At 57.8% G+C, this 57,671-nt stretch carries 57 protein-coding genes (2 of these 57 only partly in view); 50 read left to right on the plus strand and 7 right to left on the minus strand.

The window, feature by feature from the left end:
• Together asnB and H6A20_RS01890 are read right to left on the minus strand one after the other, a co-directional pair.
• Positions 1-1,345, minus strand: the 5' portion of a protein-coding gene (gene asnB / locus H6A20_RS01885) for an asparagine synthase B (protein WP_076777484.1). It extends 236 nt beyond the left edge of the window; the window shows 1,345 of its 1,581 coding nt (coding positions 1-1,345); its start codon is at positions 1,343-1,345; its stop codon lies beyond the left edge, outside the window.
• A 45-nt stretch (positions 1,346-1,390) separates the two neighbouring features.
• Complete coding sequence (locus tag H6A20_RS01890; RefSeq protein WP_204905468.1) at positions 1,391-3,484, minus strand: glutamine synthetase III family protein; 2,094 nt, start codon at positions 3,482-3,484, stop codon at positions 1,391-1,393.
• A gap of 390 nt (positions 3,485-3,874) precedes the next feature.
• Here H6A20_RS01890 and H6A20_RS01895 point away from each other — a divergent pair, with 390 nt between their 5' ends.
• From H6A20_RS01895 to rpsU, 10 genes are all read left to right on the plus strand, one after another.
• Entirely contained in the window at positions 3,875-5,104 is a 1,230-nt protein-coding gene (locus tag H6A20_RS01895; RefSeq protein ID WP_204905469.1) for a glutamine synthetase family protein, read from the plus strand.
• 33 nt (positions 5,105-5,137) lie between these two features.
• A complete protein-coding gene (locus H6A20_RS01900) occupies positions 5,138-5,719 on the plus strand; it encodes an ANTAR domain-containing response regulator (RefSeq protein ID WP_204905470.1) in 582 nt (193 codons plus the stop codon).
• Positions 5,720-5,808: 89 nt separating this feature from the next.
• Positions 5,809-6,876: a SpoIVB peptidase gene (gene spoIVB / locus H6A20_RS01905; protein WP_204905471.1), complete on the plus strand. Its 1,068-nt coding sequence runs from the start codon at positions 5,809-5,811 to the stop codon at positions 6,874-6,876.
• 114 nt (positions 6,877-6,990) lie between these two features.
• Positions 6,991-7,773 (plus strand): sporulation transcription factor Spo0A, encoded by a 783-nt coding sequence (gene spo0A / locus H6A20_RS01910; protein ID WP_204905472.1) that lies wholly within the window; start codon positions 6,991-6,993, stop codon positions 7,771-7,773.
• 77 nt (positions 7,774-7,850) lie between these two features.
• Positions 7,851-9,287 carry a glycogen synthase GlgA gene (glgA, locus tag H6A20_RS01915; protein ID WP_204905473.1) on the plus strand — a complete coding sequence of 479 codons (1,437 nt, stop codon included), beginning with the start codon at positions 7,851-7,853 and terminating at the stop codon, positions 9,285-9,287.
• A 75-nt stretch (positions 9,288-9,362) separates the two neighbouring features.
• The gene (locus H6A20_RS01920) at positions 9,363-10,016 is read left to right on the plus strand and encodes a vitamin B12 dependent-methionine synthase activation domain-containing protein (RefSeq protein WP_204905474.1); all 654 of its coding nucleotides are present in this window, start codon (positions 9,363-9,365) and stop codon (positions 10,014-10,016) included.
• Positions 10,013-12,406: a homocysteine S-methyltransferase family protein gene (locus H6A20_RS01925; protein WP_204905475.1), complete on the plus strand. Its 2,394-nt coding sequence runs from the start codon at positions 10,013-10,015 to the stop codon at positions 12,404-12,406. Before H6A20_RS01920 ends, H6A20_RS01925 begins: the two co-directional genes overlap by 4 nt.
• Before the next feature lie 103 nt (positions 12,407-12,509).
• Positions 12,510-14,024: a 4Fe-4S dicluster domain-containing protein gene (locus H6A20_RS01930; protein ID WP_204905476.1), complete on the plus strand. Its 1,515-nt coding sequence runs from the start codon at positions 12,510-12,512 to the stop codon at positions 14,022-14,024.
• 74 nt (positions 14,025-14,098) lie between these two features.
• On the plus strand, positions 14,099-16,735 hold the full coding sequence (gene alaS / locus H6A20_RS01935) for an alanine--tRNA ligase (protein ID WP_204905477.1): 2,637 nt from the start codon (positions 14,099-14,101) through the stop codon (positions 16,733-16,735).
• A gap of 122 nt (positions 16,736-16,857) precedes the next feature.
• Positions 16,858-17,034, plus strand: a complete 177-nt coding sequence (gene rpsU / locus H6A20_RS01940; protein WP_004222305.1) for a 30S ribosomal protein S21 — start codon at positions 16,858-16,860, stop codon at positions 17,032-17,034.
• A gap of 41 nt (positions 17,035-17,075) precedes the next feature.
• Here rpsU and H6A20_RS01945 read toward each other — a convergent pair whose 3' ends face one another.
• Entirely contained in the window at positions 17,076-17,660 is a 585-nt protein-coding gene (locus tag H6A20_RS01945) for a Maf family protein (protein WP_204905478.1), read from the minus strand.
• A 111-nt stretch (positions 17,661-17,771) separates the two neighbouring features.
• On the opposite strand from H6A20_RS01945, the gene H6A20_RS01950 reads away from it, so the two are divergent.
• Entirely contained in the window at positions 17,772-18,314 is a 543-nt protein-coding gene (locus H6A20_RS01950; RefSeq protein ID WP_204905479.1) for a prolyl-tRNA synthetase associated domain-containing protein, read from the plus strand.
• Between the two features lie 53 nt (positions 18,315-18,367).
• Here the strand turns inward: H6A20_RS01950 and H6A20_RS01955 are convergent, their stop codons facing one another.
• On the minus strand, positions 18,368-19,510 hold the full coding sequence (locus H6A20_RS01955) for a DUF4317 family protein (RefSeq protein ID WP_204905480.1): 1,143 nt from the start codon (positions 19,508-19,510) through the stop codon (positions 18,368-18,370).
• A 133-nt stretch (positions 19,511-19,643) separates the two neighbouring features.
• Between H6A20_RS01955 and H6A20_RS01960 the strand changes: the two genes are divergently transcribed.
• Both H6A20_RS01960 and H6A20_RS01965 read left to right on the plus strand, forming a co-directional pair.
• The gene (locus H6A20_RS01960) at positions 19,644-20,870 is read left to right on the plus strand and encodes a D-alanyl-D-alanine carboxypeptidase family protein (protein ID WP_204905481.1); all 1,227 of its coding nucleotides are present in this window, start codon (positions 19,644-19,646) and stop codon (positions 20,868-20,870) included.
• A gap of 46 nt (positions 20,871-20,916) precedes the next feature.
• Positions 20,917-21,783, plus strand: coding sequence for a metallophosphoesterase (locus tag H6A20_RS01965; RefSeq protein WP_204905482.1), 867 nt, complete (start codon positions 20,917-20,919; stop codon positions 21,781-21,783).
• Positions 21,784-21,787: 4 nt separating this feature from the next.
• Here the strand turns inward: H6A20_RS01965 and H6A20_RS01970 are convergent, their stop codons facing one another.
• Positions 21,788-22,666: a DegV family protein gene (locus H6A20_RS01970; RefSeq protein ID WP_204905483.1), complete on the minus strand. Its 879-nt coding sequence runs from the start codon at positions 22,664-22,666 to the stop codon at positions 21,788-21,790.
• A 144-nt stretch (positions 22,667-22,810) separates the two neighbouring features.
• Between H6A20_RS01970 and H6A20_RS01975 the strand changes: the two genes are divergently transcribed.
• The 5 genes from H6A20_RS01975 to H6A20_RS01995 all read left to right on the plus strand — a co-directional run bounded on the left by H6A20_RS01975 (position 22,811) and on the right by H6A20_RS01995 (position 28,269).
• Positions 22,811-23,395 (plus strand): TetR/AcrR family transcriptional regulator, encoded by a 585-nt coding sequence (locus H6A20_RS01975; protein ID WP_204905484.1) that lies wholly within the window; start codon positions 22,811-22,813, stop codon positions 23,393-23,395.
• A 99-nt stretch (positions 23,396-23,494) separates the two neighbouring features.
• Positions 23,495-24,283 (plus strand): segregation/condensation protein A, encoded by a 789-nt coding sequence (locus H6A20_RS01980; RefSeq protein ID WP_204905485.1) that lies wholly within the window; start codon positions 23,495-23,497, stop codon positions 24,281-24,283.
• Positions 24,284-24,288: 5 nt separating this feature from the next.
• Positions 24,289-24,858, plus strand: coding sequence for an SMC-Scp complex subunit ScpB (gene scpB, locus H6A20_RS01985; RefSeq protein ID WP_204905486.1), 570 nt, complete (start codon positions 24,289-24,291; stop codon positions 24,856-24,858).
• A 66-nt stretch (positions 24,859-24,924) separates the two neighbouring features.
• Complete coding sequence (locus H6A20_RS01990) at positions 24,925-26,148, plus strand: D-alanyl-D-alanine carboxypeptidase family protein (RefSeq protein ID WP_204905487.1); 1,224 nt, start codon at positions 24,925-24,927, stop codon at positions 26,146-26,148.
• 132 nt (positions 26,149-26,280) lie between these two features.
• Positions 26,281-28,269 carry a 2-isopropylmalate synthase gene (locus H6A20_RS01995; protein ID WP_204905488.1) on the plus strand — a complete coding sequence of 663 codons (1,989 nt, stop codon included), beginning with the start codon at positions 26,281-26,283 and terminating at the stop codon, positions 28,267-28,269.
• A 53-nt stretch (positions 28,270-28,322) separates the two neighbouring features.
• On the opposite strand, the gene pepI is transcribed toward H6A20_RS01995, so the two are convergent.
• Complete coding sequence (pepI, locus tag H6A20_RS02000) at positions 28,323-29,204, minus strand: proline iminopeptidase (RefSeq protein ID WP_204905489.1); 882 nt, start codon at positions 29,202-29,204, stop codon at positions 28,323-28,325.
• A gap of 168 nt (positions 29,205-29,372) precedes the next feature.
• On the opposite strand from pepI, the gene H6A20_RS02005 reads away from it, so the two are divergent.
• From H6A20_RS02005 to H6A20_RS02080, 16 genes are all read left to right on the plus strand, one after another.
• The gene (locus tag H6A20_RS02005; RefSeq protein ID WP_204905584.1) at positions 29,373-31,160 is read left to right on the plus strand and encodes an aminopeptidase P family N-terminal domain-containing protein; all 1,788 of its coding nucleotides are present in this window, start codon (positions 29,373-29,375) and stop codon (positions 31,158-31,160) included.
• A gap of 16 nt (positions 31,161-31,176) precedes the next feature.
• Positions 31,177-32,262: a M24 family metallopeptidase gene (locus tag H6A20_RS02010; RefSeq protein ID WP_204905490.1), complete on the plus strand. Its 1,086-nt coding sequence runs from the start codon at positions 31,177-31,179 to the stop codon at positions 32,260-32,262.
• Between the two features lie 23 nt (positions 32,263-32,285).
• A complete protein-coding gene (locus H6A20_RS02015) occupies positions 32,286-33,227 on the plus strand; it encodes a MurR/RpiR family transcriptional regulator (RefSeq protein ID WP_204905491.1) in 942 nt (313 codons plus the stop codon).
• Positions 33,220-34,449, plus strand: a complete 1,230-nt coding sequence (locus H6A20_RS02020; protein ID WP_204905492.1) for a BaiN/RdsA family NAD(P)/FAD-dependent oxidoreductase — start codon at positions 33,220-33,222, stop codon at positions 34,447-34,449. The genes H6A20_RS02015 and H6A20_RS02020 overlap by 8 nt, the downstream gene beginning before the upstream one ends.
• Positions 34,450-34,502: 53 nt before the next feature.
• A complete protein-coding gene (locus H6A20_RS02025) occupies positions 34,503-34,928 on the plus strand; it encodes a YcxB family protein (RefSeq protein WP_204905493.1) in 426 nt (141 codons plus the stop codon).
• Positions 34,929-34,969: 41 nt separating this feature from the next.
• The gene (gene cmk / locus H6A20_RS02030; protein ID WP_204905494.1) at positions 34,970-35,629 is read left to right on the plus strand and encodes a (d)CMP kinase; all 660 of its coding nucleotides are present in this window, start codon (positions 34,970-34,972) and stop codon (positions 35,627-35,629) included.
• Between the two features lie 141 nt (positions 35,630-35,770).
• On the plus strand, positions 35,771-35,875 hold the full coding sequence (locus H6A20_RS13855) for a hypothetical protein (RefSeq protein ID WP_338106554.1): 105 nt from the start codon (positions 35,771-35,773) through the stop codon (positions 35,873-35,875).
• Entirely contained in the window at positions 35,856-36,947 is a 1,092-nt protein-coding gene (rpsA, locus tag H6A20_RS02040) for a 30S ribosomal protein S1 (RefSeq protein ID WP_204905495.1), read from the plus strand. The genes H6A20_RS13855 and rpsA overlap by 20 nt, the downstream gene beginning before the upstream one ends.
• Positions 36,948-37,149: 202 nt before the next feature.
• Complete coding sequence (gene rsxC, locus H6A20_RS02045; protein WP_204905496.1) at positions 37,150-38,469, plus strand: electron transport complex subunit RsxC; 1,320 nt, start codon at positions 37,150-37,152, stop codon at positions 38,467-38,469.
• Positions 38,470-38,497: 28 nt separating this feature from the next.
• Complete coding sequence (locus H6A20_RS02050; protein ID WP_204905497.1) at positions 38,498-39,451, plus strand: RnfABCDGE type electron transport complex subunit D; 954 nt, start codon at positions 38,498-38,500, stop codon at positions 39,449-39,451.
• The gene (locus H6A20_RS02055) at positions 39,451-40,035 is read left to right on the plus strand and encodes an RnfABCDGE type electron transport complex subunit G (protein WP_204905498.1); all 585 of its coding nucleotides are present in this window, start codon (positions 39,451-39,453) and stop codon (positions 40,033-40,035) included. The genes H6A20_RS02050 and H6A20_RS02055 overlap by 1 nt, the downstream gene beginning before the upstream one ends.
• Before the next feature lie 13 nt (positions 40,036-40,048).
• A complete protein-coding gene (rsxE, locus tag H6A20_RS02060; protein ID WP_204905499.1) occupies positions 40,049-40,765 on the plus strand; it encodes an electron transport complex subunit RsxE in 717 nt (238 codons plus the stop codon).
• An 11-nt stretch (positions 40,766-40,776) separates the two neighbouring features.
• Positions 40,777-41,358, plus strand: a complete 582-nt coding sequence (locus H6A20_RS02065) for an electron transport complex protein RnfA (protein ID WP_420846569.1) — start codon at positions 40,777-40,779, stop codon at positions 41,356-41,358.
• A gap of 12 nt (positions 41,359-41,370) precedes the next feature.
• Positions 41,371-42,162 carry an RnfABCDGE type electron transport complex subunit B gene (locus tag H6A20_RS02070; RefSeq protein WP_204905501.1) on the plus strand — a complete coding sequence of 264 codons (792 nt, stop codon included), beginning with the start codon at positions 41,371-41,373 and terminating at the stop codon, positions 42,160-42,162.
• Between the two features lie 13 nt (positions 42,163-42,175).
• The gene (locus H6A20_RS02075) at positions 42,176-42,622 is read left to right on the plus strand and encodes a DUF2752 domain-containing protein (protein WP_204905502.1); all 447 of its coding nucleotides are present in this window, start codon (positions 42,176-42,178) and stop codon (positions 42,620-42,622) included.
• A gap of 53 nt (positions 42,623-42,675) precedes the next feature.
• Complete coding sequence (locus tag H6A20_RS02080) at positions 42,676-43,131, plus strand: hypothetical protein (protein ID WP_204905503.1); 456 nt, start codon at positions 42,676-42,678, stop codon at positions 43,129-43,131.
• A gap of 84 nt (positions 43,132-43,215) precedes the next feature.
• On the opposite strand, the gene H6A20_RS02085 is transcribed toward H6A20_RS02080, so the two are convergent.
• Positions 43,216-44,202: an FAD:protein FMN transferase gene (locus H6A20_RS02085; protein WP_204905504.1), complete on the minus strand. Its 987-nt coding sequence runs from the start codon at positions 44,200-44,202 to the stop codon at positions 43,216-43,218.
• Positions 44,203-44,384: 182 nt separating this feature from the next.
• Between H6A20_RS02085 and H6A20_RS02090 the strand changes: the two genes are divergently transcribed.
• The 16 genes from H6A20_RS02090 to recG all read left to right on the plus strand — a co-directional run.
• The gene (locus tag H6A20_RS02090; RefSeq protein ID WP_338106549.1) at positions 44,385-44,759 is read left to right on the plus strand and encodes a NusG domain II-containing protein; all 375 of its coding nucleotides are present in this window, start codon (positions 44,385-44,387) and stop codon (positions 44,757-44,759) included.
• Between the two features lie 12 nt (positions 44,760-44,771).
• On the plus strand, positions 44,772-45,263 hold the full coding sequence (locus tag H6A20_RS02095; RefSeq protein WP_204905505.1) for a Gx transporter family protein: 492 nt from the start codon (positions 44,772-44,774) through the stop codon (positions 45,261-45,263).
• Between the two features lie 40 nt (positions 45,264-45,303).
• On the plus strand, positions 45,304-45,918 hold the full coding sequence (gene ruvA, locus H6A20_RS02100; RefSeq protein ID WP_204905506.1) for a Holliday junction branch migration protein RuvA: 615 nt from the start codon (positions 45,304-45,306) through the stop codon (positions 45,916-45,918).
• A gap of 55 nt (positions 45,919-45,973) precedes the next feature.
• Complete coding sequence (gene ruvB / locus H6A20_RS02105) at positions 45,974-46,981, plus strand: Holliday junction branch migration DNA helicase RuvB (RefSeq protein WP_204905507.1); 1,008 nt, start codon at positions 45,974-45,976, stop codon at positions 46,979-46,981.
• A gap of 66 nt (positions 46,982-47,047) precedes the next feature.
• Positions 47,048-47,461, plus strand: coding sequence for a cell division protein ZapA (locus tag H6A20_RS02110; RefSeq protein ID WP_204905508.1), 414 nt, complete (start codon positions 47,048-47,050; stop codon positions 47,459-47,461).
• 49 nt (positions 47,462-47,510) lie between these two features.
• The gene (locus H6A20_RS02115; protein ID WP_204905509.1) at positions 47,511-49,673 is read left to right on the plus strand and encodes a peptidase U32 family protein; all 2,163 of its coding nucleotides are present in this window, start codon (positions 47,511-47,513) and stop codon (positions 49,671-49,673) included.
• A gap of 8 nt (positions 49,674-49,681) precedes the next feature.
• Positions 49,682-51,160 carry an FtsW/RodA/SpoVE family cell cycle protein gene (locus H6A20_RS02120; RefSeq protein ID WP_204905510.1) on the plus strand — a complete coding sequence of 493 codons (1,479 nt, stop codon included), beginning with the start codon at positions 49,682-49,684 and terminating at the stop codon, positions 51,158-51,160.
• A 115-nt stretch (positions 51,161-51,275) separates the two neighbouring features.
• On the plus strand, positions 51,276-52,541 hold the full coding sequence (locus H6A20_RS02125) for a peptidoglycan D,D-transpeptidase FtsI family protein (RefSeq protein WP_338106555.1): 1,266 nt from the start codon (positions 51,276-51,278) through the stop codon (positions 52,539-52,541).
• 29 nt (positions 52,542-52,570) lie between these two features.
• Positions 52,571-52,894, plus strand: a complete 324-nt coding sequence (locus H6A20_RS02130) for a hypothetical protein (protein WP_204905511.1) — start codon at positions 52,571-52,573, stop codon at positions 52,892-52,894.
• Between the two features lie 19 nt (positions 52,895-52,913).
• On the plus strand, positions 52,914-53,900 hold the full coding sequence (locus H6A20_RS02135; RefSeq protein ID WP_204905512.1) for a DUF2953 domain-containing protein: 987 nt from the start codon (positions 52,914-52,916) through the stop codon (positions 53,898-53,900).
• 20 nt (positions 53,901-53,920) lie between these two features.
• The gene (locus H6A20_RS02140; RefSeq protein ID WP_204905513.1) at positions 53,921-54,322 is read left to right on the plus strand and encodes a GerW family sporulation protein; all 402 of its coding nucleotides are present in this window, start codon (positions 53,921-53,923) and stop codon (positions 54,320-54,322) included.
• An 85-nt stretch (positions 54,323-54,407) separates the two neighbouring features.
• Positions 54,408-54,560: a hypothetical protein gene (locus H6A20_RS02145; protein ID WP_204905514.1), complete on the plus strand. Its 153-nt coding sequence runs from the start codon at positions 54,408-54,410 to the stop codon at positions 54,558-54,560.
• A gap of 115 nt (positions 54,561-54,675) precedes the next feature.
• Complete coding sequence (gene rpmB, locus H6A20_RS02150) at positions 54,676-54,861, plus strand: 50S ribosomal protein L28 (protein ID WP_204905515.1); 186 nt, start codon at positions 54,676-54,678, stop codon at positions 54,859-54,861.
• Positions 54,862-55,006: 145 nt separating this feature from the next.
• Positions 55,007-55,366: an Asp23/Gls24 family envelope stress response protein gene (locus H6A20_RS02155; RefSeq protein ID WP_204905516.1), complete on the plus strand. Its 360-nt coding sequence runs from the start codon at positions 55,007-55,009 to the stop codon at positions 55,364-55,366.
• 17 nt (positions 55,367-55,383) lie between these two features.
• Entirely contained in the window at positions 55,384-57,069 is a 1,686-nt protein-coding gene (locus H6A20_RS02160; protein WP_204905517.1) for a DAK2 domain-containing protein, read from the plus strand.
• A 79-nt stretch (positions 57,070-57,148) separates the two neighbouring features.
• A protein-coding gene (gene recG / locus H6A20_RS02165) for an ATP-dependent DNA helicase RecG (protein ID WP_204905518.1) crosses the window boundary here: on the plus strand, positions 57,149-57,671 show its 5' portion. Its footprint extends 1,508 nt past the window's final position; 523 of the gene's 2,031 nt are visible here — the first part of the coding sequence; it begins with the start codon at positions 57,149-57,151; its stop codon lies off the right edge, out of view.

Here is a 57,671-nt window from a genome sequence, read left to right on the forward strand (position 1 = left end):
CCTTCAGATAATCCACCATGGAGTGGCCCACTGCGTCGGAGAAGGCGGCCTTCTCACGCATCAGGATGTCGTGGGGGAGATAGTCTCCCTCAAAGGCATGGCGGAGAAGATATTTTCCTTTGTTGTAGATGTTCATCTTCTTTGCCGGGTCCACGCTCATGACGTAGGATACAAAATCCAGGTCGCCGAAGGGTACCCGGGCCTCCATGGAGTTCACGCTGATGCACCGGTCAGCCCGGAGTACATCGTACATGTGGAGCTCGTGGACTCTCTTGACAGACTCTTTTTGGAAGGCCTCCGGTGAGGGGGCGAAGTCTGTATATTTGTAGCCGAAGAGCTCGTCTGAGATCTCGCCTGTCATGAGGACCCGCACATCTGTCTTCTCGTGGATGGCCCTGCAGAGAAGGTACATGCCCATGGAAGCGCGGATGGTAGTGATGTCAAATGTGCCGAGAGCTTTGATGACATCCGGCAGGGCATGAAGCACATCCTCCTTTGTGATGATGACCTCTGTGTGGTCGCTGCCGATATAGTCCGCCACTTCCTTTGCGTACTTTAAGTCAATGGCGTCCTCACTCATGCCGATGGCAAAAGTGCGGATGGGGCGGCCAAGGATGCGGGCTGACACAGCGCACACGAGAGAGGAGTCCAGGCCTCCGCTTAAGAGGAAGCCAAGGGGAGCGTCCGCGTCCAGTCTCTTGCGGATGCCTTCCACCAGCTTGTCGTGGATGTTCCTGCAGACCTCCTCCGTGTCATCCGTACAGACAGAGGAAACCGCAGTGATATCGCGGTAGCAGATGAATTCGCCGTCCTTATAGTAATGTCCGGGCGGGAAGGGCATGATCTTATCGGTCAGTCCCACCAGGTTCTTGGCCTCGCTTGCGAAAATAGCGGCGCCGTCTTTGTCATAGCCATAGTAGAGAGGGCGGATCCCGATGGGGTCCCTTGCCGCTATGTATGATCTCGTGTCGCCGTCAAAGAGGATGAGAGCGTACTCTGCATCCAGCATGCCAAACATGTCTGTCCCGTATTCCTTGTAGAGGGGGAGAAGGATTTCGCAGTCGCTGTCACTCTTAAAGGTATAGCCTTTCTCCTCCAGCTTTTTTTTCATTTTTCTGAAGCCATATATTTCTCCGTTGCATACAAGGGTATGACCGCAAAGGGAGAAGGGCTGCATCCCTTCTCCTGTAAGTCCCATGATCGCAAGTCTGTGAAAACCGAGAAGGCCGAAGCCGGTATCGATGATCCGGCTGTCGTCCGGTCCTCTCGAGATGGTGCGGTCAAATCCCTCCTTGAATAGATCGTGATCGGCACTGGGTGAACAGTACCCCATGATTGAACACATAGATGTTACCTCCGGGATTTGATTTTTATAAATCAGGCGCTCTGCCTAGATGATGCCAAAGAGCAGCTTTCCGTAAGTCGGGAATGGCCATATAGATGTGTCTGTCATGGTCTCCAGCAGATCCACATCGCCGCGGAGGGCGTCCATGGCCGGGATGACCATATCTCTGTAGTAGAAGGCCTCCTTCTCGAAATCGGAAATGGTTCCTGCCTCGCTGACAACCCTCTTCAGTGTCTCCAGCTTCTCGTAGGCGGAAGCAGTGAGAGAGGAGATCTTCTTGACTGTGCTGTATTCATAGGATGTGTCGATCTCCGCTCCGAGAGAGCGCTTTGCGAGTACAGTGTCTGTGAGTGAGTGTGCGTATCCACTGACTGCCGGGAGGATATCCCGCTCAGCCATCTCGGCCATGGTCAGGGCCTCGATGTGCAGCACCTTCACGTAATTTTCCATCATGATCTCATAGCGGGACTGCATTTCTTCCTCGCTGAACACCTTGTGGGAGGTGAACAGCTTCACGTTCTTCTCGTGGAGGAAGCAGGGCAGTGCATCCGGCGTGGTGCGCAGGTTCAGAAGACCTCTCTTTTCGGCCTCCTCAAGCCATGCGTCATCGTAGCCGTTTCCGTTGAAGATGATCCGCTTATGGTCCCGGATCGTATCCCGTATCAGGTCGTGGAGGGCGGTCTCGAAATCGTCCGCGCTCTCCAGGATGTCGGCGAACTGCTTCAGCTCTTCTGCCACCGCCGTGTTCAGGATCACGTTGGGGCCTGAGATGGAAGCGGAGGAGCCCAGCATACGGAACTCAAATTTATTTCCGGTAAAGGCAAAGGGTGATGTCCTGTTCCGGTCTGTGGAGTCCTTGGGGAACTTGGGAAGAACGTGTACGCCGACACGCATCAGCTCTTTTTCCTTGCCGTCATATGCCTCGTCATTTTCGATGGCTTTCAGGACCTCGGTTAGCTCATCGCCAAGGAACATGGAGATGACGGCCGGCGGCGCCTCGTTTGCCCCCAGTCTGTGGTCGTTTCCGGCTGAAGCGGCGGACAGGCGCAGGAGATCCTGGTACTCATCCACAGCCTTGATGACCGCGCAGAGGAAGAGGAGGAACTGAGCATTCTCGGAGGGCGTGTCGCCGGGCTCAAGGAGATTGATGCCGGTGTCCGTGGAGATAGACCAGTTGTTGTGCTTGCCGCTTCCGTTGATGCCCTCAAAGGGCTTCTCGTGGAGAAGGCAGACAAGGTCGTGCTTCTTGGCGATCCGCTGCATCAGCTCCATCATCAGCTGGTTGTGGTCTGTGGCAATGTTGGTAGTGGTGAAGATGGGCGCCAGCTCGTGCTGTGCGGGAGCCACCTCGTTGTGCTCTGTCTTGGCCAGGATTCCCAGCTTCCAGAGTTCTTCATTGAGTTCCTTCATATATGCCTGGACGCGGGATTTGATGGTGCCGAAGTAGTGGTCCTCCAGTTCCTGCCCCTTGGGCGCCGGTGCGCCGAACAGCGTTCTACCGGTGTAGATCAGGTCTTTTCTTTCCTCATAATACTTTTTATCTACCAGGAAATATTCCTGCTCCGGGCCTACCGTTGTCTTTACGGATTTCACATCCTCATTTCCGAAGAGGTGCACAACCCGGAGGGCCTGGCGGTTGATGGCCTGCATGCTCCGCAAAAGAGGCGTTTTCTTGTCGAGCGCGTGGCCGCTGTAGGAGCAGAAGGCCGTGGGGATGCACAGGACACCGTTCTTGATGAAGGCGTAGGCTGTGGGGTCCCAGGCTGTGTATCCTCTGGCCTCAAAGGTGGCCCGAAGTCCTCCCGACGGGAAGGAGGAGGCGTCCGGCTCGCCCTGCACCAGCTCTTTGCCGGAAAATTCCATGATGACTTTTCCGTCCACATCCGGGCTGATGAAGCTGTCGTGCTTTTCGGCTGTTATGCCTGTCATGGGCTGGAACCAGTGGGTGTAGTGTGTGACTCCCTTTTCAATCGCCCAGTCTTTCATGGCGTTGGCGACTACGTTGGCAATATTTATGTCCAGGCTCCTTCCGTCTTTCATTGTACGCTGAAGCTGCTTGAAGGTCTCCTTTGGAAGGCGTTCCTTCATGACAGACTCATCAAAAACCATTGAACCAAATTTTTCTGCTGCTGTACTCATGACTCTCAAACTCCTTTTTATTTTTTAGAACAAAAGAGCGGCAGTGGAACTTCTCCACCCCGATATGGCCATTCTCAGGGTGGAAAAGCGACTCCATTGCCGCATGCACAAAGTAAAAGAAAAAACGGCGCACAGAAAGATCCTTTCCGCGACGCCGTTGCCGTTCTTTGCCTACGACTATACAGCGCCGGCATGACTTTGTCAAATTATTTTTTGTATTTATTTCCGTACAATCCACGGGGGAGCCGGGACAAAGTTGACACCTGCGTGGAAATCCGCTATATTTTTCCATATATTATGAAATGGACAATGGCGTTCATCAAAAGGGGTTCCGGGGAGGGGCTTTCTTTTGGCGGCGCCTTTTTCATTTTTAAAAAGGAGGAAGCGTCTATGGAACAGTATGATTACGAAAAAGTGATGCGCTTTGTGGAGGAGGAGGACGTCCGGTTCATCCGCCTGGCGTATTTTGATGTGTTCGGCGTACAGAAAAACATCTCGATCATGGAGGGGCAGCTGGAGCGGGCTTTCCGGGAAGGGATATCCTTTGACGCCTCGGCGGTGGCCGGTTTCGGCGACGAAGTGGAGAGCGACCTCTTCCTCCACCCCGATCCGTCCACCTTCTCCATTGTCCCGTGGCGTCCCTCCACCGGCCGCGTGGCCAGGATGTACTGCGACATCCGCTATCCCGACGGGCGGATCTACGAGAAGGACAGCAGATACATTCTGAAAGAGGCGGTAGAACAGGCGCGCACAGAGGGGATCCGGGTGGACTTCGGAACAGAGGTGGAGTTCTACCTCTTTGAGACAGATGAGAGGGGAAGCGCCACAAAGATCCCCTTTGACCGGGCCGGCTACATGGATCTGGCCCCGGAGGACAAGGGGGAGAACATCCGCCGGGAGATCTGCTTTACCCTTATCGATATGGGGATCGAACCGGAAGCGTCCCACCACGAGGAGGGGCCTGGGCAGAACGAGATCGACTTTCAGTACAGCGACGCGCTGACTGCCGCGGACAACACGGCTACGTTCAAGTGGGTGGTGAGCACGGCGGCTATGGGAAACGGGCTGTATGCGGATTTCTCGCCCAAACCGGTCAAGGAATATGCGGGCAACGGCATGCATATCAATATGTCAGTGAAAAGCAGCGACGGGGAGGACAAGACGGGGCTGTTCATGAGCGGCATCCTGGACCATATCCGGGAGATCACGCTGTTCCTCAATCCATCTGTGGATTCCTACGCCAGGCTGGGAGAGAAGAAGGCGCCCAGGTATGTGACATGGTCTCCCCAGAACCGGTCCCAGCTCATCCGCATCCCGGCTGTGAAGAACGGGAAGAAGCGCATTGAGCTGCGCTCCCCGGATCCGACGGCCAACCCGTACCTGGCCTTCGCGCTCCTCATCCACGCAGGTCTTGACGGGATCCGGAGGGAACTGCCCCTGAGGGATCCGGTAAGCGTGAACCTGTACACGGCGGGGCCGGAGGTGACGGGAGGTCTTGAGAGACTGCCCGGCAGCCGGGAGGAGGCGTGGGAGTGCGCCGTGGGGAGCGCCCTTGTGAGGGACGTGCTCCCGGCCGCTTACCTGGAGGCGTACAGGAACCTTCCAAAGACAGACAGATAGGACTGCACAGAAGATAAAGGAGTGTGAGAGCACATGGCAGCAGAGAGGGATCCATACCGCATTCTCGTTGTATCTGCGTCTGAAAAAATGGCCGGCGTGGTCCGGGACGTGCTGCCCGGACCGCAGTACAGGCATCCCGTGTGCGTGTCCTCCATGGGGGATGCCAAGCGGATGCTCGTAAGCCAGCCTTTTGACATCCTGATCGTCAACACTCCGCTTACGGACGACTTCGGCGTGCAGGCATCCATTGATATCGCACATCAGTACACGGCGGGCATCCTCCTTCTTGTGAAGGCGGAGCTGTATGAACAGGTGTCCCTGCAGACAGAGAACTACGGCATCGTCACGCTGGCCAGGCCGACGACCCGGCAGGGACTTTGCAGTGCAGTCCGGATGCTCTGCGCCGTGCAGGTGAAGATCCGCAAGCTGGAGGAGGAACTGCGCCGCGCAAAAGAGCGTCTGAAGGAGCAGCAGACGATAGACAGGGCAAAGTGGATCCTCGTGGATCAGAGAAACATGCGTGAACCGGACGCCCACCGCTACATCGAAAAATCCGCCATGGACCGCTGCGTGCGCAAGATACGCATCGCCGAGGAGATCATCCGGGAGTCGTGACACACCAGTATTTACCAGCGTAAAACGAACGCCGTTTCATATACTAATGACAAAACGCCGGAGAGAAGCGGCAGTGTGGAGACGATGGTATGAGACGATATTGGTACAGACGCATTTTGATCATGATCCTCCTGTTTACAGTGTCCGTCGGTGGAAGCTGGTATCTCATAGAAAGAAACAGGGCTGTGCTCACCTGCGAGGCAGGGGCGGAGGCGGACAGCACGCTCCTGATCCCGGGCGGCATGCCTGTGGGGATCTACCTGGAGACGGAAGGCGCGATGGTCCTTGGCACGGAGAAGATCGAGGGGGAGGACGGGCAGGAACATGAGCCGGCCGCCAGCCTCGTGAAGGAGGGAGACTATATCATCGGCCTTGACGATACCAGGATCCGCAGCAAGTCCGAGCTGGTGGAGGCAGTGGCAGCCCTGGAGCAGGAGGAAGTGGTGCTGCGGGTGCGCAGGGACGGGCAGGAGATGGAGATACGCATGAAGGCGGTCCGCTGTGAGCGGGACGAATACAAGCTGGGGATCTGGGTGCGGGACAATGCCCAGGGCCTTGGGACCGTCACATTCCTGAGCGCGGACAGCCAGTTCGGCGCGCTCGGGCACGGGATCCGGGATACAGACACGGGGGAGCTTCTGGACGCGTCGGAAGGGCTCCTCTATACGACCAGCATCCGGGATATCACCAGGGGGAAGGACGGGACGCCCGGCGGGATGGAGGGCGTGATCATCTACAACAATTACAACATCCTCGGCCGCATTACCAAGAACACCCAGGACGGGATCTACGGCCGTCTGGACCGCGCCGATACGCTGTTCCCGGATACAACGCCCCTTGCCCCGGCCAGGAAGGAGGAAGAGGTCCGGGAGGGGGATGCGGTCATACGGTGCGCGGTCAGCGGGCAGGTGGAGGAGTACGGGATCCGTATTACAAACATCGACAAAAACGCCCGGGAAGCGAACAAAAAGATCATGCTGGAGGTGACGGACGAAAGGCTCCTTGACCTGACGGGAGGCATCGTGCAGGGCATGAGCGGAAGCCCCATTATCCAGGACGGGATGCTTGTCGGGGCGGTGACCCACGTGTTTGTAAACGACCCGGCATCCGGGTACGGCATCTTTATTCAGGATATGTTGAAACATATCGAGGCGTAAAGAAAGGAGAAAAAAAGAGTCGAGATCTTACGACCGCAAAACCTTGATTTCGCATTTTTGTAATTCTATAATTTTCCTTGACAGTTTTGAAAGAACAGATAGGAGGATTACGGAATGGGAGAGATCAGTGTGGCAATCGCCGACGACAACGAGAGAATTCTGGAACTGCTTGGCGATATCATCAGTACAGACAAGGATCTGCGCCTTGTCGGAAAGGCAAATAACGGGGAGGACATGTGCCGGGTCATCCGGGAGAAGGAGCCGGATGTTGTCCTCCTGGATCTGATCATGCCAAAAATGGACGGGCTTGGCGTGATGGACGCAGTCAATCATGATAAAACGCTGAAAAAGCGCCCGTATTTTATCATAGTCACAGCGGTGGGGCAGGAGCGGATCACAGAGGATGCGTTTGACAAAGGCGCCATGTACTATGTGATGAAACCGTTCAGGAACGAGGTGATCCTGGAGCGGATCAAGCAGGCGACAAGGAAGGGGAAGCCGCCCTGCTCCCACGGCGGGGAGCAGGCGCAGGCAGGGCCTGAGAGGAACCTGGAGACAAGGGTGACGGACATGATCCATGAGATCGGGATCCCGGCTCACATCAAGGGATACCACTACCTGCGCGACGCGATCATGATGGCGGTGGAGGACATGGATGTGCTCAACGCGGTGACAAAGGTGCTGTACCCGACAGTGGCCAAGCGCCACCAGACAACAGCCAGCCGCGTGGAGCGGGCGATCCGTCACGCCATCGAGGTGGCGTGGAGCAGGGGGAAGCTGGACACCCTGGACGAGCTGTTCGGATACACGGTCAGCAACGGGAAGGGGAAGCCGACAAATTCGGAATTTATCGCCCTGATCGCAGACACGCTCCGGCTGGAGTATAAAAACAGATAACCCTTTTCTTCCACAGAAAAATACGGTATAATAAGGCCATATACTGATATATCGTAAGGATGGGAGGAGAAAACATCATGAAACAGATACTTTTTGCGACATCGGAGGCCGTTCCCTTTATCAAGACAGGCGGACTGGCTGACGTGGCCGGGTCCCTGCCGAAGTATTTTGATAAAGAGAAGTATGATGTCCGCGTCATGCTGCCGAAATACCTCTGCATTAAGGAAGAGTGGAGGAACCGGCTGCAGTACAAGACGCATTTTTACATGGATCTGAACTGGAGGACGGAGTACGTGGGCATCCTGGAGATGGAGTACGAGGGGATCACCTTCTACTTCATCGACAATGAGTACTATTTCAGCGGATGGGCCCCGTACGGCGATATGTATGCGGACATTGAGAAGTTTGCTTTCTTCTCCAAGGCGGTGCTGAGCGCGCTCCCCGTGATCGGGTTCCGCCCGGACATCATCCACTGCCACGACTGGCAGACCGGCCTCATCCCCGTCTTCCTCGACAACTTCCGCTACGGCAATGAGTACTACAGGGGGATCAAGACGATCATGACGATCCACAACCTGAAGTTCCAGGGTACATGGGACACGAAGCGGGTGCAGGACATCACAGGGCTTCCTCCCTACTATTTTGTGCCGGACAAGCTGGAGGCGTACAAGGACGCCAACTACCTCAAGGGCGGCATTGTCTACGCGGACCGCATCACGACGGTGAGCAATACATACGCGGAGGAGATCAAGACCCCCTTCTACGGCGAGAAGCTGGACGGCCTTATGAACGCCAGGGCGAACTGCCTGTCCGGCATCGTGAACGGCATCGACTACGATGATTACAATCCGGAGACGGACAGACATATCGCGCGCAACTACTCCCTTGCGAACTTCCGCAAGGAGAAGGTGAAGAACAAGCTGGCGCTCCAGGAGGAACTGGGCCTTGAGAAGGACAGCCGCGTGATGATGATCGGCATCGTGTCCAGGCTGACGGACCAGAAGGGATTCGATCTGATCGACTGCGTGCTGGACGAGCTCTGCCAGGACGCCATCCAGATCGTGGCTCTCGGCACAGGCGAGGCGCGCTACGAGAACATGTTCCGCCACTATGCCTGGAAGTACCCGGGCAAGGTGTCCGCGAATATCTACTATTCCGAGCCCATGTCCCACAAGATCTATGCATCGTCGGACGCATTCCTCATGCCGTCCCTCTTTGAGCCCTGCGGCTTAAGCCAGCTCATGAGCCTCCGGTACGGCACGATCCCGATCGTGCGGGAGACAGGCGGCCTGAAGGATACGGTGGAGCCGTACAACGAGTACGAGAAGACAGGAACGGGCTTCAGCTTTGCCAACTACAACGCGCATGAGATGATGGCTACCGTCCGCTACGCAGAGCAGATCTACTACGACCACAAGAGAGACTGGAACAAGATCGTGGACCGGGCGATGGAGCAGGACTTCTCCTGGAACCATTCCGCCAGGGAGTACGAGAAGCTCTACGACGAATTATAAAAAAGAAGACAGATCACGGGCCGCCGCGTTCACATATCGGGCGCGGCGGCCCGTTGCATTCTACAGGAGAAAGGTATGACAGACGAGAGGACGAAGGAGGCGCTGCGCTATCTCGGATACGGCAGGCAGCAGGCGGACAGCCTTGTGGCGGAGAAGATCGGGCAGGCGTTCCGGGAGCTGGAACGCACGGCGGACAGGCGGTTTGTCAGCCGGGAGTTCGACCTCTCCCTCACGGGAGACGGGGAAGTCTGGATCGGCGGCATGCACATCCGCAGCAGGAGCCTCGGGAAGAATATGAAGGGATGCTGCCGGGCCATCCTGCTGGCCGCCACGCTGGGCGCGGGCGTAGACCGGCTCCTGCGGCGGCAGTCCCTGACGGACATGGCGGACGCGGTCGTGACCCAGGCCTGCGCCGCGGCCATGCTGGAGGCGTATCTGGATGAGGAGCAGGAGAGGATCGCCGGCCGCCTTGCCGGGGAGGGCAGATACCTGCGGCCCAGGTTCAGCCCCGGATACGGAGATTTTTCCATCCGGCACCAGGGGCAGATCCTGGCTATGCTGGAGGCGCCGAAGCGGATCGGACTGTCCATGACGGACAGCTGCATGCTGACGCCTGTGAAATCCGTCACGGCCGTGGCCGGCATCAGCAGGCACAGGGAGCCGTGCCACCGGAGGGGCTGCGAGGCCTGTGAAAAAAGAGACTGCATATATCGGAGGAACGAAGGATGATACTGGACAGACTGGGAAAAGAACTGCTTTTTTTTGACGGAGGCATGGGCACGCTCCTGCAGGAGAAGGGGCTTGCGGCGGGAGAACTGCCGGAGACGTGGAACCTGGAGCACACGGAGGAGATCGTGGATATCCACCGGCAGTATTTTGAGGCGGGCAGCGACATTGTCCTGGCAAATACATTCGGGGCCAACGCCCTGAAATTCCACGGCGGGGACTACGACCTGGAAGATATCATCACCGCGGCTGTGGTGAGCGCCAGGGAGGGCGCATACCTGGGCGTCACGGATGACCGGGAGGTGTATGTGGCCATGGATATGGGGCCCACCGGGAAGCTTCTGAAGCCGCTGGGCGATCTGGAGTTTGAGCGGGCCGTTGCCGCCTTCGGGGAGGCCGCCCGGTACGGGGAGGCTGCCGGGGCGGATCTGATCCACATTGAGACCATGAGCGATATGTACGAGATAAAGGCGGCCGTACTGGGCGCGAAGGAGAATACCTCCCTTCCGGTCTTTGTGACCATGATCTTTGACGAGCGGGGAAAACTTCTGACCGGCGGGGATGTGGCTGCCGCTGTCGCCATGCTGGAGGGACTTAGGGTGGACGCCCTCGGCATCAACTGCGGCCTGGGCCCTGCGCAGATGCTCCCTGTGCTGGAGGAGATCCTGCGCGTCACCTCCCTGCCGGTGATCGTAAAGCCAAACGCCGGCCTGCCGGCAGTCCGGGACGGACGGACCGTGTACGATGTGGATCCGGAGCAGTTTGCCGCCTCCATGAAGCGGATCGTTCAGATGGGCGCCTGCGCCGTCGGAGGCTGCTGCGGGACGACACCTGCGCACATCGCAAGCATGACGAAAGCCTGCCGGGGGCTTGCCGTGAAGCCGCCTGTAAAGAAGAAGGAGACCGTCGTCTCCTCCTACGGGCAGGCGGTGGTCCTTGGGGATGAGCCGGTGATCATCGGCGAGCGCATCAATCCCACCGGCAAGAAGCGGTTCCGCCAGGCGCTGAAAGAGCACGATATGGACTACATTCTCAGGGAGGCGGCAGCCCAGCAGGAAGCCGGGGCCCACATCCTGGATGTGAATGTGGGGCTCCCGGATCTCGATGAGGCGGCCATGATGCGGGATGTGATAGGGGAGATCCAGAGCATCACGAGCCTGCCGCTGCAGATCGACACGGTGGATCCGGCAGCGCTGGAAGCAGGCATGCGCATGTACAACGGCAAGCCGATGATCAACTCTGTGAACGGCAAGCAGGAATCCATGGAGCAGGTCTTCCCGCTTGTGAAAAAATACGGCGGCGTGGTGGTGGGCCTCACCCTGGATGAAACGGGGATCCCGGATACGGCTGAAGGCCGGGCGGACATCGCCGGCCGGATCCTTGCGGGGGCGGCGGCGTACGGCATCGAGCCAAAGGACATCGTGATCGATGTGCTGGCCATGACCATCAGCTCCGACCCGGCGGGCGCCGGGACGACACTGGAGGCGCTGCGCCTCGTGCGGGAGAGGTACGGGGTGCGCACAGTCCTGGGCGTCTCCAACATCTCTTTCGGGCTGCCCCGCCGTCCGGTGATCAACGCCGGCTTCTACACGATGGCGCTCATGAGCGGCCTGACGGCAGGGATCATCAACCCGGCTTCGGAGGACATGATGGGGGCCTACTTCTCGTACCGGGCCCTCATGGGATACGATGTGAACTGTGGGGCCTACATCCGCCGCTTCGGGCAGGAAAAAGAGCTGGCAGTCTCCGCCGGCGGCGCCTCCGCCGGGGCGCCCTCCCTTAAGGGCGCCATCCGGAAGGGGCTGAAGGAGGATGCGGCGGCGCTCACGGCAGAGCTCCTGAAGGAGGAAGAGCCCCTTGCCATCATCGACGGACACCTGATCCCGGCCCTCGACGAAGTGGGAAAAGGCTTTGAGAAAGGGACCGTCTTCCTCCCCCAGCTTCTCATGAGCGCAGACGCTGCCAAGGCCGCCTTCGCGGTCCTGAAAGCCCGGATGGAGGAGAGCGGGACCGGCAGGGAGAAAAAGGACAAGGTGATCCTCGCCACGGTGAAGGGAGATATTCACGATATCGGCAAAAATATCGTGAAAGTACTTCTGGAGAACTACAGCTTCCAGGTGATCGACATGGGCAAGGACGTGCCGCCGGAGGACATTGCCGGGAAGGCTGTGGAGGAGGACGTCCGGCTGGTGGGGCTGTCCGCCCTCATGACGACCACGGTCAGCAGTATGGAGGAGACGATCCGCCTTTTGCGGGAGCGCAAGAGCGACTGCCGCGTGATGGTGGGAGGCGCGGTCCTGAACCAGGAGTACGCGGACCAGATCGGCGCGGATTTCTATGGGAAGGACGCCATGCAGTCCGTCTATTATGCCCAGCGTGTATTTGACAGATAGGGACATTTTTCATGTATCTGATTTTGTACACAGGCCCTCCTTGACAGGAAATTAACAACTGGCTATAGTGTAGATGATTAAAATGACAGGAGGAGACAGCGTTATGGTAAGAGGGCTGGATACAACAGTGCGCAGGATCCGCCGCCAGGTGTTCGAGGAAGTGGCGAGACTTGGCTTCGAGTCCTGCGACGAGACACTGAACGACGATATGGAGGCCATTCCCTACAAGATGGTCAATGAGGATACAAAGGTGAAGTACAGGGAGAGCGTGTACCGCGCGCGGGCCATCGTGCGCGAGAGACTCCGCCTTGCCATGGGCCTGTCCCTGCGGCCGGAGAACAGGCCGGTGCACCTGACGGCAGGCGTGGAGGCGAGCAACATTTCCGACAAGTACTATGAACCGCCGCTTATGCAGGTGATCCCGTCCGCCTGCGAGGCGTGCGAGGAGAGAGGCTACGAGGTCAGCAACATGTGCAAGGGCTGCCTGGCCCACCCCTGTATGGAGGTTTGCCCGAAAGGAGCGATCTCCTTCGTGAACGGAAAATCCTACATCGACCAGTCCAAGTGCATCAAGTGTGGCAAGTGCAAGTCTGTATGCCCGTACGACGCCATCGCCAAGAAGGAGCGCCCCTGCCAGAAGGCGTGCGGCGTGGGCGCCATCACGTCCGACAAGATGGGGCGCGCCTACATCGACGCGGACAAGTGCGTATCCTGCGGCATGTGTATGGTGAACTGCCCCTTCGGCGCCATCTCGGATAAATCCCAGATCTTCCAGCTGGCGCACGCCCTGAAAGGCGGGGAGGAGATCATCGCGGAGATCGCGCCGGCATTCTACGGTCAGTTCGGCGACAACATCACGCCCAGGAACCTGAAGGCGGCGCTTCAGGAGCTTGGATTTAAGGAATTTTACGAGGTGGCCCTGGGCGCGGACATCGGCGCTGTCGCTGAGGCCCATCACTATGTGGAGAAGGTGGCGACAGGAGAGCTTCCCTTCCTCCTCACATCCTGCTGCCCGTCCTGGGCCATGCTGGCAAAGAAATACTTCCCGGATCTCATCGACGAGGTATCCCAGGAGCTGACGCCCATGGTGGCGACAGCCCGCACGATCAAGCAGAAGCACCCGGACGCCAAAGTCGTCTTCATCGGCCCCTGCGCGGCCAAAAAGCTGGAGGCCATGCGCAGGGATGTGCGCAGCGATGTGGACTTTGTCATCACATTTGAGGAACTGCAGGCCATGTTTGACGCAAAGGACATTGACCTCACCAAATACGAGGCCGAGTCCTCCTTCCACAACGCCACCGGCGCAGGGCGCGGATACGCCGTGGCGGGCGGCGTGGCGGACGCCATCCGCAGGTGCATCGGCGAGTACTATCCGGATGTGGATGTCAGCATCGAGCATGCGGAAGGGCTGGCTGAGTGCAAGAAAGTGCTCACCCTGGCGAAGGCGGGCCGCATGAACGGCTGCCTCATCGAGGGCATGGGCTGTCCCGGCGGCTGTGTGGCCGGAGCCGGCACGAACATCCCGGTGGCCAAGGCCCAGAAGAAGATACAGGACTTTGTGAAAGCATCCTCCCGGCAGCTTCCGCCGAAGGAGCTGGAGGAGATCGAGCTGGATTAATTAAAAGCCCCGGCGTTGACAAACTCCGGGGCTCTCCTTATAATTAGAAGATAGCCTGAATATAGGAGGAAGTTATGCAGAAATACGGAGTGAATGAATTAAGAAGGATGTTCCTGGAGTTCTTCGAGAGCAAGGGACACCTGGCTATGAAGAGTTTTTCCCTTGTGCCGCACAACGACAAGAGCCTGCTGCTCATCAATTCCGGCATGGCGCCCCTGAAGCCCTATTTCACGGGCCAGGAGATCCCGCCGAGAAAGCGGGTCACCACCTGTCAGAAGTGCATCCGCACGGGTGATATCGAGAATGTTGGAAAGACAGCCCGCCACGGCACCTTCTTTGAGATGCTGGGCAACTTTTCCTTTGGGGATTATTTTAAGAAGGAGTCCATCGCCTGGACGTGGGAGTTCCTCACCGAGGTGGTGGGCCTTGACCCGGACCGTCTCTACCCGTCTGTCTATGTGGATGACGACGAGGCGTGGGAGATCTGGAACAAGCAGATCGGCATCCCTGCGGAGCGGATCTTCCGCTTCGGCAAGGAGGACAACTTCTGGGAGCACGGAAGCGGCCCCTGCGGCCCCTGCTCCGAGGTGTACTATGACCGGGGACCCGAGTACGGCTGCGGAAAGCCGGACTGCACGGTTGGCTGCGACTGCGACCGCTACATGGAGATCTGGAACAACGTATTTACCCAGTTCGACAACGACGGCCACGGCAACTACACGGAACTGGAACAGAAGAATATCGACACCGGCATGGGACTGGAGCGCCTGGCCTGCATCGTGCAGGGCGTGGACTCCATGTTCGATGTGGATACGATCCTGGCGCTCCGGGAGCATGTGTGCCGCATTGCCGGAAAGGAGTACGGGAAAGAGTACGATACGGATGTGTCCATCCGCGTGATCACAGACCACGTGCGCTCGGTCACCTTTATGATCTCCGACGGCATCCTGCCCTCCAACAGCGGCAGGGGCTATGTGCTGCGCCGCCTGCTCCGCCGGGCATGCCGCCACGGCCGGCTCCTGGGCATCCAGGGGGAATTCCTCGTGGAGCTGGCCCGGACCGTCATCGACGGATCCAAGGACGGATATCCGGAACTGGAGGAGAAGAAGGACTTTATCTTTAAAGTGATCACAAAAGAGGAGGACCAGTTCAATAAGACCATCGATCAGGGACTGTCCATCCTGGAGGGCCTGGAGGCCGAGATGGAGAAGCAGGGCGTGAAAGTGCTGGACGGCGCGGAGGCGTTCCGTCTCTATGACACGTACGGGTTCCCTGCAGATCTGACCCGGGAGATCCTGGAGGAGAAAGGCTTCTCCATCGACGAGGAAGGGTTTGAGAAGGCGGCCATGGAGCAGAAGGAGAAGGCGAAAGGCACCTTCGGGGAGACCAACTACATGGGCGCGGACGTGACCGTGTACGAGTCCATTGATCCCTCCGTCACAAGCAAATTCGTCGGATACGACCATCTGACATACGATTCCGAGATCACCGTCCTCACCACGGAGGACGAGATCGTGGATGCCCTCTCTGACGGGGAGAAGGGAACGGTCTTTGTAAAGGAGACGCCCTTCTATGCCACAAGCGGCGGCCAGGAGGCGGACAACGGATACATCCGCACAGCGGACGGCGTGTTCCGGGTGGAGGATACCATCAAGCTCCTGGGCGGCAAGATCGGCCATGTGGGCCATGTGGAGAGCGGCATGCTGAAGGTGGGGGACAAAGCGTCCCTCAACGTGGATGAGGAGAAGCGGGCCCTCTCCGCCAGGAACCACAGCGCCACGCACCTGCTGCAGAAGGCGCTGCGCCAGGTGCTGGGCTCTCATGTAGAGCAGGCCGGCTCCTCTGTCAACGAGTACAGGCTCCGTTTTGACTTCACACATTTCTCCGCCATGACGAAGGAGGAACTGAAGCAGGTGGAGGAGATCGTCAATGAGCAGATCATGAACTGCCTGCCTGTCAGGGCTGAGAACATGCCTATCGAGGAGGCGCGCAAGACAGGGGCTGCTGCGCTCTTCGGCGAGAAGTACGGCGACATCGTCCGGGTGGTGAGCATGGGCGACTTCTCAAAAGAGTTCTGCGGCGGCACGCACGTGGACAACACAGGCGTCATCACCGCCTTTAAGATCGTCTCTGAGACAGGTGTTGCGGCCGGCGTCCGCAGGATCGAGGCCCTCACATCCAAGGGGCTTCTCCGGTACTACGATGAGCTGGAGGCGCGCCTGGAGCGCTGCGGAAAACTTCTGAAGACGACGCCTGACAAGGTGGAGGAGAGACTGACCCACATGCTTGCGGAGAACAAGGAGCTCCACAGCGAGGTGGAGAGCTTAAAGAGCAAACTGGCCAGGGAGTCCATGGGCGACGTGACGGATCAGGTGACCGAGGTGAAAGGCATGAAATTCCTGGCTGCCCAGGCGCCGGGAGCGGACATGAACGGCCTGCGGGATCTGGGAGACCAGCTCAAGGACAAGCTGGGCGACTGCGTGATCGTGCTGGCGTCAGATACAGACGGCAAGGTGAACCTCATGGCGACAGCCACGGAGGGCGCCATCAGGGCGGGAGCCCATGCCGGCAACCTGATCAAAGCCATCGCGTCCTGCGTGGGCGGAGGCGGAGGCGGCCGTCCGAACATGGCCCAGGCAGGCGGCAAGAACCCGGCAGGCATCGGCGAGGCCCTTGCCAAGGCGAAGGAAGTGCTGGAAAACCAGCTCTAAAACGCAAAAAAATCATTGACGTGCCGGAAAAATGTGCTATAATCTATGGTAGTGCAATAAAAATACCCGATCAGTCGTATGATGCACAATATAGGGCTGGAGGGGAGGTTAGGTGTGAGACTATGTCAAATGTAATCGTTAAAGAAAACGAGACGTTGGACAGCGCTTTACGCAGATTTAAAAGAAGCTGCGCAAAGGCTGGCATTCAGCAGGAGATTCGGAAGAGAGAGCATTACGAGAAACCGAGCGTAAGACGCAAAAAGAAATCCGAAGCTGCAAGAAAACGTAAATATAACTAATGTGCAAAATAAGAGTGACACGCATCTGCGTGTCACTCGTTTTATTTTAGACCCAGCTGCTTGAGTTCCTGCCAGAGCCTTGCGATGGGGAGCCCCACCACGTTGTTGTAATCCCCCTCGATCCCCTTCACGTGGATGGCGAAGGGGCCCTGGATGCCGTAGGCGCCGGCCTTGTCCAGGGGATCGCCGGTGGCGATATAGTCCCGCAGCTCCTGCCTGGAGATGGGGTAGAAGGTGACCTGGGTGCATGCGTGGAAGCTGTGCGCCGTCTCTTTGCCGTCCTTTCGCACGAGAAGGCAGACGCCGGTGTACACCTGGTGCGTGCGGTCGGCGAGGAGGGAGAGCATGTCCATGGCTTCCTCCCCGTCCGCCGGTTTGCCGAGGATCTCGCCCCTGTAAGAGACGACTGTGTCCGCGCCGATGACGGTGAGATCGCCGTCCGTCTCATCTTTTGCTTTCGCATAGATGTCCGCCGCTTTCTGCATGGCCAGCCCCCGGACGATCTGCGCCGGGTCGGAGCCCTCCATTTTCTCCTCGGCACCGGAGGGCATGACGTCGAAGGAGAGGCCGGCCTGGGTGAGAAGCTCCCTCCTTCTGGGTGATGCGGATGCTAAAATGTATCTCATACTGCCTTTTCCTTTCTTTTTTAGTCCGGGCGCAGACAAAGCTTGCCTTTGCCGCCTGCCCTGCTCTATAATGTGTATTATAAGACAAAACAGAAACGGAGGAAATACCCAATGTATATCAGCGAGATCACGACAACGCCTCCGGAGAACGCACAAGAGCGCGTTCCCCTGGAGCAGAAAGTATACAAGGTCTTACAGAAACTCGGCATCCCGTACGAGAGGGTGGACAATGACCCCGCCTCTTCCATGGAGGAATGCGCGGAGATCGGGGAGGTGCTCGGCGCGCCGGTCAGAAAGGACGTCTTTTTGTGCAACCAGAAGAAGACTTCCTTCTTCCTGCTCCTGATGCCGGACGACAAACCTTTTGACACGGCCTCTTTCAGCAGGAAGCTGGGCGTGTCCCACATGTCCTTCGCCCCGCCGGAGCTGATGGTGAAGCACATCGGCTGCACGCCGGGATCCGCAAGCGTGATGGGACTTTTAAATGATGAGGACGACTATGTGCAGCTCATCATTGACAAGGAAGTCGCGGAGGGGGAGTGGTTCGTGTGCAACACGGGCATCAACACGACCCACCTGAAGTTTAAGACGCAGGACCTGCTGAAGAAGTTCCTGCCCCATACACACCACCGCCCGCGGATCGTGGATCTGTAGGAGAAAAGCAAATGCCTGCGCGGAAGCTGTTCCGGCAGGCATTTTTCATATGTCTAATCCTGGTCAGAGGCGGGATCCATCCTCACTTCGATCCCGTTTACCTCCACCTGGTCGTCCACGGGGATGACCAGGCATTTGCGCCCGTCGATGAGGCGCACATCCACAAGATCCGTGCGGTCCGGATTGACGTTTATGACGATGTCCGGCGTGCGGATGTTGAATTTTTTTGTGCTGGCGATGTTGGAGGCGAGAAGGGACGCCTTTTCACCCACCGTCTCCTCAAAATCCCGGTCGAAGTGCTCCAGGTTCTCCTGGGGCACGCCGCTCAGGGAAAAGAGACGCTTCACCTCCAGCTTTCCGAGCTCCAGGGGCTCGTCCGCCTCCTGGTTCTCCTCGATCAGGGTGTTCAGGTTCTCGTGGATGTTGCGGATCACGCTGTATGCGCAGTCCTCACCCAGCGTGTCGGCGATCATGGTCTGGAACGACTCTTTCTGCGTGCCGGCGCTCAGGACGCAGCCGGCCCCCAGCACCTGGGAGAGGAAGGCATCCTTGAGATCCTCCGGCTTTTTCGAGTAGTAGAGGAGGCTGTGCAGATCGCCGCCCCTGTCGTGGAAAGCCGGGAAGAGGAAGCCGTTTGCGGGATCCCCCACGATCCAGTCCCGGATCCGGTCCTCGATGCTGTTGTGCTGCGCGTTGTAGCAAAGCCCCGGCTTGGAGAGCGCCACCGGACAGATGCTGCACAGGATGTAGTCGTAGACTGTGTCGGAGGCGTCGTACAGTTCCGTGCCGTCGGAGGCTTTGCCCGGCACATCGTAGGCTGCGTGGATCAGAAGGATGAGATAGTGCTCCCCGAAATCATAGTGTTCGATCACCCTGTCGTAGAACTCGGACACAAGCATGTCGTCGTCCAGCTTTGAGTCGCGCAGTTGGAGGAGGAACTGCTGGGGCCCTCCCGGGAGTTCCGCGTCCAGGGGGAAGGACATGTTCAGCAGATTTTTGCCCACGGTCCCGGACAGTGTGCGCTTGAACAGGTCGAAATATTTGAATTCCTCCTCCTCGGGCAGGGAGAGGAAGGCATCCTTAAACTCCAGCTTTTTTTCTTTTTCCCCGTCCACGTAGCAGCCGCAGATGCGGGTGATGGCGCAGTTCTGCGGTGAGAACTGCCTGCGTATTTCCAGTACTTCTTTCTTGTTCACAGTCGAAAAACCCCTTTTTTGTCATTCTTTCTCCCGCCTGAAACAGCGGGAGAGGCAGAGATAATCTTAGCATAGCCGGCGGTGTTTTACAATATATTGTTAACAGACGAAACATGCAAAGGAGAGGGCGAAGATGAAGAAAATGGCGGCTGTATTGCTGGCTCTTCTGCTCTGCGGGCAGGGCGCGGCGTCCCTGGCAGCGCCTGCGGACGCGGGGGAGGAGGCAGGCGGGGAGCAGGCGGAAGGCCCGCAGGTGAGCGCGCCCTGTGTCTTTTTGATGGAGGCATCCACCGGGACGGTTGTGTATGAAAGACAGGCGGATGAAAAGGGGCCGCCTGCGAGTGTGACGAAGATCATGACGCTTCTCCTTATCTTTGACGCGCTGGCACAGGGACGGATTTCCCTGGCCGACGAGGTGACTGTGTCCGAATATGCGGCGTCTATGGGCGGTTCGCAGGTATTCCTGGAAGCGGGGGAAGTGCAGACGGTGGAGACGCTGATCAAATGCATCGCCGTGGCAAGCGCCAACGATGCCTGCGTAGCCATGGCAGAGTACACGGAAGGCAGCGAGGAGGCGTTCGTGGCGCAGATGAACAGGCGTGCCGCCGCTCTGGGGATGGAGAATACATCTTTTGTGAACTGCAACGGCCTGGACGCGGAGGGGCATCTGACAACGGCCCGGGATATCGCCCTGATGTCCCGGGAACTGCTCCTTACCTATCCGCAGGTAAAGGACTACGCCCTGATCTGGATGGAGGACATCACCCACGTGACGGCGAAGGGGAGCAGCCCCTTTACGCTCGCCAACACAAACAGGCTCGTGCGCCAGTATGCCGGAGCCACCGGGCTCAAGACCGGGTCCACGGACGAGGCCGGATTCTGTATCTCGGCTTCCGCCAGGAAGAACAGTATGGATATGATCGCTGTGGTGCTGGGGGCGCCCACGTCAAAGGAGCGGTTTGCAGATGCGGCGGCTCTTCTGGACTACGGGTTCGGGACGTGCGTGCTCTACGCAGATGAGGGCAGGGAGGAGCCGGATCCGGTCCCGGTGCAGGGCGGCGTCGCGGATACGGTGCGGGTGCGCCAGATGGAACCGTTTACCTATGTGGACACCCAGGGCGCGGACCTGACGAAGATCCAAAAGGAATTCCGCCCGTCCGGCGCGCTGAAAGCGCCTGTGGAGACAGGAGATGCGGCGGGGGAGGTCGTCTACAGCCTGGAGGGGAAAGAGATCGGATCCGCGCCTCTCGGGGCGGCCGGGAAGGTGGAGCGGGCCACCTATGAGAGCTCCCTTCTGCGGGCGCTGGAAGACTTCTTTGTGGCAGGAAGAGAGAGGAACGTTGCAAAACAGGCGGGATGATACTATAATCAGTACCAGCGAAACTTGTGACAGGAGGAGAAGATACATGTGGAAGAAGCCATTGGCGGTGCTTGGCGCCTCCGCCCTCATATGCGGCGGGGAGATCGCAAGGGAGGTCAGCACCTTCCGGGTAAGAAGGTACAGGATCCGGGTGCCGGGCATGAAAAGAGGCGGGACTGTGCGCATGCTCTACCTCTCGGACCTGCACGGGAAGGAATACGGGAAGGAGAATGAAAACCTCCTTGCGAAGATCGAAAGAGAGGATCCGGACCTGATCCTTGTGGGGGGAGATATGCTGACCCGCACGCAGCCGGACACGGACCGGACGGCTGCCGCCCTCCTTGGAAAGATGGCGTCCCTGTGCCCGGTCTTTGCGGCAAACGGGAACCATGAGCAGAAGATGAAGGAGCAGACGGATGTGTACGGGGACAGGTACGCAAGATACCGGGAGAAGCTGCTGGCCCACGGCGTCCACCTGCTGGAAAACCGCACCATGCTTTATGAGAAGGAGGGTCTCTGCCTCCCGGTGACAGGGCTGGAGATCCCTCTTGCCTGCTACCGGCATCTCGGGAAGGGGAGCCTGTCGGCGGGTGAGGTGGAAGAGGCTGCAGGACCTGCCGGCACAGACGGCTTTCATATTCTGCTGGCCCACAATCCCATGTACATGGATGCATACTGGGGCTGGGGCGCGGATCTTGTCCTCTCCGGGCACCTCCACGGCGGCGTCCTGCGCCTGCCCGGCCTGGGGGGCGTGATCACGCCGCAGATGCAGCTCTTTCCGCAGTATTCCGGCGACATGTACAAAAAAGACGGACAAACCTGTATCGTCAGCAGGGGCCTCGGCACCCATACAGTCCATGTCCGTCTCTTCAATATGGCAGAACTTGTGTCTGTTGTCTTTGCCGGCGCGTAGGGAACTACGGCCGGTGCACCCGGACGAGTCCCACGCCGAGAGCGCCGGAGCCGGTGTGGCAGCCGATGCTCATGGTGAGGGGGGAGTGGAGGACCTCCATATCCGGGAAGCATTCCTGAAACCGGTCGCGCCACTGCCCGAATTCCTCCTTTGTCATATCTGTCTCCGCCATGCCGAGCTTGAGGAGGCCGGCCTCCTTTAGGGGGGCGAAGCGGGTGTCCAGATCTTCCCTCACGGCCCTGCACATGGCGCGGAAGGCGGATTTCATGCCCCGCACTTTGGTGAAGGCGTCCAGCCTGTCCCCCTGGATCGTGAGGACGGGCTTTAAATTAAGGACCGTGCCGACCGCGGCGGCGGCAGGCGTGATGCGGCCGCCTTTTTTCAGATACTTCAGCGTGTCTACGGCGATGTAGATGCTGGCGTCCAGGGCTTCCGCCTCCAGCTGCTCCCGGATCTGCCTGCCGGACAGGCCGTCGGCGGCGAGGTAGTGGGCGTCCAGGACAGACTGGGCCTGGGTCACGGAAATGCGGCGGTTGTCCACCACGTGGACCCGGCCCGCAAAGGGTTCCTCAGCCGCCAGGGCCGACGCGCTGGCGCAGGAGGTGGACAGGGCGCCGGACATGGGGATGTACACGACCTCGTCGTAGGTTTTCAGGAGGGAAGCCCACATGTCCATCACGTCGCCCGGCGAGGGCAGGGATGTGCTGATGGACGCGCCCGCGCGCTGCTTTGCGTAGAATTCCTCCGGGCGGATGCTCGTCCCCTCGTAAAAGATCTCTCCGTCGATCAGGACAGGCATGGGAATGATGCGGATGTCTGCGAAAGGCTCGCATCCCGGCATGATCCCGCAGTTGCTGTCTGTCATAATAGCAATACCTGGCATAGTACTCTCCTTTTGGTCCGCAAAACTTTACAGGTTGACCGTTATTTTAACACATGTTAAAGTATTATAGCAGAACACCCGTGTGTTCACAATGACAGAACCGGGGAAACTGTTAGTTATTTATACAGAAAAAGGAAAATGTTTATGGAAGATAAGCGGATCACAAAGACAAAAAGGACGCTGAAACATACGCTGATCCGCCTCCTGTCGGGGCTGTCTTTCGAGCAGATATCCATCACGCAGCTCTGCCAGGAGGCGGAGATCAGCCGCATCACATTCTACGCCCACTACAGCGACAAATACGCCCTGGTGGACGAGATCTTCCAGGATATGGTGGAGATCGGGACGGCCGCCTATGAGAGGAAGCAGCGGGAGAACAACCCGGGGCGGGACGAGGCTCTGAGCTACTGCAATATCCTGGATTCGATCCTGGAGCTGTACTACGGCCACTTTGACTTCTTCCGCCACACGGCCCCGGACCGGAATCCCTATCTCGCGTTTGCGTTTTACAGCATCGTCCTGGAGACGGTGGAGGGCCACACGAAGCGGATGGACCGCAGGAGCCGGCTGCGCTACTCCCCAAAGCGGATCGCAGGCTTTCTGTGCTACGGGATCATCGGCTTCATCAATGAGGGGCATGCGGAGAAAGTGCCGGTGGAACAGCTGCAGCGGGAGGCAAAGGAGCTGCTGGTGGGCGTCCTGCGCTCCCGGGTGCTTGTGCGGCAGTAGAAACAGGTTGAGAAATGCAGGCTGTCCGGGTATAATAAGACAGATCCGGTCATGGCCGGGCAATGAAATGAGATCAGATGAAAAGAGCGGAGGCTATCTGTGGGGTTAGAGGTTAAGCTGCAGGTGTTCGAGGGGCCGCTGGACCTCCTCCTGCACCTCATTGACAAAAATAAAATCGATATCTATGACATCCCCATTGTGGAGATCACGAACCAGTATATGGAGTATATCCACGCCATGGAGAAGGAAGACCTGAATATCATGAGCGAGTTCCTGCTCATGGCGGCGACCCTGCTGGACATCAAGTGCAGGATGCTCCTTCCAAGGGAAGTGAACGAGGAGGGCGAGGAGGAAGATCCGCGCCGGGAGCTGGTGGAGCAGCTCCTCCAGTACAAGATGTACAAGTACATCTCCTATGAGCTGAAGGACAGGCAACTGGACGGGGAGAGGTCCCTCTACCGGGCGCCGGACGTGCCAAGGGAAGTTAAGGACTATGTGGAGCCTGTGGATCTGGACGCGCTGCTGGACGGGGTGACGCTCGCGAAGCTGAACCGGATCTTCCGGGAGATGATGCGGCGCCAGACGGACAAGATCGACCCCATCCGCAGTCGGTTCGGGAAGATCGAGAAGGAGGAAGTATCCCTGCCGGAGAAGCTGGCGGATGTGGAACTGTATGCGAGGGAGCACCGCACCTTCAGCTTCCGCGAACTGCTTGCAAAGCAGCCATCCAGAGTGCGTCTTGTGGTGACGTTCCTGGCAGTCCTGGAGCTGATGAAGACGGGGAAGATCACTATCCGGCAGGAGCAGCCGTTTGACGATATCTGTATTACATCCATGATCTGCGAGGGCCAGGGGGCCGTGGCAGACAGGGAAGAGGAAAAGGGGTAGTGTGAATGGAGATCAGCAGATTAGAAGGGATCATAGAGGCCATACTCTTCACAATGGGCGATTCTGTGGAGCTTTCCCGGATCGCCGCCGCTGCAGGGCATGACGAGGAGACGACCCGCCGGGTGATCCGCAATATGATGGACAAGTATGACGCGCAGGACAGGGGGGTCCGCATCATCGAGCTGGACGGCTCCTTCCAGATGTGCACCAAGCCGGAGATGTACGAGTACCTGATCCGGGTGGCGAAGCAGCCCCGCCGGTACGTGCTGACGGACGTACAGCTTGAGACCCTGTCCATCATCGCCTACCGGCAGCCGGTGACCAAGCTGGAGATCGAGAAGATCCGCGGCGTAAAGTCTGACCATGCGGTCAACAAGCTGGTGGAGTACGACCTGGTGTGCGAGGTGGGCAGGTTGGACGCCCCGGGCAAGCCGATCCTCTTCGGCACGACGGAGGAGTTCCTGCGCCGGTTCGGCATCCACTCTCTGGAGGATCTGCCGGGCATCAATCCGGAGCAGATTGAAAACTTCAAGCACGAGGCCGAGGAGGAGGCGCAGCTCAAGCTGGATGTCTAGGCATATCCCGCCGGCGATGCGCATAGATTGGGATAACGGTACCAAGAAGGCCCGGTCGTGATGAGAATGAGAAGTGTGAAACTGTATATGGCGGCGTTCCTTGTGCTGCTGTCTTTTGCTGTCCCTGGCTTTTCCCTCCGGGCAGCGGGGGACGGTGAGAAGGACGGGCCGCAGCTCTACGCCCGCTCAGCGGTCCTGATGGACGCTGACAGCGGGCGTGTTTTATTTGGGAAAGAGGAGGATGTGGCGCGGCCCATGGCCAGCACCACAAAGATCATGACGTGCATCCTCGCCCTGGAGGAGGGGGAGATGGAGCAGGCCTGCACCGTGTCGGCCGGCGCCGCCGCCCAGCCCCAGGTCCGCCTCGGCGTCCGGGAGAGGGAGAGGTACCGGCTTGCGGATCTCCTCTACTCCCTCATGCTGGAATCCCACAACGACAGCGCAGTCGTGATCGCGGAAGCGGTGGGAGGGAGCGTGGAAGAGTTCGCCGCCATGATGAACCGGAAGGCAGAGGAGATCGGCTGCCGCGACACCTGTTTCCTCACGCCCAACGGGCTGGACGCCTCTGACAACGGAGCCGTCCACTCCACCACGGCCAGGGATCTGGCGCTGATCCTGCGGTACTGTATCACAGAGTCCCCGTGCAGGGAGGACTTCCTCGCCATCACCCGCACAAAGGACCGCTCCATCGCAGACCTGGACGGAACGCGCAGTTTTTCCCTTGTAAACCACAATGCCTTTCTGACTATGATGGAAGGAGCGCTCACAGGGAAGACCGGCTTCACGGCCGATGCAGGCTACTGTTACGTGGGAGCCCTTGAAGACGGCGGACGGACTTTTATCGTGGCCCTGCTGGCCTGCGGGTGGCCAGACAACCGGAACTACAAGTGGGAGGATACGAAGGAACTGATGCGCTACGGGATGGAGCACTACCACCGAAAAGAGGTGACGCTTCAGATCCCCCTGCCGGATCTTCCGGTAAAGGGCGGTGCGCCCGCATCCGGGAGGCTGGGAGAGGAGGCATCGGTCCGCCTGGAAGCCGTTAAGTCCCGCGTGACCCTCCTTCTTGGGGAGGGGGAGGAACTGGTCCCGGAGGCGGAACTTGCTAAGAACGCTGCCGCCCCCGTCAGACAGGGGGAGAAGATGGGGCAGGTCGTGTGGACGCTGGACGGCCAGGTCATGGCCCGCCAGGAGGTGACGGCAGCCCGGGATGTGGAGGAGAGGACGCCCGGATGGTGCCTTTGCCGGATCGCGGAGCGGTTTTTCGTCTGTTCTGCAGGGAGTGGTTAAAATAGATCAATAAAAATGATTAAAAACACCACTTCTATTTTTGCAGACAGTGTGTTAGGATAAACAGGTATTAAAATCGGACAATAAAGTTGATGAATATTCAGCTTTGCGCCGCTGAAAGGAAGATGTTACATGAAGAATTATGAGAAGTATGAACGGCAGTATTTTATGCCCCCCGAGGTGACCTATGACTGGGTGAAGAAGGAATACATCGACTGCCCGCCGGTGTGGTGCAGCGTGGATCTGCGGGACGGGAACCAGGCCCTGATCGAGCCCATGAGCCTGGAAGAAAAGCTGGAGTTCTTCGAGCTTCTCGTGAAAGTCGGATTCAAGGAGATCGAGGTCGGCTTCCCGGCCGCCTCTGAGACGGAATATAATTTCATGCGGGCCCTGATCGAGAGGGACATGATCCCGGACGATGTGACGGTCCAGGTGCTCACCCAGGCGAGGGAGCACATCATCAAGAGGACGTTTGAGGCCGTGAAGGGGGCGCCCCACGCGGTGATCCACCTCTACAATTCCACGTCCGTGGCCCAGAGGGAGCAGGTCTTTAAAAAGGACAGGGAGCAGATCAAGAAGATCGCCATCGACGGCGCGAAACTTCTGAAGCAGCTTGCCGATGAGACAGAGGGGAATTTCACCTTCGAGTACAGCCCGGAGAGTTTCTCCGGGACGGAAGTGGATTACGCGGTGGAGGTGTGCAACGCCGTGCTGGACGTGTGGAAGCCCTCTGCGGACAACAAGGCCATCATCAACATTCCCACCACGGTAGAGAACGCCATGCCCCACGTGTTTGCCTCCCAGCTTGAGTACGTGCACAAGCATCTGGCATACCGGGAGAACGTGGTCCTTTCCCTTCACCCACACAACGACAGGGGCTGCGGGGTGGCCACGGCGGAGCTGGGCATCCTGGCCGGCGCGGACCGGATCGAGGGGACCCTGTTCGGGAACGGCGAGCGGACCGGAAATGTGGATATCATCACCCTCGGCATGAACATGTTCTCCCACGGGGTGGACCCGGGCCTTGACTTCTCTGACATGGAGGAGATCAAGGAGACTTACGAGCGTCTCACGAGGATGACGGTGGATGTGCGCCAGCCCTATGCGGGTGAGCTTGTGTTTACGGCGTTTTCCGGATCCCACCAGGATGCCATCGCCAAGGGCATGGCCTGGAGGGAGGAGAAGAAGTGCGCCGCGTGGACCGTGCCCTACCTGCCCATCGACCCGCAGGATGTGGGGAGACGGTATGACTCTGACGTGATCCGCATCAACAGCCAGTCCGGAAAGGGCGGCGTGAACTATATCCTCAAGCAGAGCCACGGCATCAACCTGCCGGAGAAGATGCGCGAGGAGGTCGGCTACCTTGTGAAGGGCGTGTCCGACCGGGCCCACAAGGAACTGACGCCGGAGTGGGTATACCAGATCTTTACAGACAACTACGTGAACGCGAAGACGGTGTTCTCCATCGATGAGTGCCACTTCCGCCAGGCCGACGGCATCATCGCCGACGCCACCATCCACCACGGAAATGACGAGCAGGTGGTGACGGCCTCCGGTAACGGCCGTCTGGACGCGGTGAGCAACGCCATCAAGCAGTACTTCAACATCAGCTATGAGCTGCGCTACTATGAGGAGCACTCCCTGACGAGAGGTTCCTCCTCCAAGGCGGTGGCTTACGTGGGCATCATCTCCCACGAGAAGACATTCTGGGGCGTCGGCATCGACGCGGATATCATCCGCGCGTCCATCGAGGCGCTGATCGTGGCGGTCAACAAGATCGAGGAGCTCAGCAGCACGGAGCCTGTAAAGGATGCCCGCATGATCGAGATCATGAACTACATCCAGGCAAACTACATCGACGTGACGCTGGACGACCTGGCGGAGAAGTTCTTCCTCTCCAAGCCCTACCTGTCCAAGTATATCCGGGAGAAATCCGGCATGACGTTCGGGGATCTTGTGAAGAAAATACGTATGAAGAAGGCAAGGGCGCTCTTAAAGAGCAGCAGCATGACCGTTGAGAACATCGCCCTGTCCGTGGGTTATCAGAATGTGGAGCACTTCAACCGGCTCTTTAAGAAGGCCTACGACATGACGCCGGTGCAGTTCCGGAATCAGAAATAAAGAGACATACAAAAAGCCTGAGAGGATCACCTCTCAGGCTTTTGGCATGCCGCCTACTCTGTCTCATCCATCCACCCGGTGAGAAGCCGGATGTATTTTTCGTTTTCCTCCACATAGCACATGTGGCGGCATCCGTCAAAGAGCTCCCACCTGGCGCCCGGGATGTTGTCGTACATGGTCTTGGATACAAGGGGGCTGGACAGATCGTTGGTCCCGCTGATGATGAGGGCGGGACAGCGGATCTCGTGCAGCCGGTCCGTGTACTCGAAATCTTTCAGGGAGCCGCTGGGCGTGAACTCGTTGGGCCCCCAGCCATAGAGATAGGCCTCGGATCCGGACCGCTTGGGCCTTCGCATGCACTCCGGGGACTCCTCCGTGATCTCGCCGGCGCAGTGGCGCAGCATGAAATGCTCTGTGGCCCTGACGCATTCCGGCGTGTCAAAATTGCCGGTCCGCTCGGCGTCGGCGATGGCCTGCTGGTCCTCCTCGGAGAGGAATGAGATCCGGCGGTGCTGCTCGTGGGCCCAGAGGCTGGCCGAGGAGAGGGTGCTGGAAAGAATGACGGATGCGACGCCGTCCGGCTGGCAGTTGCACAGATAGCCGATGGCCAGCATGCCGCCCCAGGACTGGCCGAGGAGATGCACCCTGTCAAGGCCCAGGTGCTCCCGCAGGGCGATCAGTTCCCTTGTCCATGTCTCCAGCGTCCAGAGCTCCGGGTGCCCGTCCAGATAGGAGTTGCCGCAGCCGATCTGGTCGTAGGAGATGATGGCCCGCCCGGTGTCTGCGAGGGCGTCCAGCACCTCAAAGTAGTTGTGGGTGGAGCCGGGGCCGCCGTGAAGGAGGAGCAGGGGGGCTTTCCCGTCCCGGCACTCCCCGGCGATCCTGTAGTATGTCTGGTGCCCGAGAAAAGGCATGTATCCTTCTGTGATCTTCATATCAATGAAACCTCCTGTCCGTTTTAGCCCAGTATAACATGAAGTTTTTGAGTTTACAAACAGGTATCTGTATTGTAAAATAAAGTAGCATGCGTAAAGGGGGAAGCGCCCTCCCGCAGGCCGGAGAAAGGCGCGGAAAATATGAAAGAAAACGGAGGCGAACAAGTCATGACTGTATCTGAGAGGATTGGGGCTCTGCAGAGGATCATGAAACAGAAAAACGTGGATATCTACATTGTTCCGACGGCGGATTTCCACCAGAGCGAGTATGTCGGAGAGCATTTTAAGATGAGAAAGTTCCTCACGGGATTCAGCGGGTCTGCGGGGACGGCCGTGTTCACGCAGGATGACGCCTGTCTCTGGGTGGACGGCAGGTATTTTATCCAGGCTGCGAGGCAGATCGAGGGGACGCCGGTCAGGCTGATGAAGATGGGGGAGCCGCATGTCCCGACGATCCCGCAGTTCCTGGAGGACACACTCCCGGAGGGCGGCGTCATCGGATTTGACGGAAGGTGCGTGTCCCTGGGGGACGGGACGTGCTACGAGGAGATCGCTGCGAAGAAGAACGGCCGGGTCAGCTACGGGGAAGACCTGGCGGACAGCATCTGGGAGGACCGACCGGCCCGCTCAAAGGAGCCGGTGTGGGAGCTGGATCTGGCGTACGCGGGGGAGGACAGAAAGTCCAAGCTTGCCAGGATCCGGGAGGCGATGAAGGAGAGCGGCGCCGACTGCCATATCCTCACCACGCTGGACGACATATGCTGGACCCTCAATATCCGGGGGAATGATATTGAGTTCTTCCCGCTTGTCCTGTCCTACGCGGTGATCACCATGGACCGCATGGATCTCTATGTAAACGGCGCGAAGTTCTCCGATGCGCTGAAGGAAAGGCTTGGGGCCGACGGGGTTGTGTTCCATCCCTACAACGACATCTATGAGGATGTGAAGCGGCTTCCCGGGGACGGCACGGTCCTGATCGATCCGGTCAGGCTGAACTACGCGCTCTGCAGAAACATCCCGGAGGAAGTCCGCAGGGTGGAGGCGCGCAATCCGGAGATCCTCTTCAAGGCGGTCAAGAACGAGACGGAGATCGCCAATATTAAGAAGGCGCAGCTCAAGGACAGCATTGCCCACGTGAAGTTCATGAAGTGGGTCAAGGAGAACTACGACAAGGAGGAGATCACGGAGATGAGCGCCTCGGCGAAGCTGGACGAGTTCCGGGCGCAGCAGGGCGGCTTTATCCGGCCCAGCTTTGAGCCCATCGTCTCCTACGGCGAGCACGGCGCCATCGTCCACTACACCTCCTCGCCGGAGACGGACGTGAAGCTGGAGGGCGGAAGCTTTCTCCTGACGGACACAGGAGCCGGATTCTGTGAGGGCTCTACAGATATCACAAGGACCTACGCGCTTGGCCGGGTGTCGGACAAGATGAAGGAACACTTCACCCTTGTGGCGGTCAGCAATCTGTCCCTGGCCTCCGCAAAGTTCCTGTACGGGGCGACGGGCATGACGATGGACATGCTGGCCAGAAAGCCGTTCTGGGACAGAGACATGAACTTTAACCACGGAACCGGGCACGGCGTGGGCTACCTGCTCAACATTCACGAGCCGCCGACCGGGTTCAGGTGGCAGTACCGGGCCGGCGAGACGCAGCCCTTTGAGGCGGGCATGATCGTCACGGATGAGCCCGGCGTCTACCTGGAAGGGGAGTACGGCATCCGCCTGGAGAACGAACTTCTGACATGCAAAGGCGTACAGAACGAGTACGGGCAGTTCATGTACTATGAGACGATCACGTACATCCCCATGGATCTGGACGCGATCCTGCCGGAGATGATGACGCAGGAGGAGAGAGACCTTCTGAATGCATATCACAGCGCGGTGTATGAGAAACTCAGCCCCCACCTGGACGAGGAGGAGACGGAATGGCTGAGACGGTACACGAGAGCTGTTTAGAGAGGAGAGAACGGATATGAAAGAGACGAGAGTACAGAAAGTGCTGGAAGCAATGGAAGAGCGCGCCGTCCCGCAGATGATCATCTCGGATCCTGTGGCGATCTTCTACCTGACAGGGAAATGGATCCACCCGGGCGAGCGGATGCTGGCCCTCTACCTGCATGTGAACGGGGGCCACAAACTGGTCATCAACAAACTGTTCCCGCAGGAGAAGGATCTGGGCGTGGATCTTATCTGGTACGACGACGTGGAGGATGCGGTGGAGATCTTAAGCCGCCATGTGGACAGGAATGCAGTCATGGGCATCGACAAGACGTGGCCCGCCAGATTCCTGCTCCGCCTGCAGGAGCTGGGCGGCGGCAGCGCCTTTGTCAACGCCTCCTCCATTGTGGATGACGTGCGGCAGATCAAGGACGGGGAGGAGCAGGAACTGATGCGCATCTCCTCCCGCATCAATGACAGTGTTATGGAGAAGGTCATCCCCCTTGTGACAAAAGGGATGACAGAGCAGGAGCTGGAACAGGAAGTGCGGCGCATCTACAAGGAGGCGGGCTGCGAGGGCGTTTCCTTCGACCCCATCACATCCTACGGAAAGAACGGCGCCGATCCCCACCATGCCGCCGACGGCACGCGGGGAAAGAGGGGCGACAGCGTTGTCATTGACATCGGGGGCTTCAAGGACAATTACGCCTCCGACATGACCCGGACGGTCTTCATCGGCGAGGTGTCCGACCGGGCCCGGGAGATCTATGAGATCGTCCGGGAGGCGAACATGCGGGGCATCGCGGCTGCAAAGCCGGGCAACCGCATGTGCGATGTGGACCTGGCGGCCCGCAGCTACATCGAGGAGAAGGGGTACGGGCAGTATTTCACGCACCGAACCGGCCACTCCATCGGTCTGGAAGACCATGAGGCGGGAGACGTATCCTCTGTCAACACGGACATCATCCGGCCGGGGCAGTGCTTCTCTGTGGAGCCTGGCATCTACCTGCCGGACGAGGAGATTGGCGTGCGCATCGAGGATCTTGTGCTGATCACGGAGGATGGCTGTGAAGTGCTCAACCACTTCACCAAGGATCTGATCGTCGTCCCGCAGGAGTAAGTATTTTTGAAAGGACTGTTACAATGGGAACGAACAATGAACTGCTGCAGAAGATAGACAGCGGCTATCAGAAGTTCAGCAAAGGGCAGAAGAAGCTGGCTGACTACATCCGCAGGGATTATGACAAAGCCGCTTTCCTCACCGCGGCAAAGATGGGGGAGGTCGTGGGCGTCAGCGAGTCCACGGTCGTGCGGTTTGCCACGGCCCTCGGGTACTCCGGCTATCCGGATTTCCAGAAGGCCCTTGAGGAGATGGTGCGGACAAGGCTCAACTCCATCCAGCGGATGGAAGTGACCTACGGGCGCATCACCCAGGGGGAGATCCTGGCCTCTGTGCTGCAGTCGGACATCGAGAAGATCAAGCTCACCATGGAGAGCATTGACCAGGAAGCCTTTGAGCTGGCGGTGGAGACGATCCTGGCGGCCAGGAAGGTCTATGTGGTCGGCATCCGCAGCTGCGCGCCCCTGGCCAGTTTCCTGAGCTTTTACCTCAATCTTGTCTGCGACGACGTGAAGGCGGTGAGCACCAACAGTTCCAGCGAGATCTTTGAACAGCTTATACGGATCGGCGAGGAGGACGTGATCATCGGCATCAGCTTTCCCAGGTATTCCATGCGCACGCTGAAGGCGCTGGAATTTGCCAGCAACAGGAAGGCGAAGGTCATCACGCTGACCGACAGCATCCACTCGCCCATGAACCTCTATTCCTCCTGCAACCTCATCGCCAGGAGCGATATGGCGTCCATCGTGGATTCCCTCGTGGCGCCGCTGAGCGTTGTGAACGCCCTTGTGGTGGCCCTGTGCATGAAGAAGCAGAAGGAAGTCGTCTCCACGCTGGAGCGGCTGGAGGAGATCTGGGACGAGTACCAGGTCTACAGCGGGGATGAGCTGGACAAGGTGAGCGGCCGGGTGGAACTGGGAAACGGGACGCCAGGGCCGGACGGCAAAGAGGACGGGCATGAGTAAGGTATTGATCATAGGGGCCGGGGCCGCGGGCATGTACGCGGCGGCCGCAGCGGCCGGGAACGGACATGAAGTCCATGTGTACGAAAAAAATGAAAAGCCGGGAAAGAAGCTGTTTATCACCGGGAAGGGCAGATGCAATCTGACAAATGCCTGCGAAGTGGAGGAGATGCTCGGCGCGGTAAAGAGCAATCCGAAGTTCCTCTACAGCAGTTTCTACACGCACACCAATCAGGACGTGATCCGCTTTTTTGAGGAGAACGGTATGCCTGTTAAGACGGAGAGAGGGGGCAGGGTATTCCCTGCCTCCGACCATTCCTCGGATGTGATCCGCACACTGGTGAGGAAGCTGGAGAGACTCCATGTTAAGATCCACACCGGGAAGAAGGTGGAGCGGATCCTGGCGGAGGAAGGGCAGTTCCGGGGCATCGTGCTGGCGGACGGCTCCGCAGTGACGGCGGATGCATGCGTGGTGGCTACGGGCGGCTGTTCCTATCCCCTCACCGGGTCCACGGGGGACGGCTACCGGTTTGCCCGGGAGAGCGGGCATACGGTGACGGAGCTCTTCCCCTCCCTCGTGCCGGTGGAGACGAAGGAGCCGTGGGTGCGTGATCTGATGGGGCTGTCCCTGCGCAACATTGAACTTGTCATGAAAGACGGGAAAAAGGAAGTGTACCGGGAGTTCGGCGAGATGCTCTTTACCCATTTCGGCCTGAGCGGACCGGTCGTCTTAAGCGCCACGAGCCAGGTCGGGCCCCTTCTGAGCAAAAGGCCCCTCTCGGTCCATGTGGACCTGAAGCCGGCCCTTGCACGGGAGCAGCTGGACCAGCGGATCCTGCGGGATTTCGGGGAGCAGCCAAACAGGCAGTTTAAGAACTGTCTTGCGCGGCTCCTGCCCTCGAAGCTGATCCCGGTCATCGTGATGCTCAGCGGCATCCCGCCGCAGAAGAAGATCCACGACATCTCAAAGGAGGAGCGCCAGGCGCTCGTCTCCTGCATCAAGGATCTGACGATGACGGCCGTCTCCCTGCGGGGATGGAGCGAGGCGATCATCACAAAGGGCGGGGTCAGCGTGCGGCAGATCGACCCGGCCACGATGGAGTCGAAGAAAGTGAAAGGACTGTACTTTGCGGGGGAGGTGCTGGATCTGGACGCGGTGACCGGCGGCTTCAACCTGCAGATCGCCTGGTCCACAGCCTGGCTGGCGGGGACGAGCATCCCGTAACGGCAAACTATACACGGAGAGGAACGAGAAAAATGGAGACAGTATTATTTTACATGGAATACAGCGAATCCCTGAAGATCGTAAACGAGATGTACACGGCGCTGTACAAGTACAGGAACACGAAGGCCTGGGGGCCGTTTAAGACGGGCGACATCCGGGGGCGCGCCCAGGAGAGCGCGAGGAAGCGCTGGGCGGAGCTGAAACGGATCAGCCGCCGGGAGCGGACTGTGAAGGTGTCTTTCTACGAGGACTGCTTCACATGCGAGACCGGGGACGTGCACCAGGAATTCCGGTATGATGAGATCGAGGGGATCTACGAGACCGACACGACGCTGGCCCTTGTGGCGGAGAAAAAGCGCAAAAAAGACGGCTTTATCGCTCTGAAAAAAGGGAGCGTCAAAGGTCACAGCCTCGGGGACCTGAAGGAATTCCTCGTGCGCAAATGCACAAAAGCCGGCGGCAGCGTCACATACCTGTAAAAGACCGGTTCATTCCGGAAAGAAATAAAGGAGCAAGATCTATGGGATACAGTATAGCAATCGACGGCCCGGCAGGAGCGGGCAAGAGCACCATCGCGCGCCTGGTGGCGCGGGAGAAGGGATACATTTATGTGGATACGGGCGCGATGTACCGGGGGCTGGCCGTGCATTTCCTGAAGCAGGGCATTGACCCGGGAGATGCGGACGGGATCGCGGCGGCCTGTGAGGATGCGGATGTCTCCATCGGATATGAGGAGGGCAGCCAGCAGATCTATCTGAACGGCGAGAACATCACCTCCCTTCTGCGCACCGAGGAGGTGGGCAACATGGCTTCCAGGAGCTCCTCCGTGCCCCGGGTGCGGGAAAAACTCCTCTCCCTGCAGAGGGACCTGGCCCGGAGGGAGAACGTGGTGATGGACGGCCGCGATATCGGTACGTGCGTGCTGCCGGACGCGGACGTAAAGGTCTATCTCACGGCCAGCAGCGCCACCCGGGCAAGGCGCCGGTATGACGAGCTGCGGGAGAAGGGCGTGCCCTGCGACTACAGCCAGATCGAGCGGGACATCATCGAGCGGGACGAGCGGGATATGAACCGGGCGGTCTCCCCGCTTCGGCAGGCGGCGGACGCCGTACTTATCGACAGCTCCGACATGACGATCCGCGAGGTGGCGGACGCGATCCTGGCGCTCTGCCGCCCGTGATATATGTCTAGTGCCCCTGCGACACGGAATTACAACAAATTCAAAGATTTAGTTGAAATTATCGCGGAAAAGGGGTATGATATAACTGTTTTAGATGCGATTTGCAGTGCGTACTACATACAGACACTTGACGATTTTGATATGAATCAATTAAGGTCCGTGGAAACAGTAGGTATGACAGCAGGGGCATCCACGCCCAACAAAATAATTGAGGAGGTTCAAAATAATGTCAGAATTAACTTTTGAACAGATGTTGGATGAGTCTTTTAAGACAATACGGAACGGAGAGGTGGTAGACGGTACCGTCATCGACGTGAAGCCGGATGAGATCGTTTTAAATATAGGTTACAAGGCGGATGGCATCATCACCAGAAGCGAGTACACAAACGAGGCCAACGTTGATCTGACGACTCTCGTATCCGTGGGAGACACGATGACGGCAAAAGTCCTGAAAGTGAATGACGGCGAAGGTCAGGTGCTGCTTACGTACAAGCGTCTCATGGCTGAGAAGGGCAATGAGCGTCTCAGGGAGGCCTTTGAGAACAAGGAAGTGCTGAAGGCGCCTGTGACACAGATCCTCGGCGGAGGCCTTTCTGTTGTCATCGACGAGGCGAGGGTGTTCATTCCCGCAAGCCTTGTCTCCGATACATATGAGAAGGACCTGAGCAAGTATCAGGATCAGGAGATCGAGTTTGTGATCAGCGAGTTCAATCCGAGAAGAAACCGCATCATCGGCGACAGAAGGCAGCTTCTTGTAGCAAGAAAAGCAGAGATGCAGAAAGAGCTCTTTGAGAAGCTCCAGGTAGGCGACAGGATCGAGGGCGTGGTCAAGAATGTGACAGATTTCGGTGCCTTTATCGATCTCGGCGGAGTGGACGGACTCCTTCATATCTCCGAGATGTCCTGGGGCAGGGTGGAGAACCCGAAGAAGGTATTTAAAGTTGGCGAGACAGTTACTGTTCTCGTGAAGGATATCCATGACACGAAGATCGCGCTCAGCCTGAAGTTCCCGGAGACAAATCCGTGGGCGAACGCAGCGGAGGATTTTGCTGTCGGTAAGATCATCACAGGCAGGGTGGCCCGCATGACAGACTTCGGCGCCTTTGTGGAGCTTGCTCCCGGCGTGGATGCGCTGCTTCACGTGTCACAGATCTCCAGGGCGCATGTGGACAAGCCCTCTGACGTACTGTCTGTCGGACAGGAGATCACCGCGAAGATCGTTGACCTCAACGAGGATGAGAAGAAGATCAGCCTGAGCATGAAGGCTCTCGAGAGCGCTTCCCACACAGAGGAGGCCGCGGAGGCTTCTGAGGAGTAGGCATTATTGCGGCTCTTATAATTACATAGCGCACACAGAGATAGAGACTATGCAATAGTCTCTATCTTTTCGTGCATGTTCTTGTTAAAATTACGACAAGATGTTCCTTGAAATATACAAGAAAATTGCCGGAATAACTGGATGAAGCGGACGTTTTCTTGTATAGTATATACAGATTATAACAGGAAGGAAGGAAATTGAGATGGCACTGTTGACATTTAAGGGTGGCATTCACCCGGACGACGGCAAGAGCCTGGCAAAAGACAAGGCTATCGTCGAGATCAGGCCCAAAGGGCTGCTTGTTTATCCGCTTTCTCAGCATATCGGCGCTCCGGCCGCTCCCGTTGTGGCAGTGGGCGACCACGTATTAAAAGGACAGAAGATCGCGGAGGCGGGCGGCTTTGTTTCGGCGCCCATCTACGCGTCTGTCTCCGGGACGGTCAAGGCAATCGAGCCCCACTTCAATCCCACGGGCGCGAAGGTGAACTGCATCGTGATCGAGAATGACGGGGAGTATGCGGAAGTCGAGTATGCCCCGGTAAAACCGCTCGAAGAGATGACGAAGGAGGAGATCCTGAACGCCATCGGCGAGGCAGGCGTAGTCGGCATGGGCGGCGCCGGATTCCCGACCAGGGTGAAGCTCTCTCCCAAGGAGCCGGAGAAGATCGATCACATCATCGCGAACTGCGCGGAGTGTGAGCCCTATATCACGGCGGATTACCGCAGGATGATGGAGACCCCGGAGCTGCTTGTGGGCGGCATGAAGGTGGTGCTCTCCCTTTTCGACAACGCGAAGGGGATCTTCGCGGTGGAGGACAACAAACCTGACTGTATCGCGAAGCTGAAGGAGCTTGTAAAGGACGAGCCCCGCATGGAGGTTATGGCGCTGAAGACAAAGTACCCCCAGGGCGCGGAGCGTCAGCTTATCTTCGCGACAACAGGAAGAGCCATCAACTCCTCCATGCTGCCGGCGGACGCGGGCTGCGTGGTGGACAACGTGGAGACCATGATCAATATTTACCAGGCGGTCGTGCTGGGACGCCCGTCCATGGAGCGCATCGTGACAGTCAGCGGCGACGCGGTGGCGGAGCCGGGCAACTTTAAGGTGCTGTTCGGCACGAACCAGGCGGAGCTTGTGGAGGCTGCCGGCGGCTTCAAAGGAGAGGCCAAAAAGGTCATCTCCGGCGGTCCCATGATGGGATTTGCCATGTTCACGCTGGATACGCCTGTCACAAAGACATCTTCCTCCATCCTCTGCCTTTCCAGAGATGCGGTGGCGGAGTTTGAACCGACGGCGTGCATCAACTGCGGACGCTGTGTGGACGCCTGCCCGAGCAGGCTGATCCCCTCCAGACTGGCGGACTATGCCGAGCACCACGACGAGGAGAAGTTCACGCAGATGAGCGGACTGGAATGCGTCGAGTGCGGATGCTGCAGCTACGTATGTCCTGCAAAGCGCCAGCTGAAGCAGTCCATTGGTTCTATGAGAAAGATCGCACTTGCGAACCGCAAGAAGAAATAGAGATTAAGAGAGGAAGAGGTGAACAAACGTGGAGAATTCATTTAACATTTCATCTTCACCACATATACGTTCCAAAGTGACCTCCGGCAATATCATGCTCATGGTAGTCATTGCGCTGCTTCCGGCAACTGCATTCGGAGTGTACAACTTTGGGCTGCCAGCCCTGATCATGATGGTCAGCACAACAGCGGCAGCGGTACTGACAGAGTACGTTTACGAGAAACTGATGCACAAGAAGGTCACGGTGGGTGACTTCAGTGCGGTCGTGACCGGTATCCTTCTGGGCCTGAATATGCCGCCCACAGCTCCCTGGTGGATGGGCGCGCTGGGCAGCGTGTTCGCGATCCTGGTCGTGAAGCAGCTCTTCGGCGGTCTGGGCCAGAACTTCATGAACCCGGCCCTGGGCGCAAGATGCTTCCTGCTCCTGTCCTTTACCGGCCCCATGACAAGCTTTGTGTATGACGGTATGACCGGCCCCACCCCCCTTTCCTATGTGAAGGAGGGCGCCCTGAGTGAGGTCAACACGATGGACATGCTCATCGGTACGATCCCCGGAACGATCGGTGAGACGTCCGTGATCGCCATCATCATCGGCGCGATCTTCCTGATCCTGATGGGTGTGATCGATCTTCGGATCCCCGGTACATACATTGTGACTTTCGTGATCTTCGTCGGCATCTTCGGCCATGTGGCCCACCCGGAGATCGGATTCTTTGATCCCACATACCTGACGGCCCACCTGTGCGGCGGCGGCCTGATGCTGGGCGCCTGGTTCATGGCGACAGACTATGTCACATCCCCGATCACGAAGAAGGGGCAGTACCTCTACGGCATCTGCCTGGGCGTCCTGACCGGACTGTTCCGTATCTTCGGCGGATCCGCGGAGGGAGTTTCCTATGCGATCATCATCAGTAACCTTCTGGTTCCGCTGATCGAGAAGGTTACTCTTCCAAAACCGTTTGGTAAAGGAGGAGAGAAATAATGCAGAAGATCATCAGAAATACAATCATCCTTACAATCATCACGCTGATATCCGGCCTTCTGCTCGGACTTGCCTATGAGGTGACGAAAGACCCCATCGCGCAGGCGGAGGAGAACGCCAAGAAGGAGGCGTGGCAGGCTGTCTTCCCGGACGCGGACCTGAATGCGTTCGAGCAGACGGATGTAGACGCGGACGTGGCGGATCAGGTCATCGCGGATCTGGGCGTTGCGGCCACCATTGACGAGGTCTGTGCCGTGGACGGCGGCGAGACCGGCTATGTCATCACTGCAACGGACAGCGAGGGATACGGCGGGGACATCCAGGTCGTTGTCGGCATCACAGCTGACGGGACCGTGAGCGGCATCTCCTTCCTCTCCATCAGCGAGACGGCCGGCCTTGGAATGAACGCCCAGAACGAGTCCTTCTACGGACAGTATGTGGGCAAGCAGACCGAGCAGTTTTATGTGTCAAAAGACGGCGGCAATGGCGAGCCGGTTGATGCCATCAGCGGCGCCACCATTACATCAAGGGCAGTGACAGGTGCGGTGAATGCAGCACTTGGTTACTTCCAGAACGCGTTTTAGGAGGTAGTTTAAGATGAATGAATGTGGCGAGAGATTAAAAAATGGTATCTTAACTGAGAACCCTATTTTCGTACTGATGCTCGGCATGTGCCCGACACTTGCCGTTACAACATCAGCGACAAACGGTATCGGCATGGGACTTTCCACAACCTTCGTGCTTGTCATGTCCAACATGCTGATCTCCATGCTGCGCAAGATCATTCCTGATTCTGTGCGTATGCCGGCCTTCATCGTGGTCGTTGCCTCTTTCGTGACGATCGTCGACTTCCTCATGGAAGGCTTTACGCCGGCGCTCTACGATTCGCTGGGACTCTATATCCCCCTGATCGTAGTGAACTGTATCATCCTCGGCCGTGCTGAGAGCTATGCTTCCAAGAACAAAGTGCTCCCCTCCATCTTCGACGGACTGGGCATGGGAATTGGATTTACAGTGGCTCTGATCGCGATCGGCATCGTGCGTGAGATCCTGGGAGCCGGACAGATCTTCGGCTATCAGATCCTGCCCCTCGCTGACGCAGCGACCGGCAAGGCAGGCTACACGCCGATCACCATCTTTATCCTGGCACCCGGCGCGTTCCTTGTACTCGCTGTCCTTGCGGCGATCCAGAACAAGGTCAAGATCAATATGGAAAAGCAGGGCAAAGACGCGTCCAAGATCCAGTCCGGCTGCGGCTCCGACTGTGCGACATGCGGCGGATGCCCGTCTGCTGCCGGCAAAGATAAGCAATAGGAGGGTGAATGATGGATTTAGCAAATTTAGTATTAATAGCAGTCGGCTCAGCACTCGTCAGCAACGTTGTGCTCAGCCAGTTCCTCGGCATCTGCTCCTTCCTCGGTGTATCCAAGAAGACAGAGACGGCTGTCGGCATGGGCGGGGCGGTTATCTTCGTCATCACGCTGGCATCCCTGGTGGCAGGGCTTCTGCACCAGTTTATCCTGGCGCCGCTCGGATTTGACTATCTGAATACGATCGTCTTCATCCTTGTCATCGCGGCCCTCGTACAGATCGTTGAGATGTTCCTGAAGAAGTTTGTGCCTTCCCTGTACAACGCGCTGGGCGTATACCTGCCCCTGATCACGACGAACTGTGCCGTGCTCGGCGTGGCGCTCAACAACGTGCAGGACGGATACAACATCCTGGAAGGCGTGGTGAACGGCTTTGCGACAGGTGTCGGCTATCTGATCGCCATCGTTCTTCTGGCAGGTATCCGGGAGAAAATGGAATACAATGATATACCGGAATCCTTCAAGGGAATGCCGATCGTACTTCTCACATCCACACTGATGGCGATCGCGTTCTTCGGGTTCTCCGGACTGATTTAGGAGGAAAAGAGCATGAGTATGACAGGAATCATCTTGGCTGCGGTCATTGTAGGCGGTACTGGTTTATTCATCGGTATTTTCCTCGGACTTGCAGACAAGCAGTTTGCAGTAGAAGTAGATGAGAAAGAGGAGCAGATCCTGGGCGTGCTGCCGGGCAACAACTGCGGCGGCTGCGGCTATCCGGGATGCTCCGGCCTGGCGGCTGCCATCTCCAAGGGAGAGGCGCCGGTAAACGCCTGCCCGGTGGGCGGCGCACCTGTCGCCGCGAAAGTGGCGGACATCATGGGCGTGGAAGCAGGAGAGCAGGTGCACGAGGTGGCCTTTGTGAAATGTGCCGGCACCTGTGAGAAGGCAAAGCAGACGTATGAGTACACAGGCATCCACGACTGTATCATGGTCAATATGATGCAGAACGGCGGACCGAAGTCCTGCGCCTTCGGCTGTCTCGGCGAGGGCTCCTGCGTGCAGGCATGTCCCTTCGACGCGATCCACGTGGTGGACGGCGTGGCTGTTGTGGACAAGGACGCATGTAAGGCCTGCGGCAAGTGTATCGCCGTCTGCCCGCGCCATCTGATCGAGCTTGTCCCCTACGAGCAGAAGCACCTTGTGCAGTGCAGCTCCAGGGACAAGGGCAAGGACGTGATGAGCGTCTGCTCCGTCGGATGTATCGGATGTAAGATGTGCGAGAAGGTGTGCGAATTTGACGCCGTGAAGGTTGTGGACAACATCGCGCACATTGATCCTTCCAAGTGCACAAACTGCGGCAAGTGCGCAGAAAAGTGCCCGAAGAAGATCATTCTCTAAGAGGAAACTGTATATGAAAGAGCGTATCAGAGCGGCGGCATCGCTGCTCGGATCCGATATCAGAAATGTAAAATGGGCGGTTATTTCTATAATCGCCTGTTTTCTGTTTCTCTATCTCGTGTTCGGCAGCATCTGTCCGCTCGTGTGCCTCACCGGGTATCCCTGTCCGGCCTGCGGCCTTACAAGGGCTGGCCTTTGCCTTCTCACCTTCCGGTTCGGACAGGCCTGGGAGATGCAGCCGTTCATCTATCCCGCAGCCCTCTGGCTCCTTGCTGCAGCCTGGATCCGGTACGGAAGCGGGAGGCGCCGGCTGCCCGGCTGGCTGAAGGCGGCGGGGGGCGCGGTCATCCTGGGTATGGCAGTGTTCTACGCAGCGCGCATGTGGATGTATTTCCCGGACAGGGCGCCCTATGTGTATCACCCGGATAATCTGATCCGCATGATTGTCATACGGTGCTGACTGTGGTAGAATAGTTCGGGAAGAAACCATTGTACTTTAAGGAGGAAAAAGACATGGATGAGAATTACAACAGCAATCCGGATCAGGGACAGCAGGGGGATCAGCAGTATACGGATCCGAATGCGGGGACCCAGTACACCGGAAGCGGACAGAACCAGGGATATAACTACAATCAGAACTACAACCAGAATTACGGACAGAGTTATGGCCAGAACTACAGCCAGAACTACGGGCCGGGCGGAAACGGCGGATACAATCCCCAGCAGTACGGCGGCATGGACACAAGCCCCATGTCCATGGGAGACTGGGTGCTCACGATCCTGGCGCTCATGATCCCCTGTGCAGGCATCATCCTGTACTTTGTGTGGGCCTTTGGCCGGAACGGCAACATCAACAGGAGGAATTACTGCCGGGCTGCGCTCGTCATTGAGGCGGTTGTCATCATCCTCACCATTGTCGTGTCGGTCGCCTTCGGAACGGCTATCTTCAGCGCCTACTCCTACTATTAAGGCGGGCCGGATCCCGGAAGAAAAGAGTAAAAAAACGGGATTTCCCGTCAGGCACAAAAGCCTGCACGGGAAATCCCGTTTGTTTTATTTCTGGAAATTGTTGGAATACGTGATCTTCTCCTCGCTGTCCACAAAGACGGCCTCCACATTGTCCAGCTGGTTTACAAGCTCCAGCCCCTTTTCCGGACCGAGGATGAAGCAGGTGGTGCTCAGGGCGTCCGCAGTGAGGGAGGAGTCTGTGATGATGGACACACTGACCAGACCGTTGCTGCACGGGTAACCCGAGTAGGGATCCAGGATGTGGTGGTAAAGTGTGCCGTCCTTTTCAAAGTACCGCTGGTAGGTGCCGGAGGTGACAATGGACTTGTCTTTGATCCGCACGGATGTGAGAGGGATGCCGCTCTCGTCAAAGGGCTTCTGGATGCCGATGTTGAAGGCGGACCCGTCCGGTTTGCCGCCGATGGCGAGCACATTGCCGCCCAGATTGATGAGGGCATGGTGCACGCCTTCCCCCTCCAGGTATTCCTTGAGAAGATCTGCGATATAGCCTTTTGCCACGGCTCCCAGATCAAGGGCGGCCGCAGGGTCCTGGAGCTTCACGGTGTTGCCCTCCACCACGACTTTCTTGTAGTCCACGTGCTGCAGCGCCTCGGCGAGGGCGGCCTGGTCCGGGAGGGCCGGCTCTTCGGCCTTGAAATCCCAGAGCCGGGAGACAGAGCCGATGGTGATGTCAAAAGCGCCGTCCGAGAGCTTTCCGTAGTACAGCCCTTTCTTTATGAGAGTGGCAGTCTCGGGGGACACTTCCACAGGATTGCCCTGGGCGCTGTTGATCATGGATACTTCGCTCTCCTCGTTTGTCCGGGAGAATTTCACATCGTACTCCTGACAGAGATCCCGGCATCCGTCCAGGATCTCCTCGTCCTTGGAGTCGTAGATCTGGACGGAGATCACACTGTCGAACAGGGTGTCCGTGTATGTCATGGGCTCGGAGGAGACGGCGGAGCAGCCTGACGGAAGGATGAGGACCGCTGCCGTCAGTCCGGCAAACAGACATTTCTTTCGTAATTTCATAGATACACCTCACAGGTTTCTTGCATTTTCACTTCAGGCGCAGCTATATATAAGCCGCGCTGTGGCTATTATATCATGGCCTTACCCCGGCCGCAATAGGGATGCGCCCGAACATGTGATTGCATATTGGAAACTGATATGTTAGAATAGCAGATAGAGTATTTAGGAGAAACACAGCAGATATGATGGAAAAACGTCTGAAGAAAAAAGATATCATCCTTATCATCCTCATCCTTCTGGTGGCCGCCGGCGCATGGATCCTGCATGAAGTTCTGAAGGACGCGGGAAGCGGCATTGCCGTGATCCGTGTGGACGGGGCGTTCGAGGGAACCTACTCCCTGAATGAGGATGAAGAGATCTCCATCAACGATGGAACCAATATCCTGCGGATCCGGAACGGAAAGGCGAAGATGATCGAGGCGGACTGTCCCGATCAGCTCTGCGTGAACCAGAAGGCCGTGTCCGGCAACGGGGAGAGCATCATCTGCCTGCCGAACCGGGTGATCGTTGAGATCCAGTCGAGACAGGAGAGCGGGTACGATGCTGTCACGAACTAGGAGGTGCCTTTTTTGAGAGCGAGAGTGGCGTATTTCGGAGTGTTCACAGCTCTGGCGCTGATCTTCAGCTATGTGGAATCCCTCATACCATTCCAGATCGGCATTCCGGGCGTGAAGCTGGGCCTGGCCAATCTGATCATAGTGATCGCACTTTACAAGATGAGCCTCAGAGAGGCTTATCTTTTGTCTGTAACGAGAGTTGTCCTGTCCGGCTTCCTCTTCAGTAATCTGTTCAGCATCCTGTACAGCCTGGCCGGGGCGCTTGCAAGCCTCACAGTCATGGCGGTGCTGAAGCGGACGGGCGGGTTCAGCGTGACCGGGGTGAGCATCGCCGGGGGCGTGATGCACAATGTGGGGCAGCTCATCGTGGCCATGTTCGTCGTGCAGACCTTCAGCGTCTCCTACTACATCCCGGTGCTTCTGGCGGCGGGGCTGGTCACCGGACTTGTGATCGGGGTCGCTGCGGACAGTATGCTGCGCAGGCTGACCGGCCTGGAGCTGTGAGGGGCAGCGCACAGATTTTCAGCAGATAAGGAGAAAGAGCATGATTTCATATATAAGAGGCGAGCTTGCGGCAGTGGAGGAGGACCGGATCATTGTGGAGGCCGGCGGGATCGGCTACCGCATCTTTATGTCCGGCACATCGATGGGGCGGCTTCCGTCTGTCGGCAGCGAGGTGAAGATCCACACGTATTTCAGCGTGAAGGAGGACAGCATGCAGCTCTTCGGCTTCCTCACGAGGGATGATCTGGACGTGTACCGGCTGCTCATCGGCGTCAGCGGCATCGGCCCGAAGGGGGGGCTCAATATCCTCTCCGCACTCTCGGCGGACGAGCTCAGGTTTGCCGTGCTCTCGGGAGATGCGAAGGCCATCAGCGCCGCGCCCGGGATCGGGAAGAAGACGGCTGAGAAGCTGATCCTGGAACTGAAGGACAAACTGAGCCTGGAGGATGCCCTGGGACATGCCGGGGAAGAGCCGGCTGCGGCCGGCGCCGGCCCGCAGCTTGCCGGATCCGTGCAGAACGATGCCGTGCAGGCGCTTGTGGCGCTCGGGTACGGCAGTACAGAGTCCCTGAAGGCGGTGCGCCAGATCGAAGTCACAGACGATATGCAGGTGGAAGACGTACTGAAGCAGGCGCTGAAGTTCATGATGTTCTGATGGACCGTGCGGGCGCATGTCCCGGACAGGATGAGACAGGAAACAGGTAGGAGATATGGCGAGAAGGATTATCACGACCGAGAGTCTGGAAGAAGACAACAAGATAGAGAACAGTCTGCGGCCCCAGTTCCTGCGGGATTATATCGGGCAGGAGAAGGCCAAGAAGACGCTGAAGATATATATCGAAGCGGCGAAAGCGAGGGGGGAGGCGCTGGACCACGTCCTCTTTTACGGGCCGCCCGGCCTTGGCAAGACGACCCTGGCGGGGATCATTGCAAATGAGATGCAGGTGCACATGAAGGTCACCTCCGGGCCGGCCATCGAGAAACCAGGCGAGATGGCGGCCATCCTCAACAATCTGCAGGAGGGGGACGTGCTTTTCGTGGATGAGATCCACCGGCTGAACCGGCAGGTGGAGGAAGTCCTCTACCCGGCTATGGAAGATTTTGCCATCGACATTGTGATCGGCAAGGGGGCGTCAGCCAGGTCCATCCGCCTGGATCTCCCCCGGTTTACGCTCGTGGGAGCGACCACCAGGGCCGGCATGCTGACAGCCCCGCTGCGGGACCGGTTCGGCGTTGTGCACCACCTGGAGTTCTATACGGTGGAAGAGCTGAAAACGATCATCATGCACTCGGCCGCCGTTCTCGGCGTGCAGATCGAGGAGGCGGGAGCCGCGGAGCTGGCCAGGCGTTCCAGGGGGACGCCGCGCCTGGCGAACCGCCTTCTGAAGCGGGTCCGCGATTTTGCCCAGGTCAAATATGACGGAGTCATCACGAAAGAGGTGGCGGACTATGCGCTGGATCTGCTGGATGTGGACAAGTACGGGCTGGATCACATTGACCGGAACATCCTGCTGACCATGATCCGGAAATTCCAGGGAGGTCCCGTGGGGCTTGACACGCTGGCCGCCTCTGTGGGGGAGGATGCAGGCACCATCGAGGATGTGTACGAGCCCTATCTTCTCAAGAACGGTTTCATCCAGAGGACGCCCAGAGGGCGGGTCGTGACGGATCTGACGTACGGACATCTGGGAATTTCCACGGAAAATCTTGAAAAATAGTTGGTTTTTACAGGTAAGTAGTTTATAATGGATGACAGGACAACGGAAATGAGCGGGAGGTCTTTTATGGCATCATCAAAGAATTATACGGAAGTTCTCATAGGGGGGAAGGTCTTTACCTTGAGCGGATTTGAGAGCGAGGAATATCTGCAGCGGGTATCCACCTACCTCAACCACAAACTGGAAGAGTGCACGAACAGCGAGGGCTACCGCAAGCAGAGCGCGGAGACGAGGAGCATCCTCCTGGCCCTGAATATCGCGGACGACTACTTCAAGGCAAAGAAGCAGGGCGGTACGCTGGAGAGCGACATCGAGGCGAAGGACAAGGAGATGTACGATCTGAAGCATGAACTGATCTCCGTGCAGATCAAGCTTGAGAATGCGGAGAAGGCGCTTGACCGGATGAAGGAAGAGAACAAGGAACTCCAGATGAAGATCGTGAAGCTGGAGACAGAGATGAAGAACAATCAGAAAAAATAGGCTGTCAGCAGACAGCCTTTTTCATTACAGAGGGAAAGGCAGGAGCAAGATGGAAAGTGGACAGGTTGAGATCCTCTCGCCGGCAGGGTCTCTGGCGATCTTGAAAGGCGCGTTCGCGGCGGGCGCGGACGCGGTCTATGCGGGCGGATCCTGTTTTGGGGCCAGGGCTTTCGCACAGAATTTTACAGAGGATGAGATGCTGGAGGGGATCGATTATGCGCATCTCCACGGCCGGAAGCTGTATCTCACAGTCAATACGCTTGTCAAAGAAAAGGAGTTCGGGCAGCTCTACCGCTATCTGCTGCCGTTTTACAGGCAGGGGCTGGACGCTGTCATCGTCCAGGACATGGGCGTGATGGAGTTTGTCAGGCGGGAGTTTCCCGGACTTGCCATCCATGCCAGCACCCAGATGACGGTCACGGGAGCCCGAAGCGCCGGCTTTCTCGAACAGCAGGGAGTGACGCGGGTGGTGCCGGCCAGGGAGCTTTCTCTTGCGGAGATACGCAGGATCCGACAGGAGACGGATCTGGAGATCGAGTGCTTCGTGCACGGGGCGCTCTGCTACTGCTACTCGGGGAGATGCCTTATGAGCAGTCTGATCGGCGGCCGCAGCGGGAACCGGGGGCAGTGCGCCCAGCCGTGCCGGCTTGCCTGGACGGCACAGGGACAGAAGAAGAGCGCTGATATCCTGAGTCTCAAGGATCTGTGCACCATCGACATGATCCCGCAGCTTGTGGAAGCCGGCATCACTTCCTTCAAGATCGAGGGAAGGATGAAGCAGCCCTCCTACGTGGAGACTGTGACGGCCCTGTACAGGAAATATACGGATCTTTACATCGCCGGCGGGAACGGGGAACCTTTCCGGGTGTCCGGTGCGGACCGGCAGGAGCTCATGGACGCCTACAGACGGCGGGGCTACACGGACGGCTACTACCGCAGGCACAACGGGAGGGAGATGATCTCCTTTGCAAGGCCGGAGCCGGAGAGGGAGAGGGCCCGTACGGAAGAGGGACAGATCACAGAACCGAAAGAAAAAATTAAGGGGAAATTCATACTTTCCCCGGGAAAACGTGCTACACTAACCCTGTCCGCACAGGTCGGCGGGCGCACATACGGGACGCGGACCGAGGGCGATGAGGTGCAGGAAGCCCGGAACAAGCCCATGTCGGAGGAGCAGATAAGAAAGCAGGCCGGCCGGACAGGAAATACGCCCTTTGCCTTCCGGGAACTGGACATCCGGGCGGAAGGAAATATCTTTCTGCCGGTCCAGTCCCTCAACGCCCTGCGGAGAACTGCGCTTAAGGAGTTGGAAAGGCAGATCACGGAAAGTTTCCGGCGGCCGGAGCCAAAGAGGCGGGGAGAGCCGGCAGGACCGGTGGGACAGGGCGGATACAGAAGCCTGGCTGACATGCCGGTGTTTGTGTCGGCCATGTCGCAGGAGCAGGCGGAGGCGGCGCTTCTGCACTCCCGGGTGAAGCGGCTGTATCTGGCGGATATCCTGCTGGAGGAGGGCCGGGGCGAGGAACTCCTTGCAGAAGCAGCGCGCAGGGGCGTGGAAGTATTCTTCCTCATGCCGCAGATCTGCCGCACGCAGACAGAGGACTATTACAGGGCGCACCTGGCCGGCCTGGAGAAGCGGTGCGACGGGGCCATGGCCTGCAACCTGGAGGAGCTTCTCCTTCTGCGGGAGAGCGGCTTTGGGAAACCCGTTGACATGGCGGGATCCGCCTATGGCTGGAACCGGCTGGCCCAGCAGTTCTGGCACGGACAGGGGGCGGCTCTTCTGGAGGCGCCGGCCGAGCTGCACGAAGGAGAGCTGCGCGGTCTGGACAGGACGCAGATGATCCTCCCGGTGTACGGCTATCAGCCGGTCATGGTGAGCGCGGGCTGCGTCCGCAAAAACACAGCCTCCTGTACCCGCAGGCCGGGATGGACAAGCATCACGGACCGGCGCGGGAAGCGCTTCATGGTGCGCGCGGAGTGCCAAAGCTGCTACAATGTCATATATAACACAGATCCCCTTGTCCTTGCGGACCAGCGGCAGGAGATAGAGAGGCTGGCCCCGGCGGCCCTGCTTTTGTCCTTTACATGGGAGAACAAAAAGAGGACGAAAGCCGTGCTGGACTACTTTGAAGGCGTATTTGCAGGCCGGGAGATGCCTGCGTGGGACGGGTCTTATACGCGGGGACATTTCAGGCGGGGAGTAAAGTAGGTGAACCATTGGTAAATATTATTGTTGAGCTTTCCAAATATTTGATCATCATACTCATCATCATGTACACGTACCTGTGCTTTGCCATCTTCGGGTATCACGATGCGGAAAGAAAGCAGGCGCTCTTGCGGCGGCAGAACACGTTCATGTTCCTGTTTCATCTGACGGCGTTTCTCGTGCTGTATCTGGAGAAGGACGACATCCGGATCGCAGGCCTTTATCTGGCGCAGGTGCTGCTCTTCATCCTGACGATCTTTCTGTACACGAAGCTGTACCCGCGGGTGTCCAGGCTGGTCGTCAACAACATGTGCATGCTGCTGTGCGTGGGTCTTGTCATGCTGACCCGTCTTGACTACGGGACGGCTATGAAGCAGTTTGTCTTTGCGGCGGCCGGTATCGCCCTGAGCCTCGTTGTACCTGTGATCATCCGCAGGGTGAAGGGGCTGTCCAGGCTGAAGCTTCTGTACGCGGGAGCCGGCATGGTATCCCTGGCGGTGGTGGCTGTCCTGGGACAGGTCTCCTACGGGGCCCGGCTCGGGTTTTCCATCGGAGGGGTCAGCATCCAGCCGTCGGAGCTTGTCAAGATCATCTTTGTCTTTTTCGTGGCGGCGAGCCTGAAAGAGTCCACACAGTTTAAGCATGTCGTGATCACCACCGTGGTGGCGGCCCTCCACGTGCTGATCCTTGTCATATCCACCGACCTGGGCGCAGCCCTCATCATATTTGTGGTGTATCTGGTCATGCTGTATGTGGCCACAAGACAGCCCCTGTACATGCTGGCCGGTCTGGGGGCCGGCTCCCTCGCTTCCGTCGCCGGCTACTACCTGTTCGGCCACGTGAGGACCCGCGTCAACGTGTGGCGGGACCCCTTTGCCACTTACGACAGCGGCGGCTACCAGGTGGCCCAGTCCCTGTTTGCGATCGGGACCGGGAGCTGGTTTGGCATGGGGCTGTGCCAGGGATCTCCGGAGAGCATCCCGGTCCGGGATTCGGACTTTATCTTTTCCGCCATTGCGGAGGAGCTGGGGCTTGTGTTTGCCCTGTGCCTCATTCTTATTTTCGTGAGCTGCTACATCATGTTCCTCAACATTGCCATGCAGCTGCACGACCAGTTCTACAAGCTTGTGGCGCTGGGACTTGGAACCTGCTATATCTTCCAGGTGTTTCTGAACATCGGGGGAGTGATCAAATTCATCCCCTCCACAGGCGTGACGCTGCCTCTTATCAGCTACGGCGGGAGCTCCATGCTGAGCACGCTGATCATGTTCGCGATCATCCAGGGACTTTACATCTTAAGAGAGGACGAGGAAGAGAGCATTGAAAGAAGAAAAAAAGAACAACAGAAGCTACGAGCTCAGAAGAGAAGAAGACCGGCGCAGGAAGCAGCAGGAAAAAGCGTCCATGACCCGGCAGGAGAGAAAAGAGCTCAAAGTGCGGGAAAAGAAAGAAAAAAAGAGAAAGCGGGAAGTAAACAAAGAGTTCGCTAGGGTGACCTACGCCTTTGTGGCGCTCTTCCTCGTGCTCATGTGCTATATCGGCTACTTTAATGTCGTGAAGAGCGCGGACATCATACGGAGTCCCTACAATCCGAGGCTGGATTCCATGGCGGACCGGGTGGTGCGGGGCACCATCCTGGATTCGGAAGGGAATGTGCTGGCCCAAACGGAGACGGCCCAGGACGGGACCGAGTACAGGAGTTACCCCTACGGCAGCCTTTTCGCCCACGTGGTCGGCTATGTGGGACAGGGCAATGCGGGACTGGAATCCACGGAAAATTTTGAGCTGCTGACCTCCAACGCCTTTTTCCTGGAGAAGCTGCGCAACGAATTCCAGGACAGGAAGAACCAGGGGGACACCGTGGTGACGACGCTGGACACGGGCCTTCAGCAGGCGGCCTCCAGCGCGCTGGGCGATCACAAGGGAGCGGTGGTGATCCTGGAGCCCTCCACCGGGAAGATACGCGCCATGGTCTCCAAGCCGGACTTTGACCCGAATACAGTCTCCCAGAACTGGGAGAACTTAAGCAGCGATCCCCAGAGCAGTCTCCTCAACCGGGCCCTGCAGGGCCAGTACGCGCCGGGCTCCACCTTCAAGATCGTGACGGCCCTCGAGTACATGCGGGAGCACGGGGACTACGGAAACTATACCTATACATGTGATGGGTCGATCTCTGCGGGGGGCGTGACCATCCCCTGCGCGGGAGGGCAGGTGCACGGGACTGAGAACCTGGCGGAGTCTTTTGCCTACTCCTGCAATTCCTCCTTCTGCAACATCGGCCTGTCACTCGACCTTTCCTCCTACCGGGATACGGCCGGGGATCTGCTCTTTAACAAGTCGCTCCCGGGGCGGGATGTGTCGGCGGCAAAGAGCAGTTTTCTGCTGGATGGGAACGCGTCGGAATCCGACCGGATGATGACGGCCATGGGTCAGGGACAGACGCAGACAAGCCCGTATCACATGGCGCTGCTCGTGTCTGCCATCGCCAACGGAGGCAATCTGATGCGCCCCTACCTGGTGGAGCAGGTGACCAACTATGCGGGCGCCGTTGTGCGGGAGGTGTCGCCGGAGAGCTACGGAAATCTGATGACTTCCGGGGAGGCCGCGCAGCTGAAGGAGTACATGCAGGATGTGACATCCTACGGCACAGGCTCCGTCTTTGCCGGCGCCGGATACAGCATGGCGGGGAAAACAGGCACGGCGGAGTACGCGGACGGGGATTCCTCCAGGAACCACTCCTGGTTTGTCGGATTCTCCAACACAGACAATCCGGAGCTGGCGGTCTGCGTGATCGTAGAGCAGTCAGACGGCGGTCTGCGCGCAGTAGATGTTGCAAAAGAAGTGATGGACAGTTATTATTATAATCAGTAGGATAAACAGCAGAAAAGGAACCTGAGCGTATGAGATTTGCAAGGCGGATGTATCTGTCAGAGGGAATGGAAAAGAAGAAGGATAAAGTGATCCGGCGCCTCCGGATGAGGAAACTGGCGCGCCCCGTCTACCTTCTCGCCCTGTGCGACTACGGCACGGAGCGGCTGGAGATCCTGTCTTCCGCAGAGCTTCTGCAGCGGTCCTATCCCTCGGAAGGTCTTCTGATCGCCGGCCTGGCGGGAGACTATGAGGATGCGCTTGATCTGGTCAGGCAGATCGCGCAGGAGACACTGGACGCCGGTCTGGAGACGGATGTGTGCAGCTACATACGCGGGCGGGAGCGGGATAGGTGATATGCTTCAGATTTTATTGTTGATTTTGAAAATCCTGGGGATCATACTGGCGGTCATCCTGGGCATACTCATAACAGTGCTGCTCCTTGTCCTGTTTGTTCCGGTCTGCTACCGCGGAGCCGCGAAATGGGATCTGGACGAAAGAGAGCTGAAGGCCCAGGGCAGCGTACGCTGGCTTTTCGGCCTGCTGGAACTGAGGTTCGCGCACCGGGACGGGAGAACGCACCTGCGGGGCCGCATCGCGTGGAAGAAACTGGGCGGCCGGGCGGAACCTGAACGCGCAGGCGGGATGGAACGGAAGGTTCCTGCAGAAAAGGAAGCTCCAGCAGAAAAGGAAGTTCCTGCAGAAAAGGAGGAAGAGCATGAAAAAGAACATGAAAACGGTGAAGAAACAGTGGAGAAACCTGCTAAGGAGGAGAAAGCAGCTGAAGATGTTCCGGAAGCATCTGAAGAGGATGCGCAGACCGCTGAAGAAAACACTGCGCATGATGAAAAAGAAAGCGCCGGCTCTTCAGAAAAATACCGTAAGATCCGCCAGGCGTTTCAAAAGATCCGCGAACGCATTCCTTCGCTCCTTAAAAAGATAAAATGTACATTCCGGGCAATCTGTGATAAAATAAACCTGTTAATGGAAAAAAGGGAAGAGATCCTGGCGTTTCTGGGTGATGAGGCTCACAGGAGCGCGTACAGGATCGTGAAAAAAGAAGGGATACGTCTTCTGCGGCGCACGGCGCCCAGACATCTCCGGCTGTCGGTCTGCTTTGGCTTTGCCGATCCGTATCACACGGGGCAGGCGCTGGCAGGGCTGGCTGTGCTCTATCCCTTTGTCCCCGGAGAGATCCGGGTAATCCCGGATTTTGAGAGGCGGGTGTGCCGGGGCAGGGCGCAGGCTGACGGGCGGCTGTATGCAGTGCATTTTGTCTTTGCTGCCTTCCAGGTCCTGCGGCGCAGGGCTGTCCGGCAGACATACAGGGATATACGGGATCTCTTCCAGGCGGAAGCATAAAAATGTAGGAGGATCATACAATGGCAGACAATACTTTCAAAGGGACAGTTGAGGCGTTATTCCACGGGATGGATGCGGTCATCTCCTCCCGGACAGTCGTGGGGGATGCCATCCACATCGGGGATACGATCATCCTTCCCCTTGTGGATGTGTCATTTGCCGTGGGTGCAGGCGCGTTCAACGGAGAGAAGAGCGGGGAGAAGAAGGACAAGGGGGCCGGCGGCCTGGGCGGCAGGATGACGCCGAGCGCTGTGCTCGTCATCCAGAACGGGACGACCAGGCTGGTGAACATCAAGAACCAGGATACGGTCACCAAGATCCTGGACATGGTGCCGGATGTGATGGACCGCTTTGCCTCCAGAGGCAGCGCGGGCATGTCGGAGGACGACTTGAACGACATCCTGGACGAGGCGGATCAATAGCTGTTTTCCCTTCTTTTTTTGCATAGGGGAGGCTGTGCACGCATAGACTGCAGATGAGAGGTTCCGCATGGAAGGGGGCCGTTTTGTGAAGCGGGTGGCAGGATTTGCACTGTTCTTTACCGGCGTGGGCATTCTCATCGGTATATGGCTTCCGAACCTGTTTGTGGAAGTGCTCTGCATCATCCTCTGCCTTCTGGCGGCCTATGAGCTGTTTTTCTGCTGCGGGGATGATAAGTGACAAAATATTTCGAAAAACAGAAAATTAATGCTTGCATTTTGAAAATCTATCTGATAGAATATCAGTGTTGCGAGTCCGGAGAACGGACTTATTATGAGCGTTAGGAGGTGCAGTCATGGCGAAATGTGCTATTTGCGAAAAGGGTGCTCACTTCGGGAACAGTGTCAGCCACTCTCATAGAAAGACACCGAAAATGTGGAAATCAAACGTGAAATCTGTTCGTGTAAAAACAGAGGGCGGAGCAAAGAGAATGTACGTATGTACTTCCTGCTTAAAGTCCGGCAAAGTAGAGCGCGCTTAATCAGTGAGTGTGAAAGAGGGCTAATTTCCCTGTTCAACTATGGGAAGTTAGTCTTTTTTTGTTGTAAATCAACGGGAAACAGAGTATAATACTTTTGTTAAGCAGACTTCTATAAAATGTAAAATAGAGCATTGGAGGGAACTATATGAAGGGAAGCATGAGCACAGATCTCGGTATCATTTCGGTCAATCCTGAAGTGATCGCAAAATACGCAGGCACAGTAGCCGTTGAGTGCTTCGGCATTGTCGGCATGGCGGCTGTAAACATGAAGGACGGCCTTGTCAGGCTCCTCAAGAAGGACAGCCTCACCCACGGCATCCAGGTCTCCATCTCAGATGACAACCGCATCACCATCGACTTCCATGTGATCGTTTCTTACGGCGTGAGCATTTCTGCAGTGACGGACAATCTCATCAGCAATGTGAAGTACAGGGTGGAGGAGTTTTCCGGCATGCCGGTTGACAAGATCAATATCTACATCGAAGGCGTCAGAGTCATCGATTAGTTAAGGAGGACTTTTAAGTGGCTACAAATACGATCAGCGTAGATATGCTGGCCAAGATGTTTCTGGCCGGAGCACAGAACATTGAGGCGAAGAAAGAATACATCAATGAACTCAACGTATTTCCGGTTCCGGACGGAGATACCGGCACGAATATGTCCCTGACCATCATGTCGGCCGCCAAAGAGGTGACGGCGCTGGAGGATCTGACGATGCAGTCGCTGGCCAAGGCCATTTCCTCCGGTTCCCTGCGCGGGGCGCGGGGCAACTCAGGCGTGATCCTCTCCCAGTTGCTGCGCGGCTTTACAAAGGCGCTGCGGGAGGAGAAGGAAGTCAATGTGCAGAACCTGGCAGCGGCCTGTGAGCGCGCCAAGGAGACGGCGTACAAGGCGGTCATGAAGCCGAAGGAAGGAACGATCCTTACGGTGGCCCGGGGCATTTCCGAGAAGGCCAATGAACTGGCCCAGGAGACAGATGATCTGGAGGTGTTCCTCCCGGCCCTCATCGAGGAGGGGGACGCAGTGCTGGCGCGGACGCCGGAGATGCTCCCTGTACTCAGGGAAGCCGGCGTGGTGGATTCCGGCGGACAGGGTCTGATGGAAGTCATCAAGGGGGCCTACGACGCCTTCCTCGGCAAGGAGATCGACTACAGCGCGCTGGCGTCCCAGGGCGCGGGTTCCGTATCCGCCGGACAGAGAAAGATGGCGGCGGATTCTGCGGCGGACATCAAGTTCGGATACTGCACGGAGTTCATCATCCTGACAGAGAAAGAATTTACAGAGGCGCAGGAGCACGATTTCAAGGCGTATCTTGAGTCCATCGGCGACTCCATTGTCTGCGTGGCGGACGAGGATGTGGTGAAGGTCCACGTCCACACGAACGACCCGGGACTTGCCATCCAGAAGGCGCTCACATACGGGCAGCTCTCCCGCATGAAGATCGACAATATGCGCGAGGAGCACCAGGAGAAGCTGATCCGCGATGCCGAGAAGCTTGCGGCACAGCAGAAGAAGGAAGAGGAGGAGAAGGCGGCCGCAGAGCCGAGGAAGCCGATGGGCTTTATCGCTGTCTCCATCGGCGAGGGACTCAATGAGATCTTCCGCGAGCTGGGCGCTGACTACATCATCGAGGGCGGCCAGACCATGAACCCGAGTACGGAGGATATGCTCAACGCGGTGGACCATGTGAATGCGGACACGATCTTTATCCTTCCGAACAACAAGAACATTGTTCTTGCCGCCAACCAGGCGAAGGCGCTGGTGAAGGACAAGGAGATCGTCGTGATCCCGACAAAGACCGTGCCTCAGGGCATCACATCCATTATCAGCTTCATGCCGGAGGCGGATGCGAAGGCCAACGAGGAGGCTATGCTGGATGCCATTGCCAATGTGAAATCCGGCCAGGTGACATACGCGGTGCGCGATACAAAGATCGATGACAAGGAGATCCACGAGGGCGACATCATGGGCATCGGCGATGCGGGCATTATCGCGGTCGGCACAGATATCGGGGAGACGACGCGGGATATGCTGGAGCAGCTTGTGGACGAAGATTCCGAACTGATCAGCCTCTACTACGGTGAGGAAGTGAAGGAGGAGGACGCCCGGAAGTTCGTGGAAGAGATCGAGGAGAAATATCCGGATGTGGATGTGGACGCCCATTACGGAGGACAGCCGATCTACTATTATGTACTGGCTGTCGAATAGATCTGAACAGGCAGAAGACAAAGAAGTAGCAGGCACGGGATTTGCCTGTTACTTCTTTGTTTAAGAGGAGAAGAACTGTATGAACAAATTGACGCCGGTCCATGAGCTTAAAGGAATCGGGGAGAAGACGGAAAAACTGTTTCTGAAGCTTGGCATCTGTACGGTGGGGGATCTGCTCGGCTACTACCCGCGCGGATATGACATCTATGAAGAGGCTGTGCCGGTCAGCGAGCTGGAAGAGGGGAAAGTGCAGACGGTCACGGGCGCCATTTTCGGCCGCGTGCAGGTGTCCGGGAACCGCGCCATGCAGGTGACGACCATCCATGTAAAGGATATAACCGGCACGCTGAAGGTCGTCTGGTTCCGCATGCCTTTTCTGCGCACCACCCTTGCAAAGGGCGGCGTGATCACGCTGCGGGGCCTTGTGTCCAGGAAAAAGAGCGGACTTGTCATGGAGCATCCGGAGATGTTCTATCCCTCTGCCAGATATGAGGAAAAACTGCACACCATGCAGCCCGTGTACCCGCTGACAGGCGGGCTCTCCAACAATACAGTCATGAAGGCAGTGCGCCAGGCGCTGGATGAGATGCCCCTGGAACGGG

This window comes from Mordavella massiliensis (assembly GCF_016901695.1).
Taxonomy (GTDB): domain Bacteria; phylum Bacillota; class Clostridia; order Lachnospirales; family Lachnospiraceae; genus Claveliimonas; species Claveliimonas massiliensis_A.

Coding starts and splice junctions, on each gene's coding strand:
- H6A20_RS01925 (WP_204905475.1), top strand. CDS start 10,013: ATGATACTGGACAGACTGGGAAAAGAACTGCTTTTTTTTGACGGAGGC.
- pepI (WP_204905489.1), bottom strand. CDS start 29,204: ATGAAGATCACAGAAGGATACATGCCTTTTCTCGGGCACCAGACATAC.
- H6A20_RS02010 (WP_204905490.1), top strand. CDS start 31,177: ATGAAAGAGACGAGAGTACAGAAAGTGCTGGAAGCAATGGAAGAGCGC.
- H6A20_RS02065 (WP_420846569.1), top strand. CDS start 40,777: ATGGATTTAGCAAATTTAGTATTAATAGCAGTCGGCTCAGCACTCGTC.
- rsxC (WP_204905496.1), top strand. CDS start 37,150: ATGGCACTGTTGACATTTAAGGGTGGCATTCACCCGGACGACGGCAAG.
- H6A20_RS01950 (WP_204905479.1), top strand. CDS start 17,772: ATGTATATCAGCGAGATCACGACAACGCCTCCGGAGAACGCACAAGAG.
- rpsU (WP_004222305.1), top strand. CDS start 16,858: ATGTCAAATGTAATCGTTAAAGAAAACGAGACGTTGGACAGCGCTTTA.
- H6A20_RS01970 (WP_204905483.1), bottom strand. CDS start 22,666: ATGCCAGGTATTGCTATTATGACAGACAGCAACTGCGGGATCATGCCG.
- H6A20_RS01920 (WP_204905474.1), top strand. CDS start 9,363: ATGACAGACGAGAGGACGAAGGAGGCGCTGCGCTATCTCGGATACGGC.
- H6A20_RS02080 (WP_204905503.1), top strand. CDS start 42,676: ATGGATGAGAATTACAACAGCAATCCGGATCAGGGACAGCAGGGGGAT.
- H6A20_RS01900 (WP_204905470.1), top strand. CDS start 5,138: ATGGCAGCAGAGAGGGATCCATACCGCATTCTCGTTGTATCTGCGTCT.
- rpsA (WP_204905495.1), top strand. CDS start 35,856: ATGTCAGAATTAACTTTTGAACAGATGTTGGATGAGTCTTTTAAGACA.
- ruvB (WP_204905507.1), top strand. CDS start 45,974: ATGGCGAGAAGGATTATCACGACCGAGAGTCTGGAAGAAGACAACAAG.
- H6A20_RS02115 (WP_204905509.1), top strand. CDS start 47,511: ATGGAAAGTGGACAGGTTGAGATCCTCTCGCCGGCAGGGTCTCTGGCG.
- H6A20_RS01975 (WP_204905484.1), top strand. CDS start 22,811: ATGGAAGATAAGCGGATCACAAAGACAAAAAGGACGCTGAAACATACG.
- H6A20_RS01930 (WP_204905476.1), top strand. CDS start 12,510: ATGGTAAGAGGGCTGGATACAACAGTGCGCAGGATCCGCCGCCAGGTG.
- H6A20_RS01965 (WP_204905482.1), top strand. CDS start 20,917: ATGTGGAAGAAGCCATTGGCGGTGCTTGGCGCCTCCGCCCTCATATGC.
- H6A20_RS02085 (WP_204905504.1), bottom strand. CDS start 44,202: ATGAAATTACGAAAGAAATGTCTGTTTGCCGGACTGACGGCAGCGGTC.
- rpmB (WP_204905515.1), top strand. CDS start 54,676: ATGGCGAAATGTGCTATTTGCGAAAAGGGTGCTCACTTCGGGAACAGT.
- spoIVB (WP_204905471.1), top strand. CDS start 5,809: ATGAGACGATATTGGTACAGACGCATTTTGATCATGATCCTCCTGTTT.
- H6A20_RS02015 (WP_204905491.1), top strand. CDS start 32,286: ATGGGAACGAACAATGAACTGCTGCAGAAGATAGACAGCGGCTATCAG.
- H6A20_RS01995 (WP_204905488.1), top strand. CDS start 26,281: ATGAAGAATTATGAGAAGTATGAACGGCAGTATTTTATGCCCCCCGAG.
- H6A20_RS01960 (WP_204905481.1), top strand. CDS start 19,644: ATGAAGAAAATGGCGGCTGTATTGCTGGCTCTTCTGCTCTGCGGGCAG.
- H6A20_RS02005 (WP_204905584.1), top strand. CDS start 29,373: ATGACTGTATCTGAGAGGATTGGGGCTCTGCAGAGGATCATGAAACAG.
- cmk (WP_204905494.1), top strand. CDS start 34,970: ATGGGATACAGTATAGCAATCGACGGCCCGGCAGGAGCGGGCAAGAGC.
- H6A20_RS02055 (WP_204905498.1), top strand. CDS start 39,451: ATGCAGAAGATCATCAGAAATACAATCATCCTTACAATCATCACGCTG.
- rsxE (WP_204905499.1), top strand. CDS start 40,049: ATGAATGAATGTGGCGAGAGATTAAAAAATGGTATCTTAACTGAGAAC.
- H6A20_RS02075 (WP_204905502.1), top strand. CDS start 42,176: ATGAAAGAGCGTATCAGAGCGGCGGCATCGCTGCTCGGATCCGATATC.
- H6A20_RS01895 (WP_204905469.1), top strand. CDS start 3,875: ATGGAACAGTATGATTACGAAAAAGTGATGCGCTTTGTGGAGGAGGAG.
- H6A20_RS02070 (WP_204905501.1), top strand. CDS start 41,371: ATGAGTATGACAGGAATCATCTTGGCTGCGGTCATTGTAGGCGGTACT.
- H6A20_RS02140 (WP_204905513.1), top strand. CDS start 53,921: ATGGCAGACAATACTTTCAAAGGGACAGTTGAGGCGTTATTCCACGGG.
- H6A20_RS02155 (WP_204905516.1), top strand. CDS start 55,007: ATGAAGGGAAGCATGAGCACAGATCTCGGTATCATTTCGGTCAATCCT.
- H6A20_RS02130 (WP_204905511.1), top strand. CDS start 52,571: ATGAGATTTGCAAGGCGGATGTATCTGTCAGAGGGAATGGAAAAGAAG.
- H6A20_RS01890 (WP_204905468.1), bottom strand. CDS start 3,484: ATGAGTACAGCAGCAGAAAAATTTGGTTCAATGGTTTTTGATGAGTCT.
- alaS (WP_204905477.1), top strand. CDS start 14,099: ATGCAGAAATACGGAGTGAATGAATTAAGAAGGATGTTCCTGGAGTTC.
- H6A20_RS02110 (WP_204905508.1), top strand. CDS start 47,048: ATGGCATCATCAAAGAATTATACGGAAGTTCTCATAGGGGGGAAGGTC.
- ruvA (WP_204905506.1), top strand. CDS start 45,304: ATGATTTCATATATAAGAGGCGAGCTTGCGGCAGTGGAGGAGGACCGG.
- spo0A (WP_204905472.1), top strand. CDS start 6,991: ATGGGAGAGATCAGTGTGGCAATCGCCGACGACAACGAGAGAATTCTG.
- H6A20_RS02025 (WP_204905493.1), top strand. CDS start 34,503: ATGGAATACAGCGAATCCCTGAAGATCGTAAACGAGATGTACACGGCG.
- H6A20_RS02125 (WP_338106555.1), top strand. CDS start 51,276: ATGGCGGACCGGGTGGTGCGGGGCACCATCCTGGATTCGGAAGGGAAT.
- scpB (WP_204905486.1), top strand. CDS start 24,289: ATGGAGATCAGCAGATTAGAAGGGATCATAGAGGCCATACTCTTCACA.
- H6A20_RS01990 (WP_204905487.1), top strand. CDS start 24,925: ATGAGAAGTGTGAAACTGTATATGGCGGCGTTCCTTGTGCTGCTGTCT.
- H6A20_RS02020 (WP_204905492.1), top strand. CDS start 33,220: ATGAGTAAGGTATTGATCATAGGGGCCGGGGCCGCGGGCATGTACGCG.
- glgA (WP_204905473.1), top strand. CDS start 7,851: ATGAAACAGATACTTTTTGCGACATCGGAGGCCGTTCCCTTTATCAAG.
- H6A20_RS01945 (WP_204905478.1), bottom strand. CDS start 17,660: ATGAGATACATTTTAGCATCCGCATCACCCAGAAGGAGGGAGCTTCTC.
- H6A20_RS02090 (WP_338106549.1), top strand. CDS start 44,385: ATGATGGAAAAACGTCTGAAGAAAAAAGATATCATCCTTATCATCCTC.
- H6A20_RS13855 (WP_338106554.1), top strand. CDS start 35,771: ATGAATCAATTAAGGTCCGTGGAAACAGTAGGTATGACAGCAGGGGCA.